Genomic DNA, 55923 nt, shown 5'->3' with positions numbered 1-55923 from the left:
TTCTGGGTCGGCTGCGCGCTCATGCCGCGGCTCCACGCGTGGCGTCGACCATGGAGTGCCCATGCTCGACGTAGTATTCGAACTCATGCCAGTAATGGCGCAGGAAACCCTGCACCGGCCAGGCTGCCGCCTCGCCGAAGGCACAGATGGTGTGGCCCTCGATCTGGCCGGCCACCGTCTTGAGGCGATGCAGATCGTCGGCATTGCCCTTGCCGGCGGCGATGCGCGTCAGCACGCGGTGCATCCAGCCGGTGCCCTCGCGGCACGGCGTGCACTGGCCGCAGGATTCCATGTGGTAGAACTGGCTGATGCGCTCGCAGGCGCGCACCATGCAGGTGGTCTCGTCCATCACGATCACCGCGCCCGAACCGAGGCCCGAACCGGCCTTCTGGATCGCGTCGTAATCCATGGTGAGGCTCATCATCGTCTCGCCCGGCAGCACCGGCATCGAGGAGCCGCCCGGGATCACCGCCTTGATCCTGTGCCCGTTGCGCACGCCGCCGGCCATCGCCAGCAGCTCGGCGAACGGCGTGCCCAGGCGGATCTCGTAGTTGCCGGGGCGGTTGACGTGGCCGGACACCGAGAAGATCTTCGGGCCGCCGTTGTTCGGCTTGCCGAGGTTGAGGAACCAGTCGGCGCCGTTGCGCAGGATCGCCGGCACCGAGGCATAGGTCTCGGTGTTGTTGATCGTGGTCGGCTTGCCGTACAGGCCGAAGTTGGCCGGGAACGGCGGCTTGAAGCGCGGCCAGCCCTTCTTGCCTTCCAGCGATTCCATCAGCGCGGTTTCTTCGCCGCAGATATAGGCGCCGGCGCCGAGCGCCGCGTAGACGTCCACGTCCAGCCCGGTGCCCTGCACGTTCTTGCCGAGCAGGCCGGCCGCGTAGGCTTCCTTCAGCGCCGCCTCGAAATGCTCGTACGGCTCGTGGTGGAACTCGCCGCGCAGGTAGTTGTAGGCCACCGTCGAGCCGGTGCAGTAACAGGCGATCGCCAGGCCCTCGATCACCGCATGCGGGTTGTAGCGCAGGATGTCGCGATCCTTCGCCGTGCCCGGCTCGGATTCGTCCGAGTTGCACAGGATGTATTTCTGCATGTCGCCCTTCGGCATGAAGGACCACTTCAGGCCGGTGGGAAAGCCCGCACCGCCACGGCCGCGCAGGCTGCTCTTCTTGATTTCGTCGACCAGCGAAACCGGGTCGGGCTTCTCGGCGAGGATCTTCCTCCATGCCTTGTAGCCATCGACCTTCTCGTAGCTTTCCATCGACCACGGCGTGTCGAAATGCAGCGTGGTGTAGACGACCTGGTGTTCCTGCGGAGCGGGTCCGACTGCCATGGCTTACTCCAGCCCGTCCAGAATTTCGTCGAGCTTCTCGGGAGTGAGGTGCTCGTGGTAATGCCCGTTCACGGTCGCCGCCGGCGCATACACGCAGGCCGCGATGCACTCCTCTTCCTTCTTCAGGTAGACGCGGCCGTCCGGCGTGCTCTCGCCCAGCTTGATGCCCAGCTTCTTCTCGCAGTGGTGCACCAGTCCCTCGGCGCCGTTGAGCCAGCAGGAGATGTTGGTGCAGATCGCCAGGTTGTTGCGGCCGACCGGCTTGGTCTCCAGCATCGAGTAGAAGCTGGCCACCTCGTAGGCCCAGATCGCCGGCAGGTCGAGGTACTTCGCGACCGCGGTGATCAGCTCGTCGGTGAGGAAGCCGTGGTTCTGCTCCTGCGCGCCGAACAGCGCCTGGATCAGCGCCGAGCGTTTGCGGTCCGGCGGAAACTTGGCCACCCACTCGTCGATGTGATGGCGGGTATGCTCGTTGAGTTCGACGAGGGGGTCGACGTTCCTGACCTGCTCGTAATGTCCGGTGGCTTTCATGCGTTTCTCCGTCGTGCCGGCTCAGCGGTCCACTTCGCCGAACACGAGGTCGTAGGTACCGATCATGGCCACCACGTCGGCGAGCATGTGGCCGCGCACGATGGTGTCCATGGATGACAGGTGGGCAAAGCCCGGGGCGCGCAGGTGCACGCGGAACGGCTTGTTGGCGCCGTCGGAAACCAGGTAGCAGCCGAACTCGCCCTTGGGCGCCTCGACCGCGCAATAGGTTTCGCCGGCCGGCACGCAGTAGCCCTCGGTGAACAGCTTGAAGTGATGGATGAGCGCTTCCATGTCCTGCTTCATCTCGACCCGCGACGGCGGCGCCACCTTGAAGTTCTTCACCATCACCGGGCCGGGGTTGGCGCGCAGCCACTCCACGCACTGCCGGATGATGCGGTTGGATTGGCGCATCTCTTCCACGCGCACCAGGTAGCGGTCGTAGCAGTCGCCGTTGACGCCGACCGGGATGTCGAAATCCATCTCGGCGTACTTCGCGTACGGCTGCTTCTTGCGCAGGTCCCATTCGACGCCCGAGCCGCGCAGCATCGCGCCGGTCATGCCCCACTGCTGGGCCAGCTCCGGGCTGACCACGCCAATGCCGACGGTGCGCTGCTTCCAGATGCGGTTGGTGGTGAGCAGTTCCTCGTACTCGTCCACCTTCGACGGGAAGTCGGCGGTGAACGCGTCGAGGAAGTCGAGCATCGAGCCTTCGCGCCAGCTGTTGATGCGCTTCAGGTCAGCGCCCTTGTGCCACGGCGACTCGTGGTACTTCGACATCTGCTCCGGCAGGTCACGGTAGACGCCGCCCGGGCGGTAGTACGTGGCGTGCATGCGCGCGCCCGACACCGCCTCGTAGACGTCCATCAGTTCCTCGCGTTCGCGGAACGCGTACAGGATCACCGCCATCGCGCCTAGGTCGAGCGCGTTCGAGCCGATCCACATCAAGTGGTTCAGGATGCGGGTGACCTCGTCGAACATGGTGCGGATGTACTGCGCGCGCTCCGGCGCCTCGATCCCCAGCAGGGTCTCGATCGCGCGCACGTAGGCGTGCTCGTTGCACATCATCGACACGTAGTCGAGCCGGTCCATGTAGCCGATCGACTGGTTGAACGGCTTGGATTCGGCCAGCTTCTCGGTACCGCGATGGAGCAGGCCGACGTGCGGATCGGTGCGGACGATGGTCTCGCCGTCCATCTCCATGATCAGGCGCAGCACGCCGTGTGCGGCCGGATGCTGCGGGCCGAAGTTCATCGTGTAGTTGCGGATTTCTTGCATGGTCATGTCTCGCCTGACGGATTTCAGCGAGAAATCGCGAGTGGATTTGCGCGCCAGGCTAGGCGCGAGGAGAAGCCATAGTGGTCACTATGGCGCCGACGAGCAACGACGCATGGCACGCAAAGCCGCCGCGAGGCTCGCTGTAAATTCGTCAGTCGAGACATGCTAGTTCTCCCGCCAGTGGTCGGCGGCTTCGGCCCTGGCCTGCATCAGGTCGGCATCGTCGCGGATGGTGCGCGGCACCAGCACGCGCGGCTCGATCGACACCGGCTCGTAGATCACCCGCTGCTGCTCGGGGTCGTAGCGCACCTCGACGTTGCCGATCAGCGGGAAGTCCTTGCGGAACGGATGGCCGACGAACCCGTAGTCGGTGAGGATGCGGCGCAGGTCCGGGTGACCGTCGAAGATGATGCCGTACAGGTCGAACGCCTCGCGCTCGAACCAGTTCACGCCCGGCCACACCGAAGTCAGCGACGGCACCACCGGCAGGCTGTCGTCCTCGCAGAACACGCGCAGGCGCAGGCGGCGGTTGTGTTCGATCGAGAGCAGCTGGATCACCGCGGCGAACCGGCGCGGCTGGTTCTCGCCGTTGCCGCGCGGGCGCCCGGCCCAGTCGAAACGGCCCTGCGCCTGGCCTTCCACGCCGCGCGAGAAACCGGTGCCGGAGACGGTTTCGGTATCCCACTCGGTCTGGCCGTAGCCGAGGTAGTCGATGCCGCACAGGTCGATCAATTCGCTGAAGCGAAACGCCGGCTCGTCGCGCAGCGCGGTGGCCACCGCGAACAGGTCGGCGGCGGCCAGTTCGGCCACCGTCTCGTTGCGCACGGTGGTGACGGCCAGCGTGTCGCCGAATCGCGCAGCGAGCTGCCCGGCCAGCGAGGTCTTTTGGGTATCGGTCATGGACTGCGCCTTCAGAAACGTGCCATTCAAGAGCGCGCGATGGTGCTGGTGCGGCGGATCTTCTTCTGCAGTTGCAGGATGCCGTGGATCAACGCCTCGGCCGTGGGCGGACAGCCCGGCACGTAGATGTCCACCGGCACGATGCGGTCGCAGCCGCGCACCACGGAATAGGAATAGTGGTAGTAGCCGCCGCCGTTGGCGCAGCTGCCCATCGAGATCACCCATTTCGGCTCGGGCATCTGGTCGTAGACCTTGCGCAGCGCCGGGGCCATCTTGTTGACCAGGGTGCCGGCCACGATCATCACGTCGGACTGGCGCGGGCTGGGGCGGAAGATCACGCCGTAGCGGTCCAGGTCCAGCCGCGACATGCCGGCGTGCATCATCTCCACCGCGCAGCAGGCCAGGCCGAACGTCATCGGCCACATCGAGCCGGTGCGCGCCCAGTTCATCAGCGCATCGATGCTGGTGGTGGCGAAGCCGCGCTGCACCACCGGGTTGTCGCCCGCCGGCCGCAGGATGTCGTCGACCAGGTTCAGCGGCTCCGGGTTGTGCATCACCCGGCTGACGGAATCCATCACTCCCATTCGAGTGCTCCCTTCTTCCACACGTAGGCAAAACCGACGACCAGCAGCAGCAGGAACAGGCCCATCTCGATCAATGCGATGAGGCCGATCTGCTTGAACACCACTGCCCACGGAAACAGGAAGGCGATTTCCAGATCGAAGATGATGAACAGGATGGCGAGCAGGTAGTAGCGCACGTCGAAGCGCATGCGGGCGTCTTCGAACGCCTCGAAACCGCACTCGTAGGGCGAGAGCTTCTCGGATTCGGGACGACGCGGCCCGGCCAGCAGGCCGATGGCCAGCAATGCCACGCCAAGGCCGACGGCAACGCCGATGAACAACAGGACAGGCCAGTATTCGGCAAGCACGATGCAACTTACCTCCGCGCCAGGGGCGCATCAGTGACCGCGGGGATTTGCATCCAGCAACGCACGGTCCGGCGACTTCGATTCGGCAGGCCGACACGGCCGTGGACTTTTCAGCCTTGCCTGCAGGCTCTGCCGCCGCGCGCAGGCATCCGATGTCTCGCGGGATGGATCCGCGAATCCCGCCATTGTATCAGTGCGCATGGGCACAACAAGCCTTGACGACCGATGTGATGCGCATTAACACCCGACTGCGTGCAGGCGCCATGATGACGCCATCACATGGTGTGGGTGGGGCGCTCGGAGGTCAGCGTGCCAGCCAGGATGTTCTCGATCCGGCTGCGGGCGGCTTCGGCATCGCCCGATTCGTTGAAGTGGATGCCGATGCCGGCGGTGCGGTTGCCCTGCGCGCCGACCGGGCTGATCCAGACCACCTTGCCGACCACCGACAGACGCTCGGTCTCCTCGGCTAGGGTCACCAGCAGCACCACCTCGTCGCCCAGCGAATAGGATTGCGCCGTCGCCGCAAACAGGCCGCCATGCTTGAGGAACGGCATATAGGCGTTGTACAGCGAAGCCGCATCCTTGATTTTCAACGAGATGATGCCCTGACGGGCGGCCATGGGTTTCATGCTGGGCTCCTGTCGGGCGCCGGAACCGCCCGATCGACGCCGCCGATCTTAGACGCTGCGCCCCACCGGCACCACCGTCACGACGCTTCGGCGAGGGCAGCCCGGTCAACCGGCCTGCGCGAGAGCCGCCGCGGCACCGCGGGATCGGCCCGGCAGCTCGCACCAGCCCCAATGATCGAAGATCCATGGCGAACGCAAGGTCAGCGCCAGCCGCACGAAGCGGGGATGTTCCGCTCCGGCCGGCGGCAGGTGAAAACAACCGGCCGGGTCGCGCTGCAGGGGGGCGTCGCGCCAGCGCCAGCTATGCACCCCCGCCGCACTGGCCACGCTGAGCTGCAACCACGGCCGCAGCCACATCGGCGGTTGCCACGGCAATGCCGTCGCGGCGCCGGGCGAGGTTTCCGCCACCTCCGCATACGCATAGCGCTCGGGACGGGCGGCAAGCCGGGCCAGGCGCTTGCCGCTCAGGGCCATCTGGCTGCGATGCGCCGCCAGCGCCGCACGCTTGTTCGCCGACTGCGCCGCCGTACCGCGGATCTCAACGGAGCGGTGACTCTCTTCCCGGCCGTGCACCAGGTACGTCAGCAGTGCCGGCGGCCGCGCCTGCCCGGCCAGCGCCAGGCGCACCAGCACATGGGCGGTGCCATGGTCGGGATGACGATCCGACAGCGCCGTAACTGCCACCAGATCGGGGCGGAACTCGCCGATCGCCGTGGCCAGCGTCGCCATCGCCACGCCATTCGCCTGCAGCAGCACCTCGGTGAGGCCCATGTCCGGCCAGCCCAGCGACTGCAGCGCCGGCTCCGGCACGCCGAGAGTCTGCAGTGCCTGCAGCACTTCCGCATGGCGCCGCCGCCCCCAGCGTCGGCGATCGGCGGCACGGATCAGCAGGCGCCGTTCCAGCCAGCGTTGCGGCCACGGATTGTTGTCGCCCGCGGTCAGCAGCAGGATCCGCACTTCGCCGCCTGCCGCACGCACCTGCTGGATCAGCAGGCCGGTCGCGATGGTTTCGTCGTCCGGATGCGGCGCCACCACCAGCAGGCGGGTGCGCGCGGAAAAAGGCGGCAGCCCGCCGGCTCGATCCGTCGCCGGCGACACGCTGGCGTGCGCTCCGCTCACCGCCATTGCGCCAGCAGTTCCAGCAGCAGCAGGTCGGCGCGCAACGGCCCGCGCAGGCCCTCGCGGGTGCGGTTGGCCGCGTCGTACCAGTGGCCGAGCGCCTCGACATCCAGCGTGCTGGCCAGCGGCCCGTTGCCCGGCAGCGCGCGCGCCCTGATCTCGTCGGCGGCAGCCTGCGCGGCGAACCACAGCCGCTGTGCCGGCTCGCTGTCCAGCCAGCGCTTGACCACCTCGGTCGGCTGGCCGCGGCCCGCGGCCAGTGCGGCCAGATCCTTGCGCACTTCCTGCCGTCGCTCCAAGGCGCCCTCCCCGGCCCAGGCCCTGGCCAGGCCGGGATTGCCGCCGGCCGCGGCGAGTGCGGCCGGCGCATCGCGCACGCCCTGGGCCTGCAGCCAGGCCAGCGCATCCGCCGTGGCGGGCAACTGGAACTCGATCCGCTGGCAACGGCTGCGGATGGTCTGCGGCAAACGCCACGGCGCATCGGCCAGCAGGATCAGCATGGTCTGCGCCGCCGGCTCCTCCAGCGTCTTCAGCAGCGCGTTGGCGGCAGCCGGGTTCATCGCGTCGGCCGGGTCGATGACCGCCACCTGCCAGCCGCCGAACTGGCTGCTCATGGCCAGCCGCGCCGACAGTTCGCGGATCTGGTCGACCACGATCTCGCTGCGCTGCACGCCGTCCTTGCGCAAGCCGAAGCCCAGCGCCACCAGGTCCGGGTGCGAACCCGCGGCGAGCAGCAGGCAGCTGCGGCAGTGCCCGCAGGCGTCGCCGCCCGCCGGCTCGCCGCACAGCAGGCCCCGCACGAAGCGCTGCGCAAACGCGCGCTTGCCCAGGCCCGCGGCACCGCACAGCAGCAGGGCGTGCGGCAGCGCCTCGCGCTGCCGGCGCGCCTGCAACCGCGTCCAGTGTTCGGCGTGCCAGGGCAGCCCGTTCATGCCTGCGCTTCCCCGAACCATGGCGCCAGCGCCTGGATGGCAGCCTGCAGCACGGCAGCAGGTGACTGGCTGGCGTCGATCACCCGGAAGCGCGCCGGCTCGGCCGCGGCACGCTCGCGATAGCTGGCGCGTACCCGCTCGAAGAACGCATCCGCCTCGACCTCGATGCGGTCGGCGTCGCCGCGGCCCGCGGCGCGGGCACGGCCGGTCGCCACCGGCAGGTCGAGCAGCAGGGTCAGGTCGGGTTTCACGCCGGCGCAGGCCCAGCGTTCCAGTTCCGCAATGCGCTCCGCCGGCTGGCCGCGGCCGCCGCCCTGGTAGGCGTAACTGGCGTCGGCAAAGCGGTCGCACAGCACCCATTGCCCGGCTGCCAGCGCCGGCCCGATCACCTCGCGCACCAGTTGCGCGCGCGAGGCGAACATCAGCAGCAGCTCGGTCTCGGCGGCCAGCCCGCGCAGGGCCGGGTCGAGCACGATCGCGCGCACCGCCTCGCCCACGGCGGTGCCGCCGGGCTCGCGCGTCTGCACCAGGGCGACGCCATGCCGTTCGAGGTACGCACGCAGGCCTGCCAGCAAGGTGCTCTTGCCGGCGCCCTCGCCGCCTTCCAGGCTGATGAATTTCCCGCGCGCGGTGGTCATCGGCAGCGCTTCCGCTGGTAGCAGTCGACGTTGCGATTGTGTTCCTCCAGCGTGCGCGAGAACACGTGCCCGCCGTCGCCGCGGGCCACGAAATACAGCGTGTCGCCATCGGCCGGATGCAGCGCCGCCACCAGCGCTGGCTTGCCCGGCAGGGCGATCGGCGTCGGCGGCAGGCCGGCGCGGGTATAGGTGTTGTACGGCGTGTCGGTGGTGAGGTCGCTCTTGTGGATGTTGCCGGCGTAGCTCGCGCCCATGCCGTAGATCACGCTGGGGTCGGTCTGCAGCAGCATGTGGTTGCGCAGGCGCCGCACGAATACGCCGGCGATCTGCGCGCGCTCGTCCGGTCGGCCGGTCTCCTTCTCCACGATCGAAGCCAGGATCAGCGCCTCGTACGGCGAGGCCAGCGGCAGGCCCTGCGCGCGTCCCGCCCACAATTCATCGAGCGTCTTCACCATTGCGGCATGCGCGCGCCTGAGGATGTCCAGGTCGCCGTCGCCCTTCACGTAGGCGTAGGTCTCGGGCAGGAAACGGCCTTCCGGCGTTTCGCCGCCGGCGCCGATCTTCTGCATGATCGCGGCATCGTCCAGCCCGGCGCTGTCGTGATTCAGTTTCTCGGCCCTGGCCAGCGCCTGGCGCAGCTCGCCGAAGGTCCAGCCGTCGACGATGGTGACATTGCGCTGCAGCACCTTGCCGGCCGCCATGTTCGCAAGCAGCTGGCGCGGCGTGATGCCCGGCTCCAGCGCATACTCGCCGGCGTGCAGCCTGCCGGCCACGTGCGTCTGCCGGGCCAGCAGCCGCCAGTACCACGGATTGGCCGTGCTGAATCCGCGCTGGCGCAACTCGCCCACGATGGCCTTGAAGCTGCTGCCGCGACCGACGTCGATGCTCTCGCCCCGCGCCGTCACGTTCAGCGGCGCGGTCCCGAAGCGGGCGTAGTCGTTCCAGCCATAGGCCAGCGCGCCGGCAGCCACCAGCAGCACGATCAGCAGCAGTCGCGGCCATGCGCGCTTGCGCGTCGGTTTGTCGCTCATCCGTCCTGCTCCATCGGAAATCCCAGGTTGCGCCAATGCTGCTGCAGCTGGCGGGTCGTCGCGCCCGGCGCGTAGCCGCGGTCATCCAGCGAATGTACCGGCACGATGCCGCGCACGCTCGAACTGAGGAAAACCTCGCTGGCGCTACGCAGCATGGCCAGCGTCAGCTCGCCGACCCGCACCTGCGGACACGCCGCCAGCACTTCGGCGCGGGCCACGCCGGCCACGCCGCAACGATCCAGCACCGGCGTCAGCAGCTCGCCGTCGACCACCGCGAACAGGTTGGCCATGGTCGCCGAAATCACCCGCTCGTGGCTATCGAGCAGCACGCCTTCGGCGATCGCCGGGTCGTTCCATTCCGCGCGTGCCAACACCTGCTCCAGCCGGTTCAGGTGCTTGATGCCGGCCAGCAGCGGCTGTTCCGCCAGGCGGATGTCACACACGCGCATGCGCACGCCTTGCGCATGGATCCCGGCGGCAAGCGGTGGCGGTGCGAATGCGGCCACCACCCGTGTCGGCCGCGGCAATGACGGCAAGCCGTAGCCACGCTCGCCGGGACCACGGGTGACGGTGATGCGCAATACCGACTGCGGCATCCCACGGCTGACTTCCAACGCCTCATGCCACAGTTGCGCCGGATCGGGCGCCGGTATCCGCAAACGTGCGCAATCTTCGGTCAATCGCTGCATATGGCGCGTCCACAGCGGCGCCGCCGTGCCGACCAGGCGGATGCTTTCGAACAGGCCGTCGCCATAGGCCAGGCCACGATCCAACGCCGGCACCTGTTCCGTCGCCACGCCGTTGACCAGCAGGCGCGCCGTCATCAGTCCGGCACTCCCAGCGCGCGCAGCAGGCCGCGCGCCTTGGCGCGGGTCTCGTCCAGCTCGCTCGCCGCCACCGAGTCGGCCACGATGCCGGCGCCCGCGCGCAGGCTGACTTCATCGCCGGCCAGGGTCAGGGTGCGGATCAGGATGTTCAAGTCGAGCCCACCGTTGCGATCGAGATAGCCCAGTGCGCCGGTGTAGGCGCCGCGCGGCGCGTCTTCCAGCGCGGCGATGATTTCCATGCAGCGCACCTTGGGGCAACCGGTGATGGTGCCGCCGGGAAAGGTGGCGGCGATCACCTGGCCCGGCGTCACGTCGGCGCGCAGGCGTCCGCGTACATTGGAGACGATGTGGTGAACGTGGGCGTAACTCTCCACCACCATCAGCTCGTCCACCTCGACCGTGCCCGGCACGCAGACGCGGCCGAGGTCGTTGCGCTCCAGGTCGATCAGCATCACGTGCTCGGCGCGCTCCTTCGGGTGCGCGCTCAGTTCGCGGATGCGCGCCGCCTCGTCGTCGCCGGGCAGCCGCGGGCGGGTGCCGGCGATCGGCCGGGTCTGCGCCACGCCGTCGCGCACCTCGACCAGCCGCTCCGGCGAGGAACTCGCCACTGCCCAGCCAGGCTGCTGCAACAGGCCGGCGAACGGCGCCGGATTGGCCCGGCGCAGCGCCGCGTAGAGCGCCGCCGGCATCGGCGGCGGCGCGTAGCGCGCGCGCCAGGCGCGCGACAGGTTCACCTGGAAAATGTCGCCGGCGTGCAGATGCTCGTGGATGCGCGCCACCCCGTCGAGGAATCGCTGCGGCGCATCCTCCTCCCAGGCGACCGGGGCCGCCAGCGGCGGCATCGGCGACGCGACGGCGAGATCGGCCTCCAGCACGTCGAGCAGGTGCTCGTGGCCCGCCTCGGCGACCAGGATCGTGCAATCGCGTCGATGGTCGACGATCGCCGCCACCGGACAGCGCACGGCCAGTGCCAGCGGGATGGCATACGGCGCATGCAGCTTCAGCGTCGGCTCGATCTCGCCGGCCAGCTCGTAGGCCAGCAGCAGCACCCAGCCGCCATGGAACGGCAGCCCGTCGCGCTCCAGCGGCAGCCGCTCGGCCCGCCAGGCCGCATCCAGCGCATCGAGGAAACGCCCTTCGCGCACGGCACCCGCGTCATCGCGCAGGACGCCGTCGGCATGCAGGGTCAGCCGCTCGCCAGGAAACGCGAACAGGATGTCGTAGCGCGACTGCGCGGTGCCGTGCACCACGCTTTCCAGCAGGCACGGATAGCGGCCGGGAAACGAAGCGGCCGGCGCGAGCAGGTCGCGCCGGCCGGTCAAAGTACGGCGATGGCAGGTCACGCTCAGACGCGGCGGAAAGCCAGCGTGCCGTTGGTGCCGCCGAAACCGAACGAGTTGGAGATCGCCACGTCGAGCTTCGCCTCGCGCGCGGTGTGCGCCACGAAATCGAGGTCGCAGCCTTCGCCCGGTTCGTCCAGGTTGATCGTCGGCGGCATCACCTGGTCGCGCAGCGCCAGGATGCTGAAGATCGCCTCGACGCCGCCGGCCGCGCCAAGCAGGTGGCCGGTGGTGGACTTGGTCGAGCTCATCGCCAGCTTGTAGGCGTGGTCGCCGAACACCTTCTTCGCCGCCATCACCTCGCCCAGGTCGCCCAGCGGCGTGGAGGTGCCGTGCGCGTTGACGTAGTGCACGTCGGCGGGGTTGAGGCCGGCGTCGTTCAGCGCGGTCTGCATGCAGCGTGCAGCGCCTTCGCCGCCCTCGCTGGGTGCGGTCATGTGGAACGCGTCGCCGCTCATGCCGAAGCCGACCAGCTCGGCATAAATGCGCGCGCCGCGCGCCTTGGCATGTTCGTACTCTTCCAGTACCAGCACGCCGGCGCCGTCGGACAACACGAAGCCGTCGCGGTCCTTGTCCCACGGACGGCTGGCCCTGGTCGGCTCGTCGTTGCGGGTGGACATGGCCTTGGCCGAGCAGAAGCCGGCCATCGCGGTGCCGGTGGTGGCGAACTCGGCGCCGCCGGCGATCATCGCGTCGGCGTCGCCGTACTGGATCATCCGTGCGGCCAGGCCGATGTTGTGCGCGCCGGTGGTGCACGCCGTCACGCAGGCGATGTTCGGCCCCTTCAGCCCGAACATGATCGACAGCTGACCCGAGACCATGTTGATGATCGAGCTGGGCACGTAGAACGGCGAGACCCGGCGCGGCCCCTTCGCGGCGAGTTCCAGCGTGGTCGCCTCGATCGTGTACAGGCCGCCGATGCCGGCACCGACCGCCACGCCGATGCGCGGCGCGTTCGCCTCGGTCACTTCCAGCCCGGAATCGCGCAAGGCCTGGGTGCCCGCCGCCACGCCGTAGTGGATGAACGGGTCCATCTTCTTGACGTCCTTCGCCGGCATCCATTCGGCCGGATCGAAGCCGCTGACCTGGCCGGCGATGCGCGTGGAATAAGCGGAAGTGTCGAAATGGGTGACCGGACCGATCCCGCTGACGCCCTTGAGGACACGTTCCCAGGCGCTGGCGATGTCGTTGCCGACCGGCGAGATGATGCCCATGCCGGTCACTACCACACGTCGCTTGCTCATGCTGATGTTCCTTACGTGATTGCGTGGATCTGCCGTCGCCGGCAGCCGTCCCGCGCGGAGAGCGGGGAACGCAGCCCGTTCGTGTCCGGCGGGCGGGCCGCCCACCATACGGGATCGGACGTTACAAATTGCAGAAACGAAAACTGCGCCAAGATGGCGCAGCGTTCGGTGCCGCCGCGTGGATGGATCGACCCGCGCGAAGCAGGCCGGCCCGGCCGGCGGCGATCAATTCCGTGGCGATCAATCCTTGGAGTGGGCCTTGATGTAATCGACGGCCTGCTGCACGGTGGTGATCTTCTCGGCGTCCTCGTCGGGAATCTCGGTCTCGAACTCTTCCTCGAGCGCCATCACCAGTTCCACCGTGTCCAGCGAATCTGCGCCCAGATCGTCCACGAACGAAGCGTTCGCCGTGACTTCATCTTCCTTCACGCCCAACTGCTCGACGACGATTTTCTTGACGCGCTCTTCGATGGTGCTCATGTTGCCCATACCTCTCAAGGAGTAATTGATTTGTCTGTGCCGGCGCGAGGCCCGCGAAAGGCCGGCGCATTGTAGTGGCTAAACCGCGAGGCCGCCACGATTGGCCGATGACGAAGGCACGCTGTCCCCCATGACCGGCGCGAAAGTGCAATTGTCGCCTAAAACGGGGCCGCTGGCGACAACTGCGTCCACCTGTCCTACGGCATGTACATGCCGCCGTTGACGTGCAGGGTTTCCCCGGTGATGTAGGCCGCCGCCGGCGAAGCCAGGAAGCCCACCGCCCGGGCGATGTCCGCCGCCTCGCCCAGCCGGCCCAGCGCGATCTGGCCGAGCAGCGCCTGCTTCGATTCCTGCGGCAGCGCGCGGGTCATGTCGGTGTCGATGAAGCCCGGTGCCACCACGTTGACGGTGATGCCGCGGCTGCCGATCTCGCGCGCCAGCGACTTGGAGAACGCGATGATGCCGGCCTTGGCCGCGGCGTAGTTGGACTGGCCCGGGTTGCCGGTGAGTCCGATCACCGAGGCGATCGAGATGATGCGGCCCTTGCGCGCCTTCATCATGCCGCGCAACACCGCCTTGGAAGTGCGGTAGACCGAGGTGAGGTTGGTGTCGATGATCGCCTGCCAGTCCTCGTCCTTCATGCGCAGCAGCAACTGGTCGCGGGTGATGCCGGCGTTGTTGACCAGGATCGAGATCGCGCCGGATTCCTTCGCGATCGCGTCGACCAGGCCCTCGACCGCGGCGCCGTCGGTGACGTTCAGCACGCGGCCGTGGCCGCCGTGGCCGCCGTGCGCGGCCAGCCGATCGCCGATCGCGGCCGCGCCGCTCTCGCTGGTGGCCGTACCGATCACGGTGGCGCCCATCGCCGCCAGCTCGTCCGCGATCGCCGCGCCGATGCCGCGACTGGCACCGGTGACCAGCGCGATTTCACCTTGCAGTGGGAGGGTCATGTCGTCTTCTCGTGCTGTTCGTTAATGCGATCGTCCATGATCGCGAGGATCAAGAAGCAGCCATCCTTGGCTGCACTCTTCACAAAAGCCGTCGCTGCCTAGCCCCACTCCGCGCGGGCGGCGTCGAATTCGGCGGGGGTGCCGATCGCGCGCGCCTCGACGCTCTTGTCGATGCGCTTGACCAGGCCGGCCAGCACCTTGCCCGGGCCGCATTCGGCGATGCGCGTGGCGCCGCCGGCGGCCAGCGCCTGCACGCATTCGGTCCAGCGCACCGGCAGGTACAGCTGGCGCTGCAGGGCGCCGCGGATCTCCTCGAGCGTGGCATAGCTCTTCGCCTCGGCGTTCTGGATCACCGGGATCGACGGCAGCTGCCAGCTCAACGCGGCCATGCGCTCGCCCAGCCGGTCGGCGGCTCCGCGCATCAGCATGCAGTGCGAGGGCACCGACACGGCCAGCTTGATCGCCTTCTTCACGCCCAGCTCGGCCAGCCGGGCCAGGGCGCGATCGACCGCCTCGGCGTTGCCGGCGATCACCAGCTGCCCCGGCGAATTGAAGTTGGCCGGCGCCACCACCTGCCCTTGCGCCACTTCCTCGCACACTTGCGCGGTCTGTACGTCGTCACCGCCGAGGATCGCCGCCATCGCGCCCACGCCGGCCGGCACCGCCGCCTGCATCAACCGGCCGCGCTCGGCCACCAGCGCCGCCGCGTCGTGCAGCGACAGGGCGCCGGCGCAGACCAGCGCGCTGTACTCGCCGAGGCTGTGGCCGGACAACTGCGCCGGCCGGGCGCCGCCCAGCTTCTGCCATACCCGCCATACCGCCACGCTGGCGGCCAGCAGCGCCGGCTGGGTGTGTTCGGTGCGGTTGAGCTGTTCCTCCGGTCCCTGCTGGCTGAGCGCCCACAGGTCGACTCCGGCGCCCTGCGAAGCCTCGTCGAACGCGGCCTGCACCTCGGCGTGCGCCGCGGCCAGTTCGGCCAGCATGCCGACCGACTGCGAGCCCTGGCCGGGGAAAACGAAAGCGAGCGAAGCGGAAGTGGAACTCATGGATACGCGGATCCCGGTCGACGAAAACCGCCATGGTGCCAGCATCGCCGCCCATACGCAGCTGTATTTGCATGGTCCCTGCGGTGGCGCCGCCCGGGCGGGCGGCATCATGCAGGCGCGACCGCTGATCAGTAACGCAGCAGTGCCGAAGCCCAGGTGAAGCCGCCGCCGAAGGCCTCCAGCAGCAGGTTCTGGCCGCGCTGCACCTTGCCCGAGCGCACCGCGTAGTCCAGCGCCAGCGGCACCGAACCGGACGAGGTGTTGGCATGCTTGTCGACCGTCACGATGACCCGCTCCATCGACATGTTCAGCCGCTTCGCGGTGGCCTCGATGATGCGCAGGTTGGCCTGGTGCGGGATCAGCCAATCCACCTGCGACTCGTCCATGCCGGCCGCCTGCAGGGTCTCGCCGACCAGCGAGTCGAGCGTCTTCACCGCGACCTTGAACACCTCGCGACCGGCCATGCGGATGCGCACGCCGTGGTTCGGCTCGTCGCTGAAGCCGACCGAGACGCCGACCGGGTTGTACAGCAGTTCCTTGTAGCCGCCGTCGGCATGCAGGCAGGTGGCGTAGATGCCCGGCTCGCTGGAGGCTTCCAGCACCACCGCGCCGGCGCCGTCGCCGAACAGCACGCAGGTTTCGCGCTCGCTCCAGTCGACCATCCGGGTCAGCGTCTCGGCGCCGATCACCAGCACCTTCTTCGACTGCCCGCTCCTGATGAACTTGTCGGCCACGCCAAGCGCGTAGACGAAGCCCGAGCAGGCCGCGTTGACGTCGAACGCGGCGCAGCCGTTCGCGCCGAGGCGGTGCTGCACCAGGCAGGCGGTGGACGGGAAGATGATGTCCGGCGTGGTCGTGCCGAGCACGATCAGGTCGAGTTCGGACGCCTTGACGCCGGCTGCCTCCAGCGCCTGCTGCGCGGCGCGGAGGGCCAGGTCGCCGGTGGTCTCGCCGTCGGCGGCGATGTGCCGCTGGCGGATGCCGGTGCGGGTGCGGATCCACTCGTCACTGGTGTCGACGATCTTTTCCAGGTCGGCGTTGGTTACCACGCGCTCCGGCAGCGCGCTGCCGGTGGCGATGATGCGGGAGTAGATCTGGGCCATTCGGCTGTCCGTCAAACGTAAATGGGGATTGAACGCCGCGAACGGCGCCAGCGCAACCGCCCGATGCGGCATTTGCAGCATCCATCAACGCAAAACGGCGCGTCGCCGCGCCGTCTCGCATGATCGCATCGGGGAACCCGGGGGTTCCGCGAGGACGATCAGTCCTCGACCGACACCGCGCCCTTGGTCTCGACCACTTTCTTGCCGCGATAGTAGCCGTCCTTGGTGACGTGGTGGCGCAGGTGCACTTCGCCACTGGTCGGATCGGTGGACAGCTGCACGGTCTTCAACGCGTCGTGCGCACGACGCATGCCGCGGGTGGACGGGGTACGGCGGCTCTTGGCAACTGCCATGGTAGTTCTCCAGCTGAAACTTGATGATCTGTTGCGACATGACCCGGATCGGACGACCCGGGTCGGTGGTTACTTCTTCAGTTCGCGCAACACCGCGAACGGATTCTCCGAACGCCCATCGCCGGCAGGATCCGGGTCTTGGCCTGTTACTTCGTCGGGCAGGCTGGCGTCCGGGTTGACCGGAACCAGCGGCAGCGCCAACAGCAATTCGTCTTCCATCACGTCCGCCGGATTCAACCGGCCATCCTCGGCCACCAGCAGCGGTTCGCAATCCGGCGGCAGGCCGGCCTCGTCGCGCTCCTGCCTGATCAGGCCGAGCCGGGTATCCACCGCGACCGGCAGCACGAACGGCTCCAGCGTACGCTGGCAAATCAGCGGCAACGACGCCCGAACCCGCACGTCGACGTAGCTGATCCCCAGCTCGTCGCGCCCGAAATCCAGTTCGAACTGCAACTCGCCATCGGTACTCGCCAACACCTCGCTCAGGCGAGACAAGGCCGCGATGGGCAGCGTTCCCTCGAACGAACGCCGCGCCGAGACCATGCGCCAAGCGTCCACGGACTCTGGCAGTGTCACGGACATAATCGCGGAATGTTAAGTTCGGCTGCACCTGAAGTCAACTGGCGAGACACCCGCGCGCCGGGAGTCGGCCCTGCAGGACGTCCGATTTTGCCTGATCCGCCCCCGATGCGGCAGACTGGATTTCCTTCCCGCCCGAGCCATCGCCCTTGGACCTTTACCTGACGCTCGGCACCGCCGTGTTGCTGGTGCTGCTGATTGCCCTGGCCGGCGGCAGCCTGGTGTGGCGGCGACGCCAGGCCCGGCGCAGCGGCAGCCTCAGGACCCTGCTCGACCTGGCCGACCGGCTGGAAACCGATCTCAAGACCTGCCGCAGCGGCCTGCAGCAGGCACACGCGGTGATGTCGCTCAATCCCGACCTGCCCGCCGCCAGTGAACAGGATGCGCAGCATGCGATCGACGCCGGCCTGCGCGCGCTGCTGCAGCAGCGCCTGTGGATCCGCGACCGCTCGCCGCACGCCAGCCAGCACGAGCTGGACGCCGCCGCCGCGTCGATGCGCGGCACCCGCGATCGCCTGCAACCGCTGCTGCAGGCGCTCAGCCAGGCCCAGACCGACCTGAACAGCGCGATGCGCGAGCATATCCGGCGCGACTCGGACACATGACGGCGAACCCACCCGCACCCCGCATCGTGCTGGGATCGACCTCGCGCTACCGCGCCGAACTGCTGCACCGGCTGCTCGCGGACTTCGCGCAGGCCGCGCCCGGCACCGACGAAACCCCATGGCCGGGCGAGGCGCCCGCGGCACGCGCCCTGCGCCTGGCGATCGCCAAGGCCGAGGCGGTCGCACGGGAATATCGGAACGCGCTGGTGATCGGCTCCGACCAGGTCGCCGAGATCGACGGGCTGGTTCTCGACAAGCCCGGCAGCACCGAGCGTGCCCGCGCCCAGCTCGCCGCCAGCTCCGGCCGCGACGTGCACTTCCACACCGCGCTGTGCCTGCTCGACAGCCGCGATGGCCGCCGGTACACCCACGTCGACCACACCCGGGTACGCTTCCGCGAGCTGGATGCGGCGGAAATCGACCGTTACGTGGAACGCGAACAGCCGCTGGACTGCGCCGGCAGCTTCAAGTGCGAAGGCCTCGGCATCAGCCTGTTCGAGGCGATCGACAACCGCGACCCCAGCGCGCTGATCGGCCTGCCGCTGATCGCGCTGGCGCGGCTGCTGCGCGAGGCAGGCATCGAGCTGCCCTGAGCGGCGGCTACACTGCTGCTCTCCCTGCCATCCGCCATCGAACGACCGGATCCCCATGTCAGCGTTGACCCAGCCCCACGACGCCCCTCTGCAGCAGCGACTGGAAGCCGCGATGGCCCAGGTCAACCGCGTGCTGCTGGGCAAACCGCGCCAGGTGAAGCTCGCCTTCACCTGCCTGATCGCCGGCGGCCACCTGCTGCTGGAAGACGTGCCCGGCGTGGGCAAGACCACCCTGGCGCATGCGCTGGCCGCCACCTTCGCGCTGGAGTTCCAGCGCGTGCAGTTCACCAGCGACCTGCTGCCGTCGGACATCATCGGCGTCAGCGTGTACGAACGCGAGACCGGCCAGTTCCGCTTCCACCCCGGCCCGATCTTCACCGGGCTGCTGCTGGCCGACGAGATCAACCGCGCCAGCCCGAAGACGCAGAGCGCGCTGCTGGAAGCGATGGCCGAGAGCCAGGTTACCGTGGACGGCCAGACCCATGCGCTGGCGCAGCCGTTCTTCGTGGTCGCCACGCAGAACCCGCTGGATCTCAACGGCACCTTCCCGCTGCCCGACTCGCAGCTCGACCGCTTCATGCTGCGGCTGTCGCTGGACTACCCGGACGCCGCCGCCGAACGCGCCCTGCTCACCGGCTCGGACCGGCGCGACCTGCTGGCCCAGCTCGTCCCGCAACTCGATGGCAGCGCCCTGCTCGCGCTGCAGCGGCAAGCGCAGGCGATCACCGCCAGCAGCGCCCTGCTCGACTACCTGCAGGCGCTGCTCGCCGCCAGCCGCCGGCATGCCGACATCCGCGTGGGCCTGTCGCCGCGCGCCGGCCTGGCATTGCTCGGCGCCGCGCGCGCCTGGGCCCTGCTCAGCGGCCGCGGCCATGTGCTGCCGGAAGACATCCAGGCGCTGTTCGTGCCGCTGGCCGCGCATCGCCTGCTGCCGGTGCGCGGCGCCAACGGCGACACGCTGGCGCGGCTGCTGCTGGCCGAGGTGGCGGTGGATTGATGCGCGGCCTGCTGCAGCGCCTGTTGCGACGGGCCGAGCGCCGGCTGCCCGCGCTCACCCGCTACCGTCGCCCCGAGAGCCCGCCGATCGAACTGCACCGGCGCCGCATCTACATCGTGCCGACCGGCTTCGGCCTCGGCTTTTCCGTGCTGCTGCTGGTGATGCTGGTCGGCGCGCTGAATTACGCGAACAACGCCGGCCTGCTGCTCACCTGCCTGCTCGGCGCGGCCAGCGCGGCCAGCATGCTGGTGGCGTTCCGCAGCCTCGACGGCCTGCGCCTGGCCCACATCCGTGCCGGCCACGCGGTCGCCGGCCAGCCGCTCGAACTCGCCCTGGCGTTCGATTCCGGCCGGCCGCGCAACGCCATCCGGATCGACCTGGGCGACAGCACGACCGCCTTCGCGCTCGACGGCCAGGCCGCCGCCCAGGTGAAGCTGGCGCTGCCTACCGCGCAGCGCGGCTGGCAAGCGCTGCCACGGCTGCGCGTGTGGAGCAGCTGGCCGTTGGGGCTGTTCCGTGCATGGAGCTGGCTGCATCCGGAACAGTCGGTGCTGGTGTGGCCGCGGCCGGAAGTGGCCGGGCCGCCACCCCGCGCGCCGGCCGAGGACGCCAGCCACATGCGCCTGCACCGCGGCGACGAACTGGCCGCACTGCGCGATTACCGCGCCGGCGATCCGCAGCGGCACATCGCCTGGAAGGCCAGCGCCCGCCACGCCAACCTGCTGGTGAAGGATTTCGAGCAGCCGCAAAGCCAGCCGCAATGGCAACTGGACTGGCGCCAGCTCGGCGGGCTGGACAACGAGGTCCGCATCGCCCGCCTGGCGCGCTGGGTGAACGAGGCACAGGCCCGGCGCAGCCACTACAGCTTGTGGCTGCCCGGCAACGAGATCGCCAGCGGCAGCGGGCCGCTGCACTATGCGCGCTGCATGAACGCGCTGGCGCAACTGCCGTGACGCCGGCGGCACCGCGCGGAAAATCGCCGGAACGGCCGATCGACACCCGCACGTTCGATCTGCTCGGCCTGACCATGGCGCTGGTGCTGTGCCTCCATGCGCCGCACCTGCCGTGGTGGCTGGTCGTGGCCCTTGCGCTGATTCTCGGCTGGCGCTGGTGGCAGCGGCGGCACCGCGCCGGCCACGTGCCGGGCTGGCTGAAGCTGCCGCTGCTCGCCCTGCTGACGCTGGCGGTGGTCGTGCAGTACGGCAGCATCTTCGGCCGCGAGCCGGGCACGGCGCTGGCGGTCGGCCTGCTGGTGCTGAAACTGCTGGAAACCGAGACTTCGCGCGACGTCCGCGTCGGCATCAGCTTCGCCTGCTTCGCCCTGATGGCCGCGCTGCTGTTCGACCAGGGCCTGGTCGCCAGCGTGGTGGTTGCGCTGGGCCTGCTGCCCGCGCTGGCCACCTTGCGCGCACTGGAACCGGGCCAACTGCCGGCCGCCAGCCTGCCGCGCGCGCTGCTGCCGGCGCTGGCGCTGACCGCGGCGGCGTTGCCGCTGGCCCTGCTGGCCTTCCTGCTGGTGCCGCGGCTGAGTTCGCCGCTGTGGGGCGCGCCTTCGCCGAACCAGGCCCGCACCGGCCTCAGCGACAGCATGACGCCGGGCAACTTCACCGACCTGCTCACCGACGACCATCCCGCCATGCGGGTCAGCTTCGACGGCGCACCGCCGCCGGCCGAACAGCGCTATTTCCGCGCCTACGTGATGTGGAACTTCGACGGCCGCGCCTGGCGCTACTTCGATCCCCGCCACGCCGGCCCGCAGGAACCGGTGCCGGTCGAGGCCGCCGATGCGATCCGGTATCAGGTCAGCCTGCAGCCCACCCGCCAGCGCGTGCTGCCCGTGCTGGACGTGCCGCTGCAGGCGCCGGCCCGAGCCACCCTGCAGACCGACCGCGAGGTGATGGCCGACAAGCCGGTGAACGACCTGCTCAGCTACTCCGTGCGTTCCGCCCTGCGCTACCGGTTGCAGCCCTCGCTGGACGACCGCTCGCGCCGGCTCGGCCTGCGCCTGCCGCAGGGTTTCAATCCGCGCACGCATGCCCTGGCCGCGCAATGGCGGCAGCGCTACGGCAGCGACGATGCGGCGATCGTGCAGGCGGCGCTGGCCCTGTTCCACGACGGCGGCTTCCGCTACACGCTGGCGCCGGCGCCGCTGGGCCGCGACTCGGTGGACGACTTCCTGTTCGACACCCGCGAGGGCTTCTGCGAGCACTACTCGTCGGCGTTCACCGTGCTGATGCGCGCCGCCGGCATCCCGGCGCGGGTGGTCACCGGCTACCAGGGCGGCTACTGGAACAAGCTCGGCAGCTACCTGCTGGTGCGTTATTCCGACGCGCACGCCTGGAGCGAGGTGTGGCTGGCCGGGCGCGGCTGGGTGCGCGCCGACCCCACCGGCGCGGTACGCCCGGAGCGGGTTTCGCTGGGCGCCGCGGCCGCCGCCGGCGACCAGTTGGCCTGGTACCGCAACGACTGGCTGCAGGGCCTGCGCAATCGCTGGGACATCGTCAACCGCTGGTGGGACAAGGGCGTTATCGGTTTCGATGCGCTTCGCCAGCGCGGCCTGCTGACGCCGTTCGGCATCCGCGACGCCGACACGGCGACGCTGGGCGTGCTGCTGGCGATCAGCAGCGTGCTGTTCATCGCGCTCGGGCTGGCGTGGGCCCTTCGGCGGCGGCGGCCGCGCGATCCGCTGCGCGGCGCGCTGCACGAGCTGGAGCGGAAGCTGGCCCGCAAGGGCATGGCGCGCCGCCCCGCCGAGGGCCCGCAGCATTACCTGAGCCGCGCCGCCCGGGCATTGCCCGGCCAGCGCGACGAACTGACGAGGCTGATGAGGAGTTACCTGGAACTGCGCTATGCCCATGACGAACCGCCCACTGAACCACTGCGCGCGTTCCGGCGCGCCGTGCGGGATTTCCGCATCGTCAACGTGGTCAAATAAGAGCCGACACGACGGCGCAGGCCGTCGCCCATGTATGGAGAGATCCCCATGTCCCTGTACCGCCCACTGACCCTCGCCGCCGCCATCGCCCTGCTGGCCGGATGCGCGACGGTGCCGAAACCGCTGGAAGGCACTTATGCCGACGTCTCCACCGCCAGCGCCCAGCAAGGCGGCGCGGGCGGCACCCGCGTGCGCTGGGGCGGCGAGATCATCAAGACCGAGCCGGGTCCGCAGCAGACCTGCTTCTACCTGCTGTCACGCCCGCTGGACAGCCAGGCGCGCCCGAAGGCCGGCAACGCCGGCGAGAACCAGGGCCGCTTCGTCGCCTGCCGCGACGGCTTCTACGATCCTGAGGTGTTCGTCCGCGGCCGCGAGCTGACCGTCACCGGGACGCTGCATGGCACGGTGTCGCAGAAGGTAGGCGAGTTCGACTACGCCTACCCGCGGGTGGAGGCCGACGTGGTCTACCTGTGGCCGAAGCGCCCGATCGTCGTCAACTACCCGCCGGGCTTCTACGACCCGTTCTGGGGACCGGGCTTCGGCCCGTACTGGGGCGGCTATCCGTACTACGGCTACTACCCCCACCGGGTGATCGTGGTGCAGCCGTCCCCGCCGCCCCCGCCGAAGAAATAAGCGTACACAAGAACGCCGGCTCCACGCCGGCGTTCTTGTGTACGGGGCGCCGCACTCAGCCCGGCGGCCAGTGCATGCGCCGGCCGGCCAGCAGGTGCACGTGCAGGTGGTACACGGTCTGCCCGCCGTCCTCGTTGCAATTGACCACCGTGCGATAACCCTGCTCGGCAAAGCCCTCCTGCTTCGCGTACGCCGCCGTGGCCAGCAGCAATCTGCCGAGCAAGGCGGCGTCGCCCGCCGTCGCATCGTTGAGCGTGGCCAGCGGCTTCTTCGGGATGAACAACACGTGCACCGGCGCCTGCGGATTCAGGTCGCGGAACGCCAGCACTTCGTCGTCCTCGTAGACGATGTCGGCCGGAATCTCGCGGCGGACAATCTTGCTGAAAATCGTGTCGCTCATGGTCGGTTTCCTGAAGGTAATGGCTCAGAGCCTGTGAATAAATCCACATCCTGTGGATTTATTCAGTCGCGAGTCCGGCACATGTCCGTATTCGCTCCCGCGAAGCAGACACTTGCGTGTCTGCTTCGCGTTCCGGCCATCCCTGGCCGGACTGAGAGGCTGTTGTGTCACAGCCTCTCAGTCGAGCAGTTGCCGCCCGCCGAACGCGTGCGCCAGCGTGCTGCGGTCGACGTACTCCAGCTCGCCGCCCAGCGGTACGCCATGCGCCAGCCGGGTCGGCCGCACGCCGCCGGCGCGGGCCAGCTGCGCCAGGTAATGCGCGGTGGCTTCGCCTTCCACGGTGGGGTTGGTGGCGATGATCAGTTCCTCGATCTCGCCCTCGCCCAGGCGCTGGGCCAGCTGCGCCAGCCCGAGTTCCTCCGGGCCCAGCCCGTCCAGCGGCGACAGCCGTCCCATCAGCACGAAGTACTGGCCGCGGTAGCCGGTGGCCTGCTCGATCGCCGCCAAGTCAGTCGGCGACTCCACCACGCACAGCACCTGGCGGTCGCGGCTGGAACTGGCGCACAGCGAACACAGCGGCTCCTCGCTGAAGTTGCGGCAGCGCTCGCAATGGCCGATGCGCCGCATCGCCTGCTCCATCACCGCCGCCAGCTTCAGCCCGCGTTCGCGCTCGCGCTCCAGCAGATGGAAGGCCATCCGCTGCGCGCTCTTGCCACCCACGCCGGGCAGGCAGCGCAGTGCTTCGATCAGGTCGGCGAGGAGGGGGGAGCCGCTCATGCTTGTCTCAATTTATCGTAGGAGCCCGCTCGCGGGCGATGCTTCCGCTTTGGAGCTCCAGAGAAGGAGCATCGCCCGCGAGCGGGCTCCTACAACGAACTCGAATTCATCAGAACGGCAACTTGAAGCCGGCCGGCAGGTTCATCCCGGCGGTGACGCCGCCGAGCTTGTCCTTGCTGGCCTGGGCTACCTTGTTCACCGCGTCGTTGATGGCGGCGGCCACCAGGTCCTCGGCCATCTCGGGATCGTCGGCGAAGGTCTGCCGGTCGATCTGCACCTTGCGTACCTCGTGCCCACCGGTCATCACCACGCTGACCAGGCCACCGCCAGCGCTGCCGGTGACTTCGAGTTTTGCGATTTCCTCCTGCGCACGCTTCATGTCTTCCTGCATGCGCTGGGCCTGCTGCATCAGCTGGCCGATCTGTCCTCTCATCACACGGCTCCGGATTCGTTGTCAAAGGGTTTGACGGATTGCGGCACCACGCGTGCGCCGAATTCGCGCTTAAGCGACTGCACCAGCGGATCGCCCTCGATCGCCTGCTCGGCCGCGGCCTGGGCCGCATCACGAGCCTGCGCCGCGCGTGCCGCCGGGGTCTGCGCGGCGGCGGCCAGGTTGCTGTTGACGAAGCGCAGGCGGATGCGTTCGCCCAGCGCCTGGCCGATGCGCTCTTCCATCTGGCTCACCATCGGCTCCACCGCCAGGCTCATGTGCGCTGGCTGCAGCGCCAGCACCAGGGTCTGCCCGTCGCGCTCGCGCAACACCGCATTCTGCGCCAGCAGGCCGAACGGCCCACGCAGGCCGGCGCGCTCGATCAGCGCCTCCCAGTCGGGCAGTCCGTTGGCGTCGCGTGTCGGCGGCGCGGCTGCCACGGCCGGTGCCGGCGTCGCAGGCGCGCGTGGCGGTGGTGATTCGGGCCGGCGTTCTGCCGCAGCGGCCGGCCGGGCCGGTGTCGCGGCTACGGGGCGTACCGCCGGTGCCGGGCTGGCCGCAGCCGGCCGTTCGGCATGGACGGCTGGCGCACCGTCGCCGGGACGGAACGCCAACATGCGCAGCAGCGCCATCTCGAAGCCGGTACGCGCATCCGGCGCCAGCGCCAGGTCGCGCCGGCCCGAAGTGGCAATCTGGTAGTACAGTTGCACGTCTTCCGGCGCGATCCGCTGGGCCAGCGCCGCCAGTACATCGTCGTCGGGGCCATCCTCTTCCGGCCGGTAGCCGGGAATCAGCTGGATCAGCTGCAGCCGGTGCAGCACGCTGGCGATGTCGTCCAGCACGCCGCCGAAGTCGGGCGAGTACGAGGCGATCTGCGTGCACTCGGCAAGCAGCCGCTCGCCGTCGCCGGCAGCCAGCGCATCGAGCACGCCGATCACCTGCCCGCGCGCCACGCTGCCCAGCATGTTGCGCACGTCATCGGCATGCAGCGCGCCGCCGCCATAGGCGATCGCCTGGTCCAGCAGCGACAGGCCGTCACGCAATGAACCGTCGGCAGCACGCGCGAGTTCTCCGATCGCGCTGTCTTCGTAGGCAATGTTTTCCGCAGCGAGGATGTGCCGCATCTGGCCGGAAATCTGTTCCGGCAGCAGCCGCTTCAGATTGAACTTCAGGCAGCGCGACAGCACCGTCACCGGCAGCTTCTGCGGGTCGGTGGTGGCGAGCAGGAACTTCACGTGCGGCGGCGGCTCCTCCAGCGTCTTCAGCAACGCGTTGAACGCGTTCTTCGACAGCATGTGCACCTCGTCGACCAGGTACACCTTGAAGCGGCCGCGCGACGGCGCGTACTGCGCGTTCTCGATCACCTCGCGCACGTCGTCCACGCCGGTGTTGCTGGCCGCGTCGATCTCCAGCAGGTCGACGAAGCGCCCCTCATCCACCGCCGTGCACACCGGGCACTCGCCGCAGGGATCGGCCGACTGCCCGCGCTCGCAGTTCAGCGACTTGGCGAAGATGCGCGCGATGGTGGTCTTGCCGACGCCGCGGGTGCCGGTGAACAGGTAGGCATGGTGCATGCGCCCGGTATCGAGCGCATTGGTGAGCGCGCGCACCACGTGCTCCTGCCCGACCAGCTCGGCGAACTTGCGCGGGCGCCACTTGCGGGCGAGTACCTGATAGGACATGACTGACTACCTTGGGGCGAAGGTCGATTGTGCCAAGTCGCGGCAGGCAAGTCAGTAAAGCACGCTCCGGAATGGCGGCGGCCCCGCCAGCCACACCCCGGCACCCGAATCATTCGCTACCGTTGCTTCCTTCCGGACCTGGCGGAGTTTGCGAACTATCGTCGCGGGGGGACCGACGGGGCCACCATGGACGTCAAGCGATGCACGCTTGCTGATTTTCTGCCGCGCCGACCTGCAGGTCCGTCGCGTGATTCAAATTCTGGCGGAGAGAGCGGGATTCGAACCCGCGATACGTTTTACCGTATACACACTTTCCAGGCGTGCTCCTTCAACCACTCGGACACCTCTCCGCAATGAAGCCCTCTTTGCCGGCAATCCAGCCATCAGAGAGTCGGTAAGGATAGCGGCAGGCCCCCGTACAGGCAAGCGAACAGGCGCCGATTCAGCCAGCGTCGGCCCGGGGCTCCGCCGGGGCGTGCAAGGCGACACGCTCGCCCGGACTGGCGATGCGGTAGCCGAGCGAGGCCAGCGCCGTGCCGTCCGCCTCGCTGCCGTAGTGGTACAACAGCAGCCGGGTACGCAAGGCATCGGGATACTCGCGTTCGATATCGTCGATGCCGGTATGCGACGGGTTGCCGACCAGGCTGCAGTCGTGCGCGATCAGCTCGCTGCCGCCGGCATGGCGGGCCAGCATTTCGGGAATCGGCCGGGTGTCGCCGGTGTAGGCAAAGCTGCCGTCCAGGGCGAGGCCGTACGAGGTGCCCGGCACGTGATGGCGGGTGGCGAACACGTCGAACCACAGCCCGTCCAGCCAGAAGCCGCGCGTGCACGGGATCAAGCGGAACGCTTCCCAGAAGTTGACACCACCCTCGGCGAGGGCGCCGGGGTAATCGGCGACCCGCGCCTGCAGCCAGGGCAACAGCCCGGCATGGATGAAGACCCGAGTCGTGCCTCGCAGATGCTCGTCGAACCACAGTTTGAAGAACAGCTGCTCCAGCCCGGCCACGTGGTCCATGTGGGTATGCGTGATGAACACGGCCGGCGGCAGTGCGTCGTACGCCGCGAGGTAGCGGTCGAGCGTATCGGGGCCGCAGTCGATCAGCAGCAGCGGCACGCCGGCACGTTCCAGCACCACGGCCGACGAACCCAGCGCCACCGCGTGCGCGGCGCCCACGCCAAGAAAATGCAGATGCCAGTTCATGGGTTCAGCGTACGCCCATAGCGGTACAACAGCGGTTGCCAGATGCTCTTCTCGAACGCCGCTTCGCCGTCGGCGGCCGCACCGAGCTTGAGCAGCGACCGGCGCAGGCGCTGCAGGTTCGCCTGTTGCCAGGCCACGGAGGGGATGCGCATGCGGCCGCGATCGAAGTCGATCAGGTACAGCTCATCCGGTGCCACCAGCACGTTGTGCGCGTTCAGGTCGGCATGCCAGACGCCGGCGCGATGGAAACGCGCCACCAGCGCCCCGACCTCCTCCGCCAGCTCGCCATCCAACCGCCCTGCCGCCAGGCGTTCGGCCAGCGTCTGCGCGTCGGCGATGCGGCGGGTGATCAGATCGGCGCTGTAGAACATGCCATGCCGGCAATACCATGCGGCCACCACTGCCGGCCCGGGCAGCTCCAGCCGGGCGATCTCGGCAAGCAGGCGGAATTCCGCGAACGGTCGGGTGCGGTCGGCACCGGTCCACAGATACCGGTCGCCCATCAGTGAGGCGACCAGGCCGCCGCGACGATAGTGCCGCAGCACGCATTCGCCCGCCGGCGTGACAACGATCGCCACGCCACCGCGGCCACCGGCCTGCGTGCGCAGCGCACCACGTTCGCGCCAGTAATCCGGTGCGAACCAGTCGTGCCCGACTTGTGGCGATACCTCGGCGTCGAACAGAATCGCGCCTGCGGCATCCTTGTGGGTTCGTTCCTGCATCATCATGCCCGGTGACTGCCCACGATTCTAACCCAGGCCTCATGACCCCGAACCCGATCACTGCCGCCGCCTCGATCTGCCTACTGCGCACCTCCGCCATCGGCGACGTCACCCACGTGGTGCCGCTGGTGCGCACCCTGCAGCAGGCATGGCCGCAAACCGCGCTGACCTGGATCGTCGGCAAGCTGGAACGCAAATTGGTCGGCGACCTCCCCGGCGTGGAATTCGTCACCTTCGACAAGGCCGCCGGCTGGGCCGGCATGCGCGCGGTGCATGCGGCGTTGCGCGGCCGGCGCTTCGATGCGCTGCTGCAGATGCAGGTGGCGCTGCGCTCGAACCTGCTCAGCCTGGGTCTCCGGGCCGAGCGGCGCATCGGCTACGACCGCGCCCGCGCGAAGGACCTGCACGGCCTGGTGATCAACGAATGCATCCCGGCGCGAACCGGCGAGCATGTACTCGACGCGATCGGCAGCTTCTGCGAACCGCTGGGCCTGAAGCAGACCCGGGTGCGCTGGAACATTCCGGTTCCCGGCGAGGCGCGCGCCTGGGCTGCCGAACAGCTGCCCGGCGATACGCCGACCCTGCTGGTCAGCCCCACCTCCAGCCACGCGCTGCGCAACTGGCGGCCGGAGCGTTATGCCGCGGTGATCGACCATGCCGCCGCCCGCGGCTGGCGCGTGGCACTGGTCGGCGGCCCGTCCGCCTTCGAACGCGAGATGGCCGATGCCGTGCTGGCGGCATGTCAGTCGCCGCCACTCGACCTCACCGGCAAGGACACGCTGAAGAAGCTGCTGGCCTTGCTTGGCCGCGCCCAGCTGCTGCTGACGCCCGACTCCGGCCCGATGCACATGGCCAACGCGGTCGGCACCCGCGTGCTCGGCCTGCATGCGGCGAGCAACCCGAACCGCTCCGGCCCGTACTCCGACCGCCGCTGGTGCGTGGACAGGTACGACGAGGCCGCGCGCCGGTTTCTCGGCAAGCCGGCCAGCGAGCTGGCCTGGGGCACGAAGATCGAGAGGCCCGGCGTGATGGACCTGATTGGCGTCGACGACGTGATCGAACGCTACGAAGCCGCGGCACGCGACCTGCGGTTGCTGTAGGAGCGCACCCTGTGCGCGAATGCTCTGATGGCGATCGGTGCCAAGAGCATTCGCGCACAGGCTGCGCCCCTACCCGCCAGCGTCAGACCGCGCGGTAATCCTGGTACGACTTCTCTTCCACCAGCTGCGAACCGAGCTTGAGGTTGATCTCGCGCTTGAACGCCGCCCGCTCGTCGTTGCGGAAGTACACCGAGCGCGCCAGCTCAATGAACTCGGCATCGAATGCCTGCGCCTTCTCCTTCAGGCGGATCCGGTCCTCGATGTCCCACAGCAGCTCGTTCACCGCCAGCAATCGCGCACGCTCGCCGGAGATGTCAGTGCGCGAGGCCGCGTCGCCGGCCCAGGTCGCGTTGAGCAGGTTCAGCTCGTTGCGCACGTTGGCCAGCTTGGCCGCGTCGGTGATGCGGCGCGACTTGATCTCCAGGATGGTGATCTTGTCGATCAGCTCGCCGTAGGACACCGGGGTCTGGATCAGGCTCATGGTCTTGGCTTCCGTCAAAAAGGATGAGTCACACCGCCGGGCGAAGCGCGCCCTGCTGCACCAGCGCGCAGACGGTGCGCACGTCGCCGTCCATCGCACGGTCGCGGTGCATGAAACCGATGTGCCGGCGCAGGACCGCATGCGCGTCGCGCACGCGGGCGCCGGCGTGAAAATCGCCGGCGCCGGCCAGCGCCGCGGCGAGCTGCTGCACTTCGGCGACGAACTGCGCGTAGTGCGGCTGGCCTTCGCGCGGGGCGTTGGCGATCTTCGCCGCCAGCGCCTGCCAGCCGCCGCGGCTGGCCAGCCGGCGCGCCGCGTTCAGCATCTCCTGGCGGTAGTCCAGCGCCTGCGCGGCGGTGTACAGCTCCAGCGCCAGCACGTGGCCGAGATCCTCCATCATCTCCAGCACGTGGCGCGCCTCGTTCGCGCCCATCGAGACGTGGTCCTCGGCGTTCGCGCTGGTCGGCACCGAATACACGCTGGCCGGATGCGCCCGCGTGGCGAGGTCGTTGACCAGGGCCGCGGCGGTGTACTGCACGATCATGAAGCCCGAGTCGGTGCCGTCCTCGTTGCCGGTGAGGAAGGCCGGCAGACCGTCGTTGGTGGCCGGGTCGACCAGCTTGTTGAGCCGGCGCTCGGAAATCGAGGCGAGCACCGGGATTGCCGCCTTCACGTAGCTCATCGCCAGCGCCAGCGGCATGCCATGGAAGTGGCCGGCCGAGATCACCTGCTCCTCGATGAACGGCGCATCGTCGTTGTCCGGGAAGATCAGCGGGTTGTCGGTGACCGAGTTCAGTTCGATGTCGATCACCCGGCACGCCTGCGCCCACGCATCGCGCACCGCACCGTGCACCTGCGGCATGCAGCGCAGGCTATAGGCATCCTGCGGCTGGTGCTTCTTGCCGCCCTTGAACGGCAGGAAGCGGCGGTAGAACGCCTCGCGGCCGTGGCGCTGGTTGGCCGGCACCCAGTCCCAGCCGATGTCGAAGCTGAGCGCCTGGTCGTCCGGCTCGCTCCATGCCTCGGCGCTCCACGGCTTGAAGCGCGGCACCAGGTGGTACGGAATGTCGAGCAGGGTGGAATCGCCCAGCAGTTCGCGCACGTGCGCGGCGGTCTCCACCTGGCCGGGGTGCGGGCGCAGCGCGTGGACATCCGCGCGCAGGGCGCCGCTGCGGCCGGCGAAGGCGTCCAGCGTCATCGCTGCGGCGAGGTCGGCGGTATCCAGCAAATGCTCCAGCGCATCCAGCGCCAGCGCGGCGGTGGCCAGCATCTGCGCCGTGCCGTTGTTGAGCGCGAGGCCTTCCTTGAACGACAGCCGGATCGGTGCCAGCCCGGCGCGCTTCAGCGCCTCGGCGCCGCTGATCCGCTCGCCCCGGTAGAACGCCTCGCCGCCGCCGAGCAACACGATCGCCAGGTGCGACAGCGGTGCCAGGTCGCCGCTGGCGCCGACCGAACCCTTCTCCGGCACCACCGGCACCACGCCCGCGTTGAGCATCGCGGCCAGCGCCTGCAGCGTGCTCACCCGGATGCCGGAATGACCGCGCATCAGCGTGTTGATGCGGATCAGCAGCATCGCCCGCACCACATCCTCGCCGAACGGTTTGCCCACGCATACGGCGTGGGTGATGATCAGGTTGTGCTGCAGCTCCTCCAGCAGCGTGCCTTCCGGCGCATGCGCCCCATCTCTGGTCGGAGCCGCGCCAGGCAACTCGTCGCGCAGGCGATGCGCACCCAGCAGCTTGTCGGCGTTGCTGCCGAAACCGGTGGTGACGCCGTAGGTCGGCTCGCCGCAGCTGACCTTGTCGGCGAGGAAGTCGGCGGCGCGCTGCACGCGCGCGAGCCCGGCCGGAGCCAGTGAAACCTTGCTGCCGTTGCGCGCCACCGCCGCCAGTTGGGCGCGGGTGAGGCTGTTGCCGTCGAGGACGATGGTGTCGGTTGTGCTCACTGCTGCCTCATGCATGGATTGCGTGGTCTGTTGCGGATCGCCGGGCACCGGCGGGATGGCCGTCAGCCCATCGCCGCGGCCTGCTCCAGTTCCACCCGCAGCGTCTTGATCAGTTCGCCGCGCGCCACCTCGAACTGGTCCTCTCGGCGCAGGTCCTTCACCGTCACCACGCCGCGCGCAAGCTCGTCCTCGCCCAGCACCACCACGAAGCGGATGCCGGCACGGTCGGCGTACTTGAACTGCCTGCCCAGCTTGCCGCCTTCCAGCACCACCTCGGTGGCGATGCCGGCGCCGCGCAGCTCGCCGGCCAGGGCGAGATAGGCGGGCAACTGCGCCTCATCCATCTGGGTCACCAGCACGTCGACGGTGCTCTTCGCCGTATCGATCAGGCCGGCGTCGCGCAGCTGCCAGTACAGCCGGGTCAGGCCGATCGAGATGCCGACGCCAGGCAGGTGCGACTTGGTGTACTGCCCGGCCAGGTTCTCGTAGCGCCCGCCGGAGCAGATCGAGCCGATCTGCGAATGGTCGTTCAAGGTGGTCTCGTAGACCGTGCCGGTGTAGTAGTCGAGGCCGCGGGCGATCGACAGGTTCAGCGCGTAGTGCGTCTGTGGCACGCCGAAGTCGTGGATCAGGCCCAGCACTTCCTTCAGTTCGCTGCGGCCCTGCTCCATCGTTTCCGGGCCGGCGCCCAGCGCGTCGAGCTTGTCGAGCGCGTCCTGCAGCGAGGTCGAACGCACCTGCACGAAGGCGAGGATCTTCTGCGCCACCTCGGCGGAAAGGCCGAACGCCTCGCCGGTCAGCGTGTCGCGCACGTAGTCGGTGCCGCGCTTGTCCAGCTTGTCCACCTCGCGCAGCACCAGCATCTGCTGCTCGGCGTCGACGATGCCCAGGCCCTCGAAGTAGCCGCGCATCAGCTTGCGGTTGTTGAGCTGGATGGTGAACGGGCCGATGTCGAGTTCGCGGAACACGCTGTAGATCACCGCCGGGATCTCGGCGTCGTAGCGCACCGACAGCGCGTCCTTGCCGATCACGTCGATGTCGCACTGGTAGAACTCGCGGAAACGCCCGCGCTGGGCACGCTCGCCGCGATACACCTTCTGCATCTGGTAGCGGCGGAACGGGAAGCTGAGGTCGCGTTCGTGCTCGGCCACGTAGCGCGCCAGCGGCACGGTGAGGTCGAAGCGCAGCGCCAGCTCGGGCGTGCCCTCCTCGGCCTTGCCCAGTGCGCCGGTGGACTGCACGAAATACACCTGCCGCTCGGTCTCGCCGCCGGTCTTGGTCAGCAGCACGTCGGAGTATTCGATCACCGGCGTCTCGACCGGGAGGAAACCGAATCGCTCGTAATTGCGGCGGATCACGTCGAGCATGCGCTGGAACGCGATCTGGTCGAGCGGCAGCAGCTCGAGCACGCCGGGCATGGTGCGGGCCGGGGTAAGCGCCATGGAATCCTCTACTGACGATGGGAACATTCCGCCCGGCAACGAAGCGCGTGACGGCAGCCGTCAAGGTTAACAGAACGCCATGGACCTTCCGCAGAAAAATCCCCGGTCGGCTGCATCGAACCTGTTGCCAAGTCCCCGAACGGCCATTAAGATACGCGGCTTCCCACGGGGTGTAGCTCAGCCTGGTAGAGCGCTACGTTCGGGACGTAGAAGTCGCAGGTTCGAATCCTGTCACCCCGACCAAATTCGACAAGAAAGCCGGCTCTGCGCCGGCTTTTTTGTATCTGCCCACATGACGGCGAACTTGTCGAACATGGCATGGCGGTCCTGCAGGGCGGGCACGGCCCGCCGCTCTTGCCCACCGCCTTGCATCACCGCAACTCAAAAGCTATTTCGTGCGCCCGGAACGGGTTCGTCAGCCGGCCAGGGCCATCGCGGCCAGCCGGTCGAGCTCCTCCTCGACGAAACCGGCCTCCAGCCGTGCCGGCCGGTTGAACGGCCCGCGCAGGCCGACGCCCATGTAGTCGCGCAACAGGGTGAAGAACGTCTCGATCGGGTCGATGCCGTCGCGTTCGCAGCAATGCCGGTACCAGCGGGTGCCGGCGGCGACGTGGGCCACTTCCTCGCGCAGGATCACGTCCAGGATCGCCACCGTGCGTTCGTCGCCGAGCTGGCGCAGGCGCTGGATCATGCCCGGGGTCACGTCCAGCCCGCGCGCCTCCAGCACGCGCGGCACCAGCGCCATCCGCGCCGTGTCGCTGCCGGCGGTCTTCTCGGCCATCTCCCACAGGCCGTTGTGCGCGTCGAAGTCGCCATAGGCATGGCCCAGTTCCGCCAGCCGCTCGGACAGCAGCGCGAAGTGGCGCGCCTCGTCGCGGGCGCAGCCGGCCCAGTCGCGGTAGTACGCCGCGGGTTTGCCGCGGTAGCGGTAGACCGCGTCCCAGGCCAGGTTGATCGCGTTGAATTCGATGTGCGCCACCGCATGCACCAGCGCGGCGCGGCCTTCGTCGCTGCCCAGCCCGCGCTGCGGCAACTGGCGGGCGCTGACCAGCCGCGGTTTCGCGGGGCGGCCGGGCGGACCGATCGGCTCAGGCGGCGGCGCGGCGGGATCGGCACGCAATTCACCGGCAAGAAAAGCCTGCCAGGCGTCATGGGTCAGGCGCAATTTTTCCGCCGGATCGGTGGCATCGAGGCAGCGCCTGGCGGCGGCATGCAGGTCGGTCATGGCGTTTCCTGCAGGAGCGCACCCTGTGCGCGATAGCTCTGATGCCGATAGGAACGAAGAGCTATCGCGCACAGGGTGCGCTCCTACCCGTGCCATGCGGAGGCTCAGACCACCCGCCGCGCGGCCTTGGCATCGTCCGAGCGCAGCATCTGGATCTGCTCCAGGTAGTGCTGGTCGAGCCCGGTGACGTATTCGCCGGAGAAGCACGAGGTGTCGAACTGCTTCAGCTCCTCGTTGCCGTCCTGCACCGCCCAGATCAGGTCCTTGAGATCCTGGTAGATCAGCCAGTCGGCGCCCAGCGTCTGCTCGATCTCCTTCTCCGTGCGCCCGGCGGCGACCAGTTCCGAGGCCGACGGCATGTCGATGCCGTAGACGTTCGGGTAGCGCACCGGCGGCGCGGCGGAGGCGAAGTAGACGTTCTTCGCGCCGGCGTCGCGGGCCATCTGGATGATCTGCTTCGAGGTAGTGCCGCGCACGATCGAGTCGTCCACCAGCAGCACGTTCTTCTTGCGGAACTCCAGGTCGATCGCGTTGAGCTTGCGGCGCACCGATTTAACCCGCTCGCCCTGCCCCGGCATGATGAAGGTGCGGCCGATGTAGCGGTTCTTGACGAAGCCCTCGCGGAACGGCACGCCGAGCGCGCCGGCCAGCGCGCTGGCGGCGGTGCGCGCGGTGTCGGGGATCGGGATCACCGCGTCGATGCCGTGGTCGGGCCGCTCGCGCAGGATCTTCTCGGCCAGCTTCTCGCCCATGCGCAGGCGCGCCTTGTACACCGAGACGTCCTCGATCATCGAGTCGGGCCGGGCCAGGTAGACGTATTCGAAGATGCACGGCGTGTGCGCCACGCCCTCGGCACAGCGGCGGCTGTGCAGCTGGCCATCGTCGGTGATGATCACCGCCTCGCCCGGCGCCACGTCGCGGATGCGCTTGAAGCCGAGGATGTCCAGCGCCACCGACTCGGACGCCACCGCGTACTCGCGACCTTCCGTCGTGATCCGCTCGCCCAGCACCAGCGGGCGGATGCCGTGCGGGTCGCGGAACGCGATCAGCCCGTAGCCCAGCAACAGGGCGATGCAGGCGTAGCCGCCGCGCGCGCGCGCGTGCACGCCGGCCACCGCCTTGAAGATGTGGTCCGGGGTCAGCTCCATCCGGTCCTGGATCTGCAGCTCGTGCGCCAGCACGTTCAGCAGCACCTCGGAATCGGAATCGGTGTTGATGTGGCGGCGGTCGTCCTGGAACATCTCGCGGCGCAGCGCGTCGGTGTTGACCAGGTTGCCGTTGTGCGCGAACGCGATGCCGTAGGGCGAATTGACGTAGAACGGCTGCGCCTCGGCCGAGCCCTCGGAGCCGGCGGTGGGGTAGCGGCAGTGGCCGATGCCGATGCGCCCGCGCAGGCCGCTCATCGCGGTCTGCCCGAACACGTCGCGCACCAGCCCGTTGCCCTTGTGCAGGCGCAGCCGCGCGCCGTCCACCGTGGCGATGCCGGCCGCGTCCTGGCCGCGGTGCTGCAGCACCGTCAAGCCGTCATAGAGCGCCGATGCCACTTCGGTGGTACCGACGATGCCGATGATTCCGCACATGGTTTGTTGCCTGCTTCGGGAGAGGTATTCTAAGGAGTCCGGGCCGCGCTGGCCGCGCCCGCCGGTGACGCCGGACGTGCCGAGCTGGCCGCCGGGCCGGGCATCGTGCCCGATATGGGGTTTGACAGCACCGACGGCAAGCTGGGCAGGCGCCCCAGCGCGGCCGGCGCATGGATGTATTCGCGCACGCCGGGCGGCACCTGCTGGCCCAGCCACGCCGCCACGTGCTGGAACCGCGGCAGCAGCACCGACTGCCGCCACCAGGGATCGCGCGTGAACGCGGTGAACCCGGCCAGGAACACCAGCAGGCTCACCAGCAGCACGCCGCGGGCGAAGCCGAACAGCATGCCGAGCAGGCGGTCGGTGCCGGACAGGCCGGTGCCCTCGACCAGCTTGCGGACCGCGAAACGCAGCAGCGCACCGAGGATCAGCACGATCACGAAGCACAGCCCGTAGCCGACGATGTAGCGCGCCGACGGCAACGCGATGACGTGCTCGAGGCGCGCGGCCGCCGCCGGGCCGAGCATCCACGCCACCCAGAACGCGCCCACCCAGATCGCCAGCGCCAGCACCTCGGAAACGAGGCCGCGCCACAGCCCCACCAGCACCGACAGGGTCAGTACGCCGAGGATGATGTAGTCGGTCCCGTTCATCGGCCCACCTGGCTGGTCCGCGCTGGCGCCGACATGTTCAGGGCACCGGGACGACGTTGCCGTCGATGCCGAGCTTCGCCTTGATCTGGTCGTGCACGCGCTGCGCGTCGCTGCGCTGGGTCTGTGGGCCGGCCCGCACGCGCCACAGCCGCTTGCCGCCGGACTGCACCGAGTCGACGAAGCCGTCGAAACCGTTCGCGCGCAGCTTGTCGCGCAGCGCGTCGGCGTCGGCCTGGCTGCTCACCGCCGCCAGCTGCACCGCCCAGCCGCCCGCCTTGGCGGTGGTCGTGGCGGCAGTGGCTGCGGCCGGCGTCGCCACCGCGTTGTCCTGGCTGGCGTCCTGTTCGAGCCGGGCCGGCACGCCGGGGATCGACTGGGTGATCTTCAGCCGCGCCGCCTCGGCGGCGGTCCGCGTCTCGAACGGCCCGGCCAGGACCAGGGTACGCGGCTTGCCGGCCTGGGTGATCGCGTGGCCAGTCACCGGATAGCCCAGCGCGCGCACGCGGCGCTCCAGGTTCGTAGCGCCCTCGGCGCTGGCGTAGGCACTGAGGTTGAGCGTGTAGCTGCCGCGCCCCGCGCTCGGCGCGGTAGCGATCGCCGCTGCCACGGCCGGCGCCGGCCTGGGCGGCGCGGCAGCCGCCACGGGCTGTGGCCTGGCCGGCGCCGGGGCATTGGCCTCCGCCTTGGTCTGCTGCGGGATCACCGGCTGGCTCGGCGAGGCGCCCGAGCCGGGGATTATCCGGGTCGGTTGCGGCGGCTTGCCGGCTTCGGGGTCGGTTTCCACGTCGCGCGGGCGGCTGGAGCCGATCTCCACCGTGGCCAGCCGGTCGCCCGACGCCGGCGCAACCGGCTGCACCGGCTGGCTGCCGGCGCTGGACGCGCTTTTCGCGGCATCCGGAGCCAGGTTCATGGTGCGGGTCTGCAGGTCGCGATCAGGCGCCGGCGGAATCGCCAGGCTGACCGCCTGGTCGCCGCCGGGTGCCGGCGGGGTGCTGGAAAAGAACATCGGCACGAACAGAACCGCCAGCGCGATCAGGACGGCGGCTCCCAGCAGGCGTGTTTTCAAGTCTTCGCTCCACGGCGGCAAACGCAATGCACAACGGCACGATTATACCTGCCGGCGCCGGATGCCATGCGCGGTCGTTCAATCGTCGCGTTCAGCCAGCACGGCGCCGGCCACGAAAAACGAGCCGAACGCCAGGATGCGCTCGCCCGGTTGCGCGGCCGCGCGGGCCGCCGCCAGCGCCGCGGCCACATCGGCGTGGGCGTCGAACGTCGCCTGCGGCTGGACCTGCCGCAGGATCGCGGCCAGCGCGCCCACGCCCAGGCCACGCGGCGTCGCCCGGTCCAACCCGGCCAGGTGCCAGTGGCCGATGCGCGTGCCGAGCGCGCCGATCACCCCGGCCACGTCCTTGTCCGCCAGCGCGCCGTACACCGCATGCGTGCGCACCGGTGGCTGGACGTCCAGCCACTCGGCCAGCGCGCGCGCAGCCTGCGGGTTGTGGCCCACGTCCACGATCAGTTCGGGGTCCCCGCCGAGCGACTGCAGGCGGGCCTGCACGTGAACCTCGTGCAGGCCGGCACACGCCGCCGCGAAAAGCGTGCTGGGCATGAACAGGTCGCCGTCCAGCGCATGCAGCGCGGCAATCGCCGCCGCCGCGTTGGCGAATTGCACCGGCGCGGACAGTGCCGGATCGGGCAGTTCCATCGCGGTGCCGTCGCGATGCCGCCAGCGCCAGCCGTCCGCGTGCCGCTCGACGCCGAAATCGAGCCCCGCCCGCTCGACCCGCGCACCGCGTTCGGCCAGCGCGTCGAGCAGGCCTGCCGGCGGAACCGCCTCGCCCACGATCGCCGGCCGCCCGGCGCGCGCGATGCCGGCCTTCTCGCGACCGATGCTGTCGCGATCCGGGCCGAGCCAGTCCATGTGGTCCAGGTCCACGGTGGTGATGACCGCCACATCGGCGTCGATGATGTTCACCGCGTCCAGCCGCCCGCCCAGCCCCACTTCCAGCACCGCCGCGTCGACGCCGGCGCGGGCGAACAGGTCGATGGCGGCCAGCGTGCCGAATTCGAAGTAGGTCAGCGGAACGGCATCGTCCGAATCCGCCCCTCGCGCCGCCTCGATCCGTTCGAACGAGGCGACCAGCGCGGCGTCATCGGCGTTCGTGCCGTCGATGCGCACGCGCTCGTTGTAGGCCAGCAGGTGCGGCGAGGTGAACGCGCCCACGCGCTGGCCGGCGGCGCCCAGCATCGCCTCCAGCAGGGCGACGGTGGAACCCTTGCCATTGGTGCCGCCGACGGTGATCACCCGCTTCGCCGGCGCCGGCGCGCCCATCCGCTGCCACACCTCGCGCACGCGGTCGAGCCCCAGCTCGATGCTGCGGGGATTGACGCGTTCCTGGTAGCTCAGCCATTCGGCGAGGGTGCGGGGCATGGATCGGCTTCTCGATGGCGGAAAATCGGGTCGCCCATTGTCGCCGACTTGCGGGGCGCCCGGTCACTCCGCGAAAGGCGATGCCTCCCGCCCGGTTCGTTCAGCCGAACGGATGGATGCCGCTGTAGTGCAGCGCCATGTACATGGCGAACAGGCTCCACACCATCTTTTTCAGCACCTTGCCGGCAAGCAGGGCCGCCAGCAGGCCTAGCAGCAGCGGCAGGTAGCGGTCGAGCGTGCCGCGGGTATCCCGGGTCGTGTTCATGCGCATTCCTCCTGCACCGCCACGGTGCAGGAGGATGGTCGCGCCATGGCCGCGGCAGCCACAGAAGCAGGCGTCAGCCATCGCCGGTGACAACCGTCACAGCGCCGCCTTGCGCAACCGCAACGCGTTGCCCACCACCGACACCGAGCTCAGGCTCATCGCCAGTGCGGCGATCATCGGCGACAGCGTGATGCCGAACCACGGATACAGCACGCCCGCCGCCAGCGGCACGCCGACCGCGTTGTAGATGAAGGCGAAGAACAGGTTCTGGTGGATGTTGCGCACGGTGGCCCGCGACAGCTTGCGCGCGCGCACGATCGCTCCCAGCTCGCCCTTCACCAGGGTCACCGACGCGCTCTCCATCGCCACGTCGGTACCGCTGCCCATCGCGATGCCGATATCGGACGCCGCCAGTGCCGGCGCGTCGTTGATGCCGTCGCCGGCCATCGCCACGCGGCGTCCGGCGGCCTTGAGCCTGTCCACCACCGCGGCCTTGTCGGCCGGCGACACGTCGGCGTGCACTTCGTCGATGCCCAGCGTGCGCGCCACCGCCTGCGCGGTGGTGGCATTGTCGCCGGTCAGCATCACGATGCGCAGGCCAGCCGCGTGCAACGCCGCGATCGCCGCGGGCGTGTCCGGCTTGATCCGGTCAGCCACGGCGAACAGGCCGGCCAGCGCGCCGTCGACGGCCAGGAACATCACCGTGGCACCCTGCCCGCGCAGCCGCTCGGCGCGGGTGACGGCGTCGTCGCCGATAGCCACGTGCAACTCGGCCATCAGCTTCGCATTGCCCAGCGCCGCCTCGCAGCCATCCACCTTCGCGCTGACGCCGCGGCCGGTGAGCGAACGGAAATCCGTCGCCGCCAGCGTCGCCACGCGTTCGGCATCCGCCGCCGTCACGATCGCCCGCGCCAGCGGATGCTCGCTCGGCCGTTCGAGCGCGGCGGCCAGCGCCAGCAGGCGTTCGCGCGATTGGCCGCCGAGAACGACCAGTTCGGTCAGCGTCGGCTTGCCCAGGGTCAGCGTGCCGGTCTTGTCGACCACCAGGGTGTCGATGTCGCGCAGGCCCTCGATCGCGCTGGCGTCCTTGAACAGCACGCCGTGCTGCGCGCCGCGGCCGCTGGCCACCATGATCGAGATCGGCGTGGCCAGGCCCAGCGCGCACGGGCAGGCGATGATCAGCACCGACACCGCGGCGATCAACGCGTGCGCCAGCCGCGGCGAAGGCCCCAGCAGCGCCCATGCCGCGAACGCCAGCAGCGCGACCACCACCACCGCGGGCACGAACCATGCCGCGACCCGATCGGCCACGCGCTGCAGCGGCGCCCGGCTGCGCTGCGCCTGCGCCACCAGCGCCACGATCTGCGCCAGCATCGTCTCGCTGCCCACTTTCTGCGCGCGCATGGTCAGCGCGCCGTCCTGGTTCACCGTGCCGCCGGTGAGCGGATCACCCTTCGCCCTGGCCGCCGGCATCGGCTCGCCGGTAAGCATCGACTCGTCGACGTGGCTTTCGCCGTCCAGCACCACGCCGTCGACCGGCACCTTCTCGCCGGGGCGCACGCGCAGCACGTCGCCAGCGCGTACGTCGTCCAGCGGCACGTCGCTCTCGCTGCCGTCGGCGGCGATCCGCCGCGCGCTCTTCGGCGTCAGCCCCAGCAGCGCCTTCAGCGCCGCACCGGTACGCCGGCGCGCGCGCAGCTCCAGGAAATCGCCCAGGGTGACCAGGGTGACGATCACCGCCGCCGACTCGAAGTACACCGCGACCCGCCCGTGCATGTCGCGGAAGCCGTCCGGGAAGATCCCCGGCAGCAGGAACGCCGCCGCGCTGTACAGCCACGCCACGCCGGTACCCAGCGCGATCAGCGTGTACATGTTCGGACGCCAGGGTTTGAGCGAACGCCAGCCGCGCGCGAAGAACGGCGCGCCGCCCCACAGCACCACGATGCTGGCCAGCACGGCCTCGACCCAGCCGGCCGCGCCGTCCCACGGCGCGGGCAGGTGCCAGCCGAACAGGTGCGGCCCCATCGCCAGCGCGAACACCGGCACGGTCAATGCAACCAGCAGCCAGAAGCGCCGCGTCATCGAGGACAGTTCGCCGCCGTCGTCCTCGTCCAGCGTCGGCATCATCGGTTCCAGCGCCATGCCGCAGATCGGGCAATGTCCGGGACCGACCTGCCGGATCTCGGGGTGCATCGGGCAGGTGTAGATCGTGCCGGGCGGCGCCGGCGGCGGCGCCGGGCGGTCTTCCAGATAAGCCGACGGATCGGCCACGAATTTCTCCCGGCAGCGCGCGGCGCAGAAGTAATGCGTCTGGCCGTCATGTTCGGCGCGGTGCTTCGCGGTCAGTGGATCCACCGTCATGCCGCACACCGGATCCTTCACCGTGTGCGCATGGTCGTGGTCGCGTCGGGCATGGCCATGCTGGGCATGATCGTGATGCGCGTGATCGTGCGCCGCCGGTTTCGCGTCGCAACAGTCTCCCGCCGCGATCTTCCCGCCAGCGCCCGGATACGTCGCCGGCGCGGCATCGAATTTCGCCTTGCAGCCGGCGCAGCAGAAATGGAACGTCTGCCCGTCATGCGTGGACCGATGTTTCGAAGTGGCCGGATCCACCCGCATGCCGCAGACCGGATCGGTTGTCGTCGCGGCCCCGTCGCCGCCCTGGCAACACGCGTGGGCGTTCATGCCGACACCTGCTCATCGCTGAGCGCGCGCAGGATTGGACACTCCTCCGGCTTGCCGTGCCCCGGGCACGAGGCCACCAGCTGCGCCAGCCCGTCGCGCACGCGCTGCAGCTCGGCGATGCGCTGCTCGATCGCCGCCAGCCGTTTTTCCGCGCGCTGCTTCACCGCCTTCACCCCGCGCTGGCGATCCGCCGACAGCGCCAGCAGCTCGCGGATCTCCTCCAGCGTGAAGCCGAGGTCCTTGGCCCGCCGGATGAAGCGCAGCTGGGTAATCGTGCCAGCGCCATAACTGCGATAGCCGGAGGCGCGCCGCTTCGGCTCGGGCAGCAGGCCCTCGCGCTCGTAATAGCGGATCGTGTCGATCGCCACGCCGACGCGCTTGGCGACGGCACCGATGGTCAGGGAGGGGGTTTGCGTGTTCATGATGCGTAGTCTAGACCTTTGATCAAGGTCCAGAGTCAAGCACGCACGGGCGCACCTTCGTGTCGCAGCACCTTAGAGCTGCAGTTTCGCCATGTAGTGGACGATGCAAAACAGCTTCCATCGGGCGTCGATCCTGGCTTGGCCGCGCAGCGTGAATCGTCGCCGGCCGCGTTGCTGGGTGCGGCCGAACGCCGGCTCGATCAGGCCCATGCGATGGGCGTGGATCGAGCGAGCTCGGCTGCCGTCGATTTTCTCGCGCATGGGGCGGCAGTGCGGGTTGGGTAGCCTGCTCGCCACGCCTCCCTCGAAGAAGGCCACCTGTCGCGCCGCGGTGACATCGGGCTTGCAACAGGCACTTCCCGCGCAGCGGACAGGCCTCGCGGTAATGGAGGTGCCTTTGAACACGGTCGCCTGGCGACCCGGGATGATGACGTTGGCGCTGTTCAGCTTGAGCGTCTGCCGGGCCGGGCACGCACAGGCGCCTTGTTCGCGATCGAAGGTGGAATCCTTGGGGCGAAAGGTCTTTGCCCGGTTCGCCGGTTTGTGCGCACCGACTTCGGCGTAGCGTGGGTCGCGCTTGCGCATCCGGGGTTCACCTCGTCGATGCGCCTGCAGGCAGATGCTTTGCGCCATTGTGGACGTGCTCCGGCGCGCCGGTTCCGCGCAGGCACCAGAGTCCCGCATCGAGAGCAACCGCATGGCCGAAAAAAGCCCCGCCGGAGAAGGCCGGCCAGGTACGCCGCTGTGGCGCCGCCTGAGCGCGGGGTTGATCACCGGCGCCGCCGACGACGATCCCAGCGGCATCGCCACCTACTCGCAGGTGGGCGCGGCGTTCGGCTACGGCATGCTGTGGTGCATTTTGCTGACCGTGCCGCTCATGATCGCGATCCAGGGCATCAGCGCGGCCATCGGGCGAGTCACCGGCCAGGGTCTGATGGACGGCATCCGCAAGTACTATCCCAACCCGCTGGTGTATGGGCTGGTGGTGTCCATCATCTTCGCCAACGTGATCAACCTGGCGGCGGATATCGGCGCGATGGGCGCGGCGCTGAAGCTGCTGATCGGCGGCCCGGCGCTGGCCTACACCATGGGGTTTGCCGTGCTGTCGCTGCTGCTGCAGATCTTCATTCCGTTCTCGCGCTACTCGCCGATCCTGAAGGCACTCACGCTGAGCCTGTTCGCCTACGTGGCGACCGTGCTGGTGATCCACGTGTCGTGGGGCGGCGTGCTCAAGAGCATCGTGGTGCCGCCGGTAACCTGGAACGCCAAATACGCCGTCGGCCTGGTGGCCTTGCTCGGCACCACGATCAGTCCCTACCTGTTCTGCTGGCAGGCGTCGCAGGAAGTGGAGGAGATGGGCGGCAGCAGCGGCCGCAAGCCGCTGAAGCAGGCGCCGCTGCAGGCGCCGGCCGCCTTCAGCCGCATCGGCACCGACACCACGGTGGGCATGGTCTTCTCGAACCTGATCGCGTTCTTCATCATCCTGACCGCCGCCGTCGTGCTGCATGCGCACGGCAAGACCGACATCCAGTCCTCCGCCGACGCGGCCGAGGCGCTGCGGCCGCTGGCCGGCAGGTTGGCGTTCGCCCTGTTCGCGGCGGGCATCATCGGCACCGGCCTGCTGGCGGTGCCGGTGCTGGCCGGCGCCACCGCGTATGCGGCGGCCGGTGCGTTTCACCAGCGCGCGGGGCTGGAGCACAAGCCGCAACGGGCGAAGTTCTTCTACGGCGTGCTGATCGTGGCCAGCCTCGCCGGCATGGCGCTGAACCTGACTCCGCTGGATCCGGTCAAGGCGTTGTACTGGAGCGCGGTGATCAACGGCGTGGCCGCCGTGCCACTGATGGTCGTGATGATGCTGATGAGCTCGCACCACAAGGTGATGGGCGAGTTCACCACCCACTGGCTGTTGAAGGTGTTCGGCTGGCTCGCCACGGCGGCGATGGCCGCGGCGGCGATCGTGATGTTCGTCACCTGGGGGCAGTGACGATCGGCCGCCGTGAGGACGGATCGCCGTCGCGGTGAGGCCGCCGCGGTCGCGCCGCGTTAACGGCGCGAGGCGCACAGTTTCCTTGCCCGACGAGGGTCCAGTCGCCGGGCCAACGTGCTTTTCCGGGCGCTTTCGGCGACATCGGCGCGCAAGGACGGCGCTGCCCGTCTGGATTGCGGTTCGATTGGCGGAGAGGCGAAGTGGCATACATGCTGCGACCCGCGGGCGTTGCCGTTGCGCTGTTGATCGTCGGACTGGCGCTCGGGGCGTGTTCGGCGCTGCGCACCGATGTCGCCAAGCGTTCGTCGCATGCCCTGCCGCCGACCACCAGCACGCCCAGCGCGCTTTACGTGCATGCCGCAGCGGACCAGCACCCTGACCAGTCCGGCCTGCGCCTGATGACCGACGGCACCAATGCGCTGATGAGCCGCGTGGCGCTGATCGATGAGGCGAAGCACGCGATCGACCTGCAGTACTACATCTTCAAGAACGACGCGACCGGCCGACTGGTGGCGCAGCATCTGCTGGCGGCGGCAGATCGCGGCGTGCGCGTGCGCCTGCTGATCGACGACATCAGCGTGCGCCACGAGGTCGACATGCTCGATGCGCTCAATGCGCACCCGAACATCAGGGTGCGGCTGTTCAACCCGTTCCACACACGCAAGCCATCGGTGCTGTCCAGGGCCGCCCAGATGCTGTTCTCGCCGCGCCGGCTCAACCACCGCATGCACAACAAGTCGTTCATCGTGGACAACAATGTGTCGATCGTCGGCGGCCGCAACATCGGCGATGACTATTTCAGCATCGATCGCGCCAACGATTTCCGCGACCTCGACCTGATCGCGATCGGGCCGGTGGTGAAGGAGGCCTCGCGCACGTTCGACGAATACTGGAACTGCCCCGACGCGTATCCGGTCACGGCATTCCGCGGCAAGCGCGCCGATCACTACGACCTTGCGCAACTGCGTGCGGAACTCGGACGCGACGCGCGCCGATTCGCGCAAACGGATTACGCGCAGGCGGCGGCTCAGGATTATCCCGACGGCCCTTCCGGCGACCGTCGCGGCGCGTGGTTCTGGGGTTCGGCGTTGCTTGTCGCCGACAAGCCGGCCAAGATCGAGCCGCACCAGGACGACCCGGCGCTGCGCATCGGTCCGCGAATCAGGGCGATGACCGACCAGGCTCAACGCGAGTTGCTGCTGATCTCGCCGTACTTCGTACCTGACGACAATGACGCGCGCTATCTCGTCGGCCTGGTGGCCCGCGGCGTGGCAGTGAAGGTGCTCACCAATTCGCTCGCCTCCACCGACGAGCCGGCCGTGCATGCAGGCTATTCGCGGCATCGCCGCGCGCTGCTTGAGGGCGGCGTGCAGCTCTACGAGCTGCGTCCGACCGGCGACACCCCGCAGCCGGCGACCGCCAAGGGCACCTCGTCCGGCGTCAGCCTGCACGCCAAGGCGATCGTGGTGGACCGGCAACAGACCTTCATCGGCTCGATGAACATGGATCAGCGCTCGAAGCTGCTGAACACCGAGATGGGCATCATCGTCGATTGCCCGCCGCTGGCGGACGCGGTGACGCAGTTCTTCGACACGGCCACCCTGCCCGCGAACGCCTACCGTTTGGTGCTGGTCGCAAAAGGTTTGCCGCATGCCGGCGGCATGCAGTGGCAGTCGGCCGACGACGGCAAATCCGTGAGCTATGGCCGCGATCCTGGCGCAGCCACCATGCGGAGGCTGGAGGTATGGCTGCTCAAGCTGCTGCCGATCGAGGGAATGCTCTAGAACATTCCGGAAAACGTCGAGGTTGCGCCGGGAACCACCGAACAGCGCAGGCGCACGCATCCTTCGGGCGTCCGGCAAGCGAAACGGGCGGCACGGTACGTCATCCGCTCGCGCATACAGGAGAAGGTTCTTGAACAAGCCCAAGCGGATCGCGACGTGGATGCTCTTCGCTTTGCTGGTGGCGCCGGCGTTCGCCCAGCCGGGAGTCGAGCAGCAGAAGATCGCCTACCTCATCGCCTCGGTGGGCGCCCTGCACGATGCCAGCTTCATTCGCAACGGCGCGGCATACGACGCTGCGCGCGCCGCCGAGCACATGCGCCTGAAGCTCCGTTTTGCCGGCGACCGCGTGAAAACCGCGGAAGACTTCATCACCTACTGCGCCACCAGATCGTCGATGTCCGGAACCAGGTACACCATCCGCTTCCACGACGGCCGGGTCGTCGATTCAGCGACATTCCTGCGCGGCAAGCTCGCCGAATACGAAGCGGCGGCGGGCCACGGCAGGCATTGAGCCGCTTGGACGGGACGTGGGCATTTGCGCAACCTGCGGCGCCGCGGGTTTCCGGATGACAGGCCTGGGCGCGGCCGTCGACTAAACCGGCATATCCTCGGCCGCCACAAACCCGCCGGTCTGCCGCTTCCACAGCCGCGCGTACAAACCCTCGTGCGCGACCAGCTCGGCATGCGTGCCGGTTTCCACGATCTGCCCCTTGTCCAGCACCACCAGCCGGTCCATCCGCGCGATGGTGGAAAGGCGATGCGCGATGGCGATCACCGTCTTGCCCTGCATCAGGATGTCGAGGCTGTCCTGGATCGCCGCTTCCGCTTCGGAGTCCAGCGCGGAGGTGGCCTCGTCCAGCACCAGGATCGGCGCGTCCTTCAGCAGCACGCGGGCGATCGCGATGCGCTGGCGCTGGCCACCGCTGAGCTTCACGCCGCGCTCGCCGACCAGCGCGTCGTAGCCGCGGCGGCCTTCGCCGTCGCTGAGGTTCGGGATGAACTCGTCGGCGCGCGCCTTGCGCACGGCCTCGATCACCTGCGCCTCGCTGGCGTCGGGGCGACCGTACAGCAGGTTGTCGTGGATCGAGCGATGCAGCAGCGAGGTGTCTTGGGTCACCACGCCGATCTGCGAACGCAGGCTTTCCTGCGTCACCCGCGCGATGTCCTGGCCGTCGATGGTGATGCGGCCACCTTCGAGGTCGTAAAGCCGCAGCAGCACGTTCACCAGGGTCGATTTGCCCGCGCCGGACGGGCCGACCAGGCCGATCTTCTCGCCCGCACGCACGGCCAGCTCCAGCCCCGCGATCACCCCGCCCTGCTTGCCGTAATGGAAGTGGATGCCGTGGAAATGCACCGCGCCGTTGGTCACCTCCAGCGGCATCGCGCCCTCGCGGTCCTGCACCGCGCGCGGCCGCGAGATGGTGGTGATGCCGTCCTGCACCGTGCCGACGTTCTCGAAGATGCCGTTGACCACCCACATGATCCAGCCGGACATGTTGTTGATGCGGATCACCAGCCCGGTCGACAGCGCGATCGCGCCCACCGTCACGCGGCCCTCGCTCCACAGCCACAGCGCCAGCGCCGAGGTGCCCACGATAAGGAAGCCGTTGAGCGTGGTGATGCTCGAGTCCAGCGCGGTGGTGACGCGGGTCATCCGGCGCAGCTTGTCGGTCTGCTCGGCCATCGCGTCGGCCACGTAGGCCTCCTCGCGCCGGGTGTGCGCGAACAGCTTCAGCGTCAGCACGTTGCTGTAGCCGTCGACGATGCGCCCCATCAGCTTCGAGCGCGCCTCCGAGGCCAGCCACGAGCGCTGCTTGATGCGCGGGATGAAGAACGCCAGCAGGCCGACATACGCGAACACCCACACGAACAGCGGCACCGCCAGCCACACGTCGGCCTGCGCGAACAGCACGACCGCGCTGCCGGTATAGATGGTGACGTACCAGATCGCGTCCACGATCTGCACCGCCGACTCGCGCAGCGCGCCACCGGTCTGCATGATGCGGTTGGCGATGCGCCCGGCGTAGTCGTTCTGGAAGAAGCCCAGGCTCTGGCGGATCACGTAGCGGTGGTTCTGCCAGCGGATGCGGTTGGTCAGGCTGGGCACGATCGCCTGGTTCACCAGCAGGTCGTGCGTGCCGATCGCCAGCGGCCGCACGATCAGGGCGACAAAACCCATCCACAACAGCTCGTGGCCATGCTGCCGGAAGAAGCCCGCCGCCGGTACGCCCTTGGTCATGTCGACGATGCTGCCGATGAAACCGAACAGCGACACCTCGACGATCGCTACCACGAAGCCCACCGCGATCGCCACCGCGAACACCGGCCACACCTGGCGCAGGTAGAACGCGTAGAAGCGCCACACCGACGTCGGCGGCATGCCGTCGGCCGGTTCCTTGAACGCGTCGATCAGGGATTCGAACCAGCGGAAGATCATGAACGCTCCGGACTTGCGCAGACCCTCATTGTGCTTGAAGCCCGCGCGATGCGGTGTGACGATGCGACATCTCCGTTGCGACCGTACGGAATCAGCAGCATGACCACCGAAACCTTCGACGGCGCCTGCACCTGCGGCGCGATCCGCTACCGGCTCGCCAGCGCGCCGCTGATCGTGCACGGCTGCCATTGCAGCTGGTGCCAGCGCGAGACCGGCAGCGCGTTCGCCTTGAACGCGATGATCGAGACCGACCGGCTGCAGCTGCTGCAAGGCGAGCCGATCATGGTGGACACGCCGTCGGAGAGCGGCAAGGGCCAGCAGATCGCGCGCTGCGCGCAATGCCATGTGGCGCTGTGGAGCCACTACCCCGGCGGCGGCAAGGCGGTGGCGTTCGTGCGCGTGGGCACGCTGAAAGAACCGTGGCGGTTGCCGCCGGACATCCACATCTATACCTCGACGAAACAGCCGTGGGTGGCGCTGCCGCCGGGCGTGCCCGCGGTGCCGGAGTTCTACGACATCGGGCAAGTGTGGTCGGCGGACAGCCTGGCGCGGCGCGCGGCGCTGCGGGCGGCCAGGCATCCGGCATGAACGGCGCCGATGCCTTCATCCAGGCTTCCCGAATCTGAATGCCAGCCGCGGAGACGGCCGCCTATCCGGCCGGCGCGATTGACCGTCTGCAGCGGCACTCCGATCATGGGCGGATGCCTACCCTGCTCCGCTGCCTCCTGTTCCTGCTGCTGGCCCTCGGCAGCACCGCATCGCCTGCCCAGAACAACGACCAGCCGCCGGCCACCGCGCCGGCGGCAACGCCTGCGCAGACACTGGACCAGCTGGGCGGCCAGCTCGACACCGTCAAGGCCGCGCTGAAGGACAACAAGTCCGGGACGCCGCTGGCCGACCTGCGCAGCAGCGCGCTCGAGGTGCAAGACCAGGCGCGTCAGCTGGCCGCCAGCCTCGCGCCGCAGATGGCCGCCCTGCAGGCGCAGCTCGCCGTGCTGGGTCCGGTCCCCGCCAAGGGATCGCCGGCAGAGGCGCCGGAGGTCGCCGCGCAACGCCGCAAGCTGGACAAGGCGCAGTCCGATCTCGATGCGCAGATCAAGCAGGCGCAACTGCTCGGCCAGGGCGCGACGCAGCTGGCGGCGCAGATCAGCGGCCTGCGCAACGACGAGTTCCAGGCGCGCCTGGCCTCGCGCACGGCCACACCGTTCAGCCGCACGTTCTGGGCCGATCCGGTGCGGGCGTTTCCGGACGACATGGTGCGGCTCCAGCGCCTCGGCTCGCGCTTCGCCGGCGCCGTGGCGCAGGTATGGCAGCCGCCGAACCGGCAGCCGCTGGCATGGTGCCTGATCGCTGCCGCACTGCTGCTGGGTGGCGGCCGCTGGCTGCTCGAGCGGCTGCTGCTGATGCTGGCCACGCGCTGCGTACCGGATGGCCATTTGCGGCGCAGCGCGATGGCCGCCGCAGTGGCGCTGACCGCCGTCCTCACCACCGGGCTGGCCGCACAACTGGCCTACCTGGGGCTGAACTGGAACGACATCCTCGACGAGGATCTCGCCGCGCTGGCCGCCAGCGCGGTCAGGCTGGTGTGCTTCGCCGCCTACGTGACCGGGCTCGGGCGGGCGTTGCTTTCCGTGCAGCGGCCTTCCTGGCGCCTGCCGGCGCTGTCGGACCTGGCAGCGCAGCGGCTGCACTTGCTGCCCTGGCTGCTGGCCGCCGCGGCGCTGCTGTTCGGTCTGCTCGACCGCACCAGCCGCGCGATCGGCACCAGCCTGCCGGCCACGGTGACCACGCGCGGCCTGTTCGCCCTGGTCATCAGCGGTCTGATCGGCGCAGCCCTGCTGCGCATGCGGCGCAGCCGCCGCGAACCGGCTGGCGGCGACGCCGAGCCGGAGCAACGGCCGGTATGGGTCGGCCTGCTCGCCGCCGCCGCCGCGCTCGGTGTGGCGATCAGCTGGCTGGGCGTGGTCACCGGCTTCATCGCACTGGCGTTCTTCGTCGCCGTGCAGATGCTCTGGGTCGGCGTGATCGTGGCCACGGTGTACCTGCTGATCCAGCTGCTCACCGACCTGATCAACGCCCTGCTGTCGCCGCACGGCCGCGGCGGCCGGCGGCTGCAGGCCGGCTTCGACCTGGCGCCGCAGGCGCTGGAACAGGCCGCCGTCCTGCTCGCCGGCATCTGCCGCGTCGGGCTCGTGCTGCTGGCGATGGCGACCGTGCTGACGCCGTTCGGCGCCGGCCCCAAGGACCTGCTGGCCAGCGCCGAACAGACCCTGGGCAGCTTCAAGCTCGGCGAACTGGCGATCGACCCGGGCAGCATCCTCGGCGCCGTGCTGGTGCTGGTGGCGGGACTGTTCGTGCTGCGCACGCTCAAGCGCTGGCTGCGCGAACAGCTGCTGCCCAAGTCCGCCATGGAAAAAGGCATGCAGGAATCCATCGTGACCCTGCTCGGCTATCTCGGCGGCATGCTGGTGTTCGTGCTGACGCTGGCCGCGCTGCACGTGGACCTGAAGAGCATCGCGTGGATCGTCAGCGCGCTGTCGGTGGGCATCGGCTTCGGCCTGCAGGCGATCGTGCAGAACTTCATCTCCGGCCTGATCCTGCTGGTCGAGCGGCCGGTGAAGGTGGGCGACTGGGTCAGCCTGAGCAGCGATGTCGAGGGCGACATCCGCCGCATCAACGTGCGCGCCACCGAGATCCAGATGTGGGACCGCTCCACCGTGATCGTGCCGAACTCGCAGCTGATCACCCAGAACGTGCGCAACGTGACCCTGGCCAACGCGCAGGGGCGCGTGCAGATCAAGCTGCCGATGCCGCTGGATACCCCTGCCGGCAAAGTGCGCGGACTGGTGCTGGGGATCCTGCGCGCGCACCGCGACACGCTGTCCGCGCCGGCGCCATACGTGCAGCTGGAAAGTGTCGCCACCGGCGCGATGACGTTCAACTGCGTCGCCTACGTCGGCAGCCCACGCGAAGTCAGCGGCGTGAAGAGCGAGCTGCTGTTCGAGATCCTCGAACGCCTGCGCAGCGAAGGGCTGCCGATGACCAGCCCGCAGAGCATGCTGGTACGCACGCTGCCGCCGCTGCCCGAAGAGGACGAGCACACCGGCTGAGGTGGCGCCCGCCGCGACGCCACGCGACGATGACCGCGCCCGGCAGACGGGAAACGGCGGGCGCGCTAGCCTGTACGCGGTTTCCACCCAAGGAGTCCCGCCATGCCGACATCCCATCTCCATGGCAGCACCATCATCCCCTGCCTGCGCTACCGCGACGCCCACGCCGCAATCGAATGGCTGTGCAAGGCATTCGGCTTCGAGAAGCAGGCCGTCTACGAAAATGAAAATGGCGGCGTGGAACACGCCCAGCTCACCTTCGGCCATGGCATGGTCATGCTCGGCGAGGTGCGCGACAACGAGTTCGGCCGGCACATCGCGCAGCCCGACGAGATCGGCGGCCGCGAAACGCAGTGCGCCTGCGTGATCGTCGGCAACTGCAAATCGCACTACCAGCAGGCCAAGGCCGCCGGTGCGGTGATCGTCGACGAGTACGCCGAGAAGGATTATGGCGGCGCCGGCTACAGCTGCCACGATCCGGAGGGCCATCTCTGGTACTTCGGCAGTTACGACCCGTGGCAGCCCGGGCCGGCCTGACAGAAAAAGAGGCCGGCTTGCGCCGGCCTCCTGTTCGCGCGGGTTGCGGTTCCGCCGTTACGGCGTGCAGGCCTTGCCATGCTCGGGATGGTTGCCCTTGGCCTTGGCATCGGCTTCGCTCATGTACTCGCCATGCTTGGTCTTGCCGTACCACTTGTCGCTGGGGCAGTGGTAGACCTTGCTGCTGTCGTTGACCCAGACCATGCCCGAACCGCCGCCCGGCGCCGCCGTGGCGGCCGGCTTGGTCCATCCCATCGACGACTTCTTCGGCGCGGCCGCGGGGGCCGCAGCAGCAGCGGGCGCAGCGGCGGCGGGTGCGGCAGCCGCGGCAGGCGCAGCCGCCTCCGGCTTCGATGCCTTTTCGGACGCCTTGGCCGGCTTGCTGCCGGCGGCCTCATACCACTCCTTTACGCCCTTGTGGCCCTTGCAGGCCCCCTTCTTGGTGGCCTGGCTGCTATAGCTGCCGTCCTTGCACTGGCCGGTCGAACCGGCAGGGGCCGATGCCTGCTGCGCATAGACCGCCGGGACCGCCAGCAGGCAAGCCAGTGCGATGGCGATGAAGCTTGAAGATTTCATGCAGATTCCCTCCGAATGTGGATTCGCGGTGACACTCCCAAGCACCCCCCAACCGCGGCGCTTGCGGCAACGACTATGCCGCAAATTCGTGACCGCAAAACGTGAAGGCGGCAGGGTATTCATTCGGCGTTGGCCGCTTCGGATGAATTTGCGGGATCGCAACGGCGCCGGCGGGACGGAAACCGGCATGGTCGCCCGCCCCGCGGCACGGTTCTCGCGCCATCGCGCGGATCGCTACGGCGTGACGGCAGTGGGTTTCAGCTTCGCCTCCGGCCGCGCGACCGCGTACATCTCCCAGCTGATCTGCTTGAGCAGGGCCGTGCGGTCGCCGCCCTGCACGAACAGGTCGAAATGGGTGCGGTCCGGCAGGAAGCGGAAGTCCGACTTCGCACCCAGCCCGTCCAGCACCGCCTTGAGCCGGTGCGCCGCACCGTCGAGATAGAACGTGTCGGCGGTGCCCACGATCAGGTGGATCTTGCCGTCGAGGTCGCCCTTCAGCCGCGGCCAGTTCATCTGCACGAGGTGGGCGATGTCGTAATGGTCGCGCCAGTAGGCGACCACCGCCGGATCGACCGCGCCGGTGTCGCGATCGAACATCGGCATCGGCCGGCCGGCCGCGCCGCGCGGCGAGAATACCCACTCGAACGAGGCCATCTGGCCGCCGTACTCGCCCAGCACGCGCTCGAGCTTAGCGAACGCCTCGAAGCTGGCGACCACCTTGCCCTTGTCGCGCACCAGCGGCCAGGCCGAACCGTCCGGCTTGCGATATACGTTCGCGCCTGGCGCATACAGGTCCACGCCGGTGAAGTCGTGGAAGTCGCTGGGGTCGGGCGAGGTCGACCAGGTGCCGCCGAAGATCTTCGGGTAGCGGGTCTGCAGCCACAGCGTGGCCCAGCCGCCGGAGGAGTGGCCGGTGAGGAAGCGGCCGGACGGTCGCGCATCCATGCGGTAACGCGACTCCAGCTGCGGGATCAGCTCGGTGGTCAGCGCCTGGCCCCACGGGCCGTTGTTCACCGAGTCGGCGAATTCGTGCGTGCCGGTGGGACTGGACTCGTCCAGGAACACCCAGATCATCGGCGGCATCTGCTGCTCGGCCATCGCGCCATAGACCATCGCGGCGCTGCCTGCGAGCGACGCCGCGCTGCCGCCGTAGCCGTGGGTGGAATACACCACCGGCCAGGTCTGCCCTGCCTTCGCCTCGTAGCCCGGCGGCAGCAGCACCCAGCCGCGCATGTGGATGGGACGTCCCCAGAACGCGCTCAGCGCCGGGCTGATGAAGTCCAGCGGCTGCGCCGCGCGGCGCGCCTCGTCGAGATGCTTGCGGGTGGTCTCGCTGAAGTAGCGCGGGGGCAGGTCCCACGGCTCGCGCGCGGGCAGCACGCGGTCCAGGCTCAGGCGGGGTATCGCCTTGGCCGGCAGGCGCACCTTCAGCACCGGGCTGACCAGGTCGCCGGCGCCGCGGCCGCCGTAGTTGTAGTCGTGGTTGGTGTCGAGCACGGCCTGCACGAAGTACTCGCCGGGCGGCAGCCGCGACCAACCGGCGGGGTAGGCCAACGCGTCGGCGTCGATCTCCACGCCCTGCCCCGGCACCAGCCGGCCCACTTCGCGCGCCGCCACCGAGGCCTGAATAGTGCCGAACGGGCTCGCATCCACCTCCTCCACCTTGCCGTCCTTCGCCGCGGCGGCGGCGGCCTTGGCGTCGACGGCGAACAACAGCAGACGGCCGGACACCGGCTCGTGCTGCGCGTTGCCCAGTCCGACCCGGAACGGACTGTGTGCCGGCGGCGCGACGTCACGCGCCAGCGCCATGCCGGCGCACAGGCCGAAACCCAGCACGACGGCGACCATCCGATGCATTCCACGCATGCCTGTTCCCCTTTGCTGATGGCGTTGATGAGGCGCCGGCGCCTCCCGCGGCACCGGCGCGATGTCGTCAGTCGGCGTCCGTCGGCACCGCGACCGGCACCATGCGCAGGTCCTGGAAGTCGAAGCTAAAGTCGGTCAACGGCGAGATCGGCTGCATGCGCACTTCGCTGACATGGCCGTCCACGTCCAGGCTGAAAGTGACGAAGGCGTCGGCGTTGAGCGTGCGGTCGTCCCAGCGCACGGTGAAGGTGTCGTGCTGCCACGGCGTCATCGTGCCGACCAGCTGCGCGGTCTTCGAGAAACGCAGGCGCAGTTTGCCATTCTCATGGCTGACGATGACGTCGCCATACCACGGGTCGCGGTAGGTGCCGGCGTACTTCGCCAGCGCCAGCGAGGGCTTGCTGCGCTTGTCGCGCGCCGCCTCATGCTTGGCCAGGCTGTCGTCGGCCTTGGCCTCGGATTTCTTCACCGCCTTGTCGTAGGCGGCGACCCAGTCGGTCTTGTGCTCCGGATTCAGGTACGCGTCGAGCACGCGGTAGGTCACCGCGTTGAACGCCGCGCCGGATTCGGCATTGGTCAGCACCACCACGCCGAGCTTCAGCTCCGGCACCAGGGTCAGCCGCGAGACCATGCCGGGCCAGCCGCCGGTGTGCCAGACCAGCTTGCTGCCGCGGTAGTCGGACAGGAACCAGCTCTCGCCGTAGCCGGAGAAATTCGGCACCAGCGGCGCCAGTTCGGGAACCGGCGGCTTGCCGACCTTGATCGGGGTCAGCACGCTCCACATCTCGCGCTGGCTGTCCTCGGAGAACAGCCGCGCCGGCTTGCCGTCGGCGCCCATCGTCGGCAAGACGCCGCCGGCCAGCTGCACGTTCATCCACTTGGCCATGTCGTGCACGCTGGAGTAGATGCCGCCGGCGCCGGGGTCGTTGAGCCAGGCCATCGGCGGCACCGGCTTCAGATCCTTGAAGTCGGCCTTGGCGTGGCCGGTGGCCACGTCCATGCCCGGTTTCAGATGGGTCATGTCGACCAGCGACTCGTCCATGCCGACCGGCTTGAACAGGTGCTCGCGCACGTAGTCGGCGTAGTTCTGGCCGGACGCCTGCTCGATCACCAGGGTGGCCACTGCGAACAGGATGTTGTCGTACGCGTAGCCGCTGCGGAAACCGTTCTTGATCGGCACG

The 55923-nt window shown here is 69.0% G+C and carries 56 protein-coding genes, 2 tRNA genes and 1 other RNA gene (2 of these 59 cut by a window edge); 14 read left to right on the top strand and 45 right to left on the bottom strand.

Translation table 11 applies throughout. The annotated features are described in order from the left end of the window. The 21 genes from nuoG to AC3WRN_RS04975 all read right to left on the bottom strand — a co-directional run. Positions 1-23, bottom strand: the 5' end (the start) of a protein-coding gene (gene nuoG / locus AC3WRN_RS05075) for an NADH-quinone oxidoreductase subunit NuoG (protein ID WP_492622154.1). The gene continues 2320 nt to the left of window position 1, outside the view; the window shows 23 of its 2343 coding nt (coding positions 1-23); it begins with the start codon at positions 21-23; the stop codon falls past the left edge of the window. Beyond that, the gene (nuoF, locus tag AC3WRN_RS05070) at positions 20-1330 is read right to left on the bottom strand and encodes an NADH-quinone oxidoreductase subunit NuoF (protein ID WP_492622153.1); all 1311 of its coding nucleotides are present in this window, start codon (positions 1328-1330) and stop codon (positions 20-22) included. The genes nuoG and nuoF overlap by 4 nt, the downstream gene beginning before the upstream one ends. A 3-nt stretch (positions 1331-1333) precedes the next feature. After that, on the bottom strand, positions 1334-1861 hold the full coding sequence (nuoE, locus tag AC3WRN_RS05065) for an NADH-quinone oxidoreductase subunit NuoE (protein ID WP_492622152.1): 528 nt from the start codon (positions 1859-1861) through the stop codon (positions 1334-1336). A 21-nt stretch (positions 1862-1882) separates the two neighbouring features. Next, the gene (locus AC3WRN_RS05060) at positions 1883-3136 is read right to left on the bottom strand and encodes an NADH-quinone oxidoreductase subunit D (RefSeq protein ID WP_492622266.1); all 1254 of its coding nucleotides are present in this window, start codon (positions 3134-3136) and stop codon (positions 1883-1885) included. A gap of 165 nt (positions 3137-3301) precedes the next feature. Continuing rightward, complete coding sequence (locus tag AC3WRN_RS05055; protein ID WP_492622151.1) at positions 3302-4036, bottom strand: NADH-quinone oxidoreductase subunit C; 735 nt, start codon at positions 4034-4036, stop codon at positions 3302-3304. 26 nt (positions 4037-4062) lie between these two features. Beyond that, entirely contained in the window at positions 4063-4620 is a 558-nt protein-coding gene (locus AC3WRN_RS05050; RefSeq protein WP_007513194.1) for a NuoB/complex I 20 kDa subunit family protein, read from the bottom strand. Beyond that, the gene (locus AC3WRN_RS05045) at positions 4611-4967 is read right to left on the bottom strand and encodes an NADH-quinone oxidoreductase subunit A (protein WP_068091061.1); all 357 of its coding nucleotides are present in this window, start codon (positions 4965-4967) and stop codon (positions 4611-4613) included. The genes AC3WRN_RS05050 and AC3WRN_RS05045 overlap by 10 nt, the downstream gene beginning before the upstream one ends. A gap of 275 nt (positions 4968-5242) precedes the next feature. After that, positions 5243-5596, bottom strand: a complete 354-nt coding sequence (locus tag AC3WRN_RS05040; protein WP_068091064.1) for a PilZ domain-containing protein — start codon at positions 5594-5596, stop codon at positions 5243-5245. 105 nt (positions 5597-5701) lie between these two features. Continuing rightward, positions 5702-6721, bottom strand: a complete 1020-nt coding sequence (locus AC3WRN_RS05035) for a PIG-L deacetylase family protein (RefSeq protein WP_492622150.1) — start codon at positions 6719-6721, stop codon at positions 5702-5704. Continuing rightward, positions 6712-7647, bottom strand: coding sequence for a DNA polymerase III subunit delta' (gene holB / locus AC3WRN_RS05030; RefSeq protein ID WP_492622149.1), 936 nt, complete (start codon positions 7645-7647; stop codon positions 6712-6714). Before holB ends, AC3WRN_RS05035 begins: the two co-directional genes overlap by 10 nt. Then, complete coding sequence (gene tmk / locus AC3WRN_RS05025; protein WP_492622148.1) at positions 7644-8285, bottom strand: dTMP kinase; 642 nt, start codon at positions 8283-8285, stop codon at positions 7644-7646. The genes holB and tmk overlap by 4 nt, the downstream gene beginning before the upstream one ends. Then, positions 8282-9316: an endolytic transglycosylase MltG gene (mltG, locus tag AC3WRN_RS05020; RefSeq protein ID WP_492622147.1), complete on the bottom strand. Its 1035-nt coding sequence runs from the start codon at positions 9314-9316 to the stop codon at positions 8282-8284. The genes tmk and mltG overlap by 4 nt, the downstream gene beginning before the upstream one ends. Further along, a complete protein-coding gene (gene pabC, locus AC3WRN_RS05015) occupies positions 9313-10140 on the bottom strand; it encodes an aminodeoxychorismate lyase (protein ID WP_492622146.1) in 828 nt (275 codons plus the stop codon). The genes mltG and pabC overlap by 4 nt, the downstream gene beginning before the upstream one ends. Next, on the bottom strand, positions 10140-11486 hold the full coding sequence (locus AC3WRN_RS05010) for an aminodeoxychorismate synthase component I (RefSeq protein ID WP_492622145.1): 1347 nt from the start codon (positions 11484-11486) through the stop codon (positions 10140-10142). Before AC3WRN_RS05010 ends, pabC begins: the two co-directional genes overlap by 1 nt. A 2-nt stretch (positions 11487-11488) precedes the next feature. Then, positions 11489-12727: a beta-ketoacyl-ACP synthase II gene (gene fabF, locus AC3WRN_RS05005; protein ID WP_068091081.1), complete on the bottom strand. Its 1239-nt coding sequence runs from the start codon at positions 12725-12727 to the stop codon at positions 11489-11491. Positions 12728-12967: 240 nt separating this feature from the next. After that, positions 12968-13207 carry an acyl carrier protein gene (acpP, locus tag AC3WRN_RS05000; protein ID WP_007513179.1) on the bottom strand — a complete coding sequence of 80 codons (240 nt, stop codon included), beginning with the start codon at positions 13205-13207 and terminating at the stop codon, positions 12968-12970. Between the two features lie 197 nt (positions 13208-13404). After that, complete coding sequence (fabG, locus tag AC3WRN_RS04995; RefSeq protein ID WP_492622144.1) at positions 13405-14157, bottom strand: 3-oxoacyl-ACP reductase FabG; 753 nt, start codon at positions 14155-14157, stop codon at positions 13405-13407. Positions 14158-14255: 98 nt separating this feature from the next. Further along, positions 14256-15203, bottom strand: coding sequence for an ACP S-malonyltransferase (fabD, locus tag AC3WRN_RS04990; protein ID WP_492622143.1), 948 nt, complete (start codon positions 15201-15203; stop codon positions 14256-14258). Between the two features lie 128 nt (positions 15204-15331). Next, positions 15332-16306 carry a beta-ketoacyl-ACP synthase III gene (locus AC3WRN_RS04985; protein ID WP_068091087.1) on the bottom strand — a complete coding sequence of 325 codons (975 nt, stop codon included), beginning with the start codon at positions 16304-16306 and terminating at the stop codon, positions 15332-15334. 158 nt (positions 16307-16464) lie between these two features. Next, positions 16465-16659: a 50S ribosomal protein L32 gene (gene rpmF / locus AC3WRN_RS04980; RefSeq protein ID WP_068091089.1), complete on the bottom strand. Its 195-nt coding sequence runs from the start codon at positions 16657-16659 to the stop codon at positions 16465-16467. A gap of 69 nt (positions 16660-16728) precedes the next feature. Continuing rightward, entirely contained in the window at positions 16729-17202 is a 474-nt protein-coding gene (locus AC3WRN_RS04975) for a YceD family protein (RefSeq protein ID WP_492622142.1), read from the bottom strand. A 185-nt stretch (positions 17203-17387) separates the two neighbouring features. Here AC3WRN_RS04975 and AC3WRN_RS04970 point away from each other — a divergent pair, with 185 nt between their 5' ends. From AC3WRN_RS04970 to AC3WRN_RS04945, 6 genes are read left to right on the top strand one after another with little or no spacing between them, the layout of a single operon-like run. Next, positions 17388-17843 (top strand): hypothetical protein, encoded by a 456-nt coding sequence (locus AC3WRN_RS04970; protein WP_068091094.1) that lies wholly within the window; start codon positions 17388-17390, stop codon positions 17841-17843. Beyond that, positions 17840-18436 (top strand): Maf family protein, encoded by a 597-nt coding sequence (locus AC3WRN_RS04965; RefSeq protein ID WP_492622141.1) that lies wholly within the window; start codon positions 17840-17842, stop codon positions 18434-18436. The genes AC3WRN_RS04970 and AC3WRN_RS04965 overlap by 4 nt, the downstream gene beginning before the upstream one ends. A 55-nt stretch (positions 18437-18491) precedes the next feature. Then, complete coding sequence (locus tag AC3WRN_RS04960; RefSeq protein ID WP_068091104.1) at positions 18492-19433, top strand: AAA family ATPase; 942 nt, start codon at positions 18492-18494, stop codon at positions 19431-19433. Then, positions 19433-20386 carry a DUF58 domain-containing protein gene (locus tag AC3WRN_RS04955; protein WP_492622140.1) on the top strand — a complete coding sequence of 318 codons (954 nt, stop codon included), beginning with the start codon at positions 19433-19435 and terminating at the stop codon, positions 20384-20386. Before AC3WRN_RS04960 ends, AC3WRN_RS04955 begins: the two co-directional genes overlap by 1 nt. Continuing rightward, complete coding sequence (locus AC3WRN_RS04950) at positions 20383-22368, top strand: transglutaminase TgpA family protein (RefSeq protein ID WP_492622139.1); 1986 nt, start codon at positions 20383-20385, stop codon at positions 22366-22368. Before AC3WRN_RS04955 ends, AC3WRN_RS04950 begins: the two co-directional genes overlap by 4 nt. Positions 22369-22416: 48 nt before the next feature. Then, positions 22417-23001 carry a Slp family lipoprotein gene (locus tag AC3WRN_RS04945; RefSeq protein ID WP_492622138.1) on the top strand — a complete coding sequence of 195 codons (585 nt, stop codon included), beginning with the start codon at positions 22417-22419 and terminating at the stop codon, positions 22999-23001. A 55-nt stretch (positions 23002-23056) separates the two neighbouring features. Here AC3WRN_RS04945 and AC3WRN_RS04940 read toward each other — a convergent pair whose 3' ends face one another. The 8 genes from AC3WRN_RS04940 to AC3WRN_RS04905 all read right to left on the bottom strand — a co-directional run bounded on the left by AC3WRN_RS04940 (position 23057) and on the right by AC3WRN_RS04905 (position 28219). Continuing rightward, positions 23057-23401, bottom strand: a complete 345-nt coding sequence (locus AC3WRN_RS04940) for a histidine triad nucleotide-binding protein (RefSeq protein WP_492622137.1) — start codon at positions 23399-23401, stop codon at positions 23057-23059. Positions 23402-23578: 177 nt separating this feature from the next. Continuing rightward, positions 23579-24178: a recombination mediator RecR gene (gene recR / locus AC3WRN_RS04935; RefSeq protein ID WP_492622136.1), complete on the bottom strand. Its 600-nt coding sequence runs from the start codon at positions 24176-24178 to the stop codon at positions 23579-23581. Between the two features lie 109 nt (positions 24179-24287). Next, on the bottom strand, positions 24288-24611 hold the full coding sequence (locus AC3WRN_RS04930) for a YbaB/EbfC family nucleoid-associated protein (protein WP_068091118.1): 324 nt from the start codon (positions 24609-24611) through the stop codon (positions 24288-24290). Continuing rightward, the gene (gene dnaX / locus AC3WRN_RS04925) at positions 24611-26290 is read right to left on the bottom strand and encodes a DNA polymerase III subunit gamma/tau (protein WP_492622135.1); all 1680 of its coding nucleotides are present in this window, start codon (positions 26288-26290) and stop codon (positions 24611-24613) included. Before dnaX ends, AC3WRN_RS04930 begins: the two co-directional genes overlap by 1 nt. Positions 26291-26371: 81 nt before the next feature. Next, positions 26372-26468: signal recognition particle sRNA small type (gene ffs / locus AC3WRN_RS04920), an RNA gene on the bottom strand. 82 nt (positions 26469-26550) lie between these two features. Beyond that, positions 26551-26640 (bottom strand) — tRNA-Ser (locus AC3WRN_RS04915). Positions 26641-26732: 92 nt separating this feature from the next. After that, on the bottom strand, positions 26733-27491 hold the full coding sequence (locus tag AC3WRN_RS04910; protein WP_068091122.1) for an MBL fold metallo-hydrolase: 759 nt from the start codon (positions 27489-27491) through the stop codon (positions 26733-26735). Beyond that, complete coding sequence (locus tag AC3WRN_RS04905) at positions 27488-28219, bottom strand: 3-deoxy-D-manno-octulosonic acid kinase (protein ID WP_492622134.1); 732 nt, start codon at positions 28217-28219, stop codon at positions 27488-27490. The genes AC3WRN_RS04910 and AC3WRN_RS04905 overlap by 4 nt, the downstream gene beginning before the upstream one ends. Before the next feature lie 50 nt (positions 28220-28269). Between AC3WRN_RS04905 and AC3WRN_RS04900 the strand changes: the two genes are divergently transcribed. Then, on the top strand, positions 28270-29313 hold the full coding sequence (locus AC3WRN_RS04900) for a glycosyltransferase family 9 protein (protein ID WP_492622265.1): 1044 nt from the start codon (positions 28270-28272) through the stop codon (positions 29311-29313). A gap of 82 nt (positions 29314-29395) precedes the next feature. Here the strand turns inward: AC3WRN_RS04900 and AC3WRN_RS04895 are convergent, their stop codons facing one another. From AC3WRN_RS04895 to hisS, 3 genes are all read right to left on the bottom strand, one after another. Continuing rightward, positions 29396-29794, bottom strand: coding sequence for a DUF6165 family protein (locus tag AC3WRN_RS04895; RefSeq protein ID WP_492622133.1), 399 nt, complete (start codon positions 29792-29794; stop codon positions 29396-29398). Positions 29795-29822: 28 nt separating this feature from the next. Further along, entirely contained in the window at positions 29823-31739 is a 1917-nt protein-coding gene (locus AC3WRN_RS04890) for an HAL/PAL/TAL family ammonia-lyase (RefSeq protein WP_492622132.1), read from the bottom strand. Positions 31740-31801: 62 nt separating this feature from the next. Then, a complete protein-coding gene (gene hisS, locus AC3WRN_RS04885; RefSeq protein WP_492622131.1) occupies positions 31802-33181 on the bottom strand; it encodes a histidine--tRNA ligase in 1380 nt (459 codons plus the stop codon). Positions 33182-33347: 166 nt separating this feature from the next. Here hisS and AC3WRN_RS04880 point away from each other — a divergent pair. Beyond that, positions 33348-33424, top strand: a tRNA-Pro gene (locus AC3WRN_RS04880). A 172-nt stretch (positions 33425-33596) separates the two neighbouring features. On the opposite strand, the gene AC3WRN_RS04875 is transcribed toward AC3WRN_RS04880, so the two are convergent. The 9 genes from AC3WRN_RS04875 to AC3WRN_RS04835 all read right to left on the bottom strand — a co-directional run bounded on the left by AC3WRN_RS04875 (position 33597) and on the right by AC3WRN_RS04835 (position 43030). Next, positions 33597-34406: a ferritin-like domain-containing protein gene (locus tag AC3WRN_RS04875; RefSeq protein ID WP_492622130.1), complete on the bottom strand. Its 810-nt coding sequence runs from the start codon at positions 34404-34406 to the stop codon at positions 33597-33599. Between the two features lie 104 nt (positions 34407-34510). Further along, positions 34511-35986, bottom strand: coding sequence for an amidophosphoribosyltransferase (gene purF / locus AC3WRN_RS04870; protein WP_068091721.1), 1476 nt, complete (start codon positions 35984-35986; stop codon positions 34511-34513). Between the two features lie 29 nt (positions 35987-36015). After that, positions 36016-36639: a CvpA family protein gene (locus AC3WRN_RS04865; protein ID WP_492622129.1), complete on the bottom strand. Its 624-nt coding sequence runs from the start codon at positions 36637-36639 to the stop codon at positions 36016-36018. A 37-nt stretch (positions 36640-36676) separates the two neighbouring features. Then, entirely contained in the window at positions 36677-37705 is a 1029-nt protein-coding gene (locus AC3WRN_RS04860; protein WP_492622128.1) for an SPOR domain-containing protein, read from the bottom strand. A 78-nt stretch (positions 37706-37783) separates the two neighbouring features. After that, positions 37784-39073, bottom strand: a complete 1290-nt coding sequence (gene folC / locus AC3WRN_RS04855) for a bifunctional tetrahydrofolate synthase/dihydrofolate synthase (protein WP_492622127.1) — start codon at positions 39071-39073, stop codon at positions 37784-37786. Positions 39074-39173: 100 nt separating this feature from the next. Beyond that, positions 39174-39338 carry a hypothetical protein gene (locus AC3WRN_RS04850; protein WP_492622126.1) on the bottom strand — a complete coding sequence of 55 codons (165 nt, stop codon included), beginning with the start codon at positions 39336-39338 and terminating at the stop codon, positions 39174-39176. A 96-nt stretch (positions 39339-39434) separates the two neighbouring features. Beyond that, a complete protein-coding gene (locus tag AC3WRN_RS04845; protein WP_492622125.1) occupies positions 39435-42023 on the bottom strand; it encodes a heavy metal translocating P-type ATPase in 2589 nt (862 codons plus the stop codon). Continuing rightward, a complete protein-coding gene (locus AC3WRN_RS04840; RefSeq protein ID WP_068091743.1) occupies positions 42020-42445 on the bottom strand; it encodes a MerR family DNA-binding protein in 426 nt (141 codons plus the stop codon). Before AC3WRN_RS04840 ends, AC3WRN_RS04845 begins: the two co-directional genes overlap by 4 nt. 72 nt (positions 42446-42517) lie before the next feature. Beyond that, positions 42518-43030: a transposase gene (locus AC3WRN_RS04835; RefSeq protein WP_492622124.1), complete on the bottom strand. Its 513-nt coding sequence runs from the start codon at positions 43028-43030 to the stop codon at positions 42518-42520. Positions 43031-43142: 112 nt separating this feature from the next. On the opposite strand from AC3WRN_RS04835, the gene AC3WRN_RS04830 reads away from it, so the two are divergent. The 3 genes from AC3WRN_RS04830 to AC3WRN_RS04820 all read left to right on the top strand — a co-directional run bounded on the left by AC3WRN_RS04830 (position 43143) and on the right by AC3WRN_RS04820 (position 46727). Next, the gene (locus tag AC3WRN_RS04830; RefSeq protein ID WP_492622123.1) at positions 43143-44429 is read left to right on the top strand and encodes an NRAMP family divalent metal transporter; all 1287 of its coding nucleotides are present in this window, start codon (positions 43143-43145) and stop codon (positions 44427-44429) included. A gap of 212 nt (positions 44430-44641) precedes the next feature. Further along, positions 44642-46216 carry a phospholipase D family protein gene (locus tag AC3WRN_RS04825; RefSeq protein WP_492622122.1) on the top strand — a complete coding sequence of 525 codons (1575 nt, stop codon included), beginning with the start codon at positions 44642-44644 and terminating at the stop codon, positions 46214-46216. 130 nt (positions 46217-46346) lie between these two features. Then, positions 46347-46727 (top strand): DUF5329 family protein, encoded by a 381-nt coding sequence (locus tag AC3WRN_RS04820; RefSeq protein WP_492622121.1) that lies wholly within the window; start codon positions 46347-46349, stop codon positions 46725-46727. Positions 46728-46808: 81 nt separating this feature from the next. Here AC3WRN_RS04820 and AC3WRN_RS04815 read toward each other — a convergent pair whose 3' ends face one another. Further along, positions 46809-48650 carry an ABC transporter ATP-binding protein gene (locus AC3WRN_RS04815; RefSeq protein ID WP_492622264.1) on the bottom strand — a complete coding sequence of 614 codons (1842 nt, stop codon included), beginning with the start codon at positions 48648-48650 and terminating at the stop codon, positions 46809-46811. A 102-nt stretch (positions 48651-48752) separates the two neighbouring features. Between AC3WRN_RS04815 and AC3WRN_RS04810 the strand changes: the two genes are divergently transcribed. From AC3WRN_RS04810 to AC3WRN_RS04800, 3 genes are all read left to right on the top strand, one after another. Further along, the gene (locus AC3WRN_RS04810) at positions 48753-49241 is read left to right on the top strand and encodes a GFA family protein (protein ID WP_068091927.1); all 489 of its coding nucleotides are present in this window, start codon (positions 48753-48755) and stop codon (positions 49239-49241) included. A gap of 113 nt (positions 49242-49354) precedes the next feature. Next, complete coding sequence (locus AC3WRN_RS04805; protein WP_492622120.1) at positions 49355-51763, top strand: DUF3772 domain-containing protein; 2409 nt, start codon at positions 49355-49357, stop codon at positions 51761-51763. Positions 51764-51865: 102 nt separating this feature from the next. Next, complete coding sequence (locus tag AC3WRN_RS04800) at positions 51866-52300, top strand: VOC family protein (RefSeq protein ID WP_068091932.1); 435 nt, start codon at positions 51866-51868, stop codon at positions 52298-52300. 57 nt (positions 52301-52357) lie between these two features. On the opposite strand, the gene AC3WRN_RS04795 is transcribed toward AC3WRN_RS04800, so the two are convergent. The 3 genes from AC3WRN_RS04795 to AC3WRN_RS04785 all read right to left on the bottom strand — a co-directional run. Continuing rightward, on the bottom strand, positions 52358-52876 hold the full coding sequence (locus AC3WRN_RS04795; protein ID WP_492622119.1) for a DUF3761 domain-containing protein: 519 nt from the start codon (positions 52874-52876) through the stop codon (positions 52358-52360). A gap of 234 nt (positions 52877-53110) precedes the next feature. Next, positions 53111-54742, bottom strand: a complete 1632-nt coding sequence (locus AC3WRN_RS04790; protein ID WP_492622118.1) for an alpha/beta hydrolase — start codon at positions 54740-54742, stop codon at positions 53111-53113. Positions 54743-54809: 67 nt separating this feature from the next. Next, positions 54810-55923: the 3' portion of a serine hydrolase gene (locus AC3WRN_RS04785; RefSeq protein ID WP_492622117.1), read on the bottom strand. Its footprint extends 560 nt past the window's final position; only the last 1114 of its 1674 coding nucleotides appear in the window; its start codon lies off the right edge, out of view; its stop codon occupies positions 54810-54812.

Source organism: Rhodanobacter sp. FW101-FHT13A11 (assembly GCF_058790335.1).
This window is presented reverse-complemented; position numbering and strand designations above follow the sequence as displayed.

Bases quoted from the DNA above. Each gene is read 5' to 3' on its own strand.
- nuoF (WP_492622153.1), bottom strand. From the start codon at position 1,330: ATGGCAGTCGGACCCGCTCCGCAGGAACACCAGGTCGTCTACACCACG.
- nuoE (WP_492622152.1), bottom strand. From the start codon at position 1,861: ATGAAAGCCACCGGACATTACGAGCAGGTCAGGAACGTCGACCCCCTC.
- AC3WRN_RS05060 (WP_492622266.1), bottom strand. From the start codon at position 3,136: ATGCAAGAAATCCGCAACTACACGATGAACTTCGGCCCGCAGCATCCG.
- AC3WRN_RS05055 (WP_492622151.1), bottom strand. From the start codon at position 4,036: ATGACCGATACCCAAAAGACCTCGCTGGCCGGGCAGCTCGCTGCGCGA.
- AC3WRN_RS05050 (WP_007513194.1), bottom strand. From the start codon at position 4,620: ATGGGAGTGATGGATTCCGTCAGCCGGGTGATGCACAACCCGGAGCCG.
- AC3WRN_RS05040 (WP_068091064.1), bottom strand. From the start codon at position 5,596: ATGAAACCCATGGCCGCCCGTCAGGGCATCATCTCGTTGAAAATCAAG.
- AC3WRN_RS05035 (WP_492622150.1), bottom strand. From the start codon at position 6,721: ATGGCGGTGAGCGGAGCGCACGCCAGCGTGTCGCCGGCGACGGATCGA.
- holB (WP_492622149.1), bottom strand. From the start codon at position 7,647: ATGAACGGGCTGCCCTGGCACGCCGAACACTGGACGCGGTTGCAGGCG.
- tmk (WP_492622148.1), bottom strand. From the start codon at position 8,285: ATGACCACCGCGCGCGGGAAATTCATCAGCCTGGAAGGCGGCGAGGGC.
- mltG (WP_492622147.1), bottom strand. From the start codon at position 9,316: ATGAGCGACAAACCGACGCGCAAGCGCGCATGGCCGCGACTGCTGCTG.
- pabC (WP_492622146.1), bottom strand. From the start codon at position 10,140: ATGACGGCGCGCCTGCTGGTCAACGGCGTGGCGACGGAACAGGTGCCG.
- fabF (WP_068091081.1), bottom strand. From the start codon at position 12,727: ATGAGCAAGCGACGTGTGGTAGTGACCGGCATGGGCATCATCTCGCCG.
- acpP (WP_007513179.1), bottom strand. From the start codon at position 13,207: ATGAGCACCATCGAAGAGCGCGTCAAGAAAATCGTCGTCGAGCAGTTG.
- fabG (WP_492622144.1), bottom strand. From the start codon at position 14,157: ATGACCCTCCCACTGCAAGGTGAAATCGCGCTGGTCACCGGTGCCAGT.
- fabD (WP_492622143.1), bottom strand. From the start codon at position 15,203: ATGAGTTCCACTTCCGCTTCGCTCGCTTTCGTTTTCCCCGGCCAGGGC.
- AC3WRN_RS04985 (WP_068091087.1), bottom strand. From the start codon at position 16,306: ATGGCCCAGATCTACTCCCGCATCATCGCCACCGGCAGCGCGCTGCCG.
- rpmF (WP_068091089.1), bottom strand. From the start codon at position 16,659: ATGGCAGTTGCCAAGAGCCGCCGTACCCCGTCCACCCGCGGCATGCGT.
- AC3WRN_RS04975 (WP_492622142.1), bottom strand. From the start codon at position 17,202: ATGGTCTCGGCGCGGCGTTCGTTCGAGGGAACGCTGCCCATCGCGGCC.
- AC3WRN_RS04965 (WP_492622141.1), top strand. From the start codon at position 17,840: ATGACGGCGAACCCACCCGCACCCCGCATCGTGCTGGGATCGACCTCG.
- AC3WRN_RS04960 (WP_068091104.1), top strand. From the start codon at position 18,492: ATGTCAGCGTTGACCCAGCCCCACGACGCCCCTCTGCAGCAGCGACTG.
- AC3WRN_RS04955 (WP_492622140.1), top strand. From the start codon at position 19,433: ATGCGCGGCCTGCTGCAGCGCCTGTTGCGACGGGCCGAGCGCCGGCTG.
- AC3WRN_RS04945 (WP_492622138.1), top strand. From the start codon at position 22,417: ATGTCCCTGTACCGCCCACTGACCCTCGCCGCCGCCATCGCCCTGCTG.
- AC3WRN_RS04940 (WP_492622137.1), bottom strand. From the start codon at position 23,401: ATGAGCGACACGATTTTCAGCAAGATTGTCCGCCGCGAGATTCCGGCC.
- recR (WP_492622136.1), bottom strand. From the start codon at position 24,178: ATGAGCGGCTCCCCCCTCCTCGCCGACCTGATCGAAGCACTGCGCTGC.
- AC3WRN_RS04930 (WP_068091118.1), bottom strand. From the start codon at position 24,611: ATGAGAGGACAGATCGGCCAGCTGATGCAGCAGGCCCAGCGCATGCAG.
- dnaX (WP_492622135.1), bottom strand. From the start codon at position 26,290: ATGTCCTATCAGGTACTCGCCCGCAAGTGGCGCCCGCGCAAGTTCGCC.
- AC3WRN_RS04910 (WP_068091122.1), bottom strand. From the start codon at position 27,491: ATGAACTGGCATCTGCATTTTCTTGGCGTGGGCGCCGCGCACGCGGTG.
- AC3WRN_RS04905 (WP_492622134.1), bottom strand. From the start codon at position 28,219: ATGATGATGCAGGAACGAACCCACAAGGATGCCGCAGGCGCGATTCTG.
- AC3WRN_RS04895 (WP_492622133.1), bottom strand. From the start codon at position 29,794: ATGAGCCTGATCCAGACCCCGGTGTCCTACGGCGAGCTGATCGACAAG.
- hisS (WP_492622131.1), bottom strand. From the start codon at position 33,181: ATGGCGCTTACCCCGGCCCGCACCATGCCCGGCGTGCTCGAGCTGCTG.
- AC3WRN_RS04875 (WP_492622130.1), bottom strand. From the start codon at position 34,406: ATGACCGACCTGCATGCCGCCGCCAGGCGCTGCCTCGATGCCACCGAT.
- purF (WP_068091721.1), bottom strand. From the start codon at position 35,986: ATGTGCGGAATCATCGGCATCGTCGGTACCACCGAAGTGGCATCGGCG.
- AC3WRN_RS04865 (WP_492622129.1), bottom strand. From the start codon at position 36,639: ATGAACGGGACCGACTACATCATCCTCGGCGTACTGACCCTGTCGGTG.
- folC (WP_492622127.1), bottom strand. From the start codon at position 39,073: ATGCCCCGCACCCTCGCCGAATGGCTGAGCTACCAGGAACGCGTCAAT.
- AC3WRN_RS04850 (WP_492622126.1), bottom strand. From the start codon at position 39,338: ATGAACACGACCCGGGATACCCGCGGCACGCTCGACCGCTACCTGCCG.
- AC3WRN_RS04845 (WP_492622125.1), bottom strand. From the start codon at position 42,023: ATGAACGCCCACGCGTGTTGCCAGGGCGGCGACGGGGCCGCGACGACA.
- AC3WRN_RS04840 (WP_068091743.1), bottom strand. From the start codon at position 42,445: ATGAACACGCAAACCCCCTCCCTGACCATCGGTGCCGTCGCCAAGCGC.
- AC3WRN_RS04835 (WP_492622124.1), bottom strand. From the start codon at position 43,030: ATGCGCAAGCGCGACCCACGCTACGCCGAAGTCGGTGCGCACAAACCG.
- AC3WRN_RS04830 (WP_492622123.1), top strand. From the start codon at position 43,143: ATGGCCGAAAAAAGCCCCGCCGGAGAAGGCCGGCCAGGTACGCCGCTG.
- AC3WRN_RS04825 (WP_492622122.1), top strand. From the start codon at position 44,642: ATGCTGCGACCCGCGGGCGTTGCCGTTGCGCTGTTGATCGTCGGACTG.
- AC3WRN_RS04810 (WP_068091927.1), top strand. From the start codon at position 48,753: ATGACCACCGAAACCTTCGACGGCGCCTGCACCTGCGGCGCGATCCGC.
- AC3WRN_RS04805 (WP_492622120.1), top strand. From the start codon at position 49,355: ATGCCTACCCTGCTCCGCTGCCTCCTGTTCCTGCTGCTGGCCCTCGGC.
- AC3WRN_RS04800 (WP_068091932.1), top strand. From the start codon at position 51,866: ATGCCGACATCCCATCTCCATGGCAGCACCATCATCCCCTGCCTGCGC.
- AC3WRN_RS04795 (WP_492622119.1), bottom strand. From the start codon at position 52,876: ATGAAATCTTCAAGCTTCATCGCCATCGCACTGGCTTGCCTGCTGGCG.
- AC3WRN_RS04790 (WP_492622118.1), bottom strand. From the start codon at position 54,742: ATGCGTGGAATGCATCGGATGGTCGCCGTCGTGCTGGGTTTCGGCCTG.